We start from the raw sequence: 56,794 nt of genomic DNA, 5'->3' as shown, positions 1-56,794 counted from the left end.
TTCTTGACGCCATCGCTCGTCTCCTTTATGCGTGTATTATGCACATAATATGGATGATCAAAAAGGAAAATATGCGATGAAAGCTGCAATCGTACTGGACGCGGGACGAGTCCCTGTCTTTGGTGATTTCAAGGCGCCTGTCCCATCCGCAGATGAAAAGCTTGTCTCCGTCAGTGCCGCTGCGATCAGCCAGGTCGTGAAGAGCCGGGCGTCGGGAAAGCATTATAGTTCCGGCAATCAATTTCCCTTCATCGTGGGGATCGACGGTGTGGGACGGCTTGACGACGGTCGGCGGGTTTATTTCGTTCTGCCGAACGCACCTTATGGCAGCATGGCTGAGCTTGCCGCGGTGCGATCCGCCCAGTGCGTTGAACTGCCCGAGGAGCTTGATGATGTCACGGCGGCGGCTATCGCCAATCCGGGAATGTCGTCATGGGCGGCCTATCAAGAGCGGGCAAAGCTCAGATCCGGAGAGACCGTTTTGATCAACGGCGCAACCGGGACCTCGGGTCGGTTGGCTGTTCAGATCGCTAGATATCTCGGCGCGAGCAAAGTCATCGCGACAGGCCGGAATGCCGACAGTCTCAAGGATCTGGAAGGGCTTGGCGCTGATGTGACGATTCCGCTCGTCCAGGATAAATCGGTTCTGGAAGATGCATTCAAGGAGCAGTTCGCGTCCGGCGTGGATGTCGTCATCGACTATTTGTGGGGTGAAAGTGCGCAAAGCCTTCTCATCGCGGCAGCCAAGGCAGGCAGGGATGCGGTACCGATCCGCTATGTCCAGGTCGGCTCAATCAGCGGTGCGGAGATAAGCCTGCCAAGCGCCGTGCTGCGGTCGTCGGCCATCACGCTGATGGGCAGCGGCATAGGAAGCATCGCTCTCGACCGCATCATCAACGCGACCGCCGAGCTGCTGCGGGCAACAGTGCCGGGAAACTTCAAGATTGCCTTCAAAACCGTTCCACTTTCCGACATCGAAAATGCCTGGCCTCTTGATGACAGCAATCGGCGCACCGTCTTCGAAATCGACGGCGGCGCGTGATTGCCAGTGGGGTGCGGTGATCCGGCCTATGCCGCACTCCTTTTTCCAATGTTGCGCTGACGGCCCAGCCCATTTAACTGTCTCATTCGGGAGAGTTGAATGATCGACAAGCTGGAATTCTTCATCGCGCTTGCCAACCAGAAGCATTTTGGCCGCGCCGCCGAGGAATGCGGCGTGACGCAGCCGACCTTGTCCGCGGCGATCCGGCAGCTGGAGGATCAGCTCGGCGTCATGCTCGTCAGTCGCGGCTCGCGCTTTCAGGGGCTGACGCCGGAGGGGCAGCGCGTGCTGGAATGGGCAAGGCGCATCGTCGGCGACAGCCGAACCATGCGCGAGGAGATGCGGGCGGCGCGCAAGGGCCTTGCCGGCCATATCCGCATTGCCGCCATTCCGACGGCGCTTGCCATGGTGTCGAAGATCACCACGCCTTTCCAGGAGCGGCACCCCGATGTCACCTTCTCCATCACATCGCGCAACTCGCTGCAGGTTCTGAGCCTGCTCGAAAATCTCGAGATCGATGCCGGCATCACCTATCTGGAGAACGAGCCGCTTGGCCGCGTCACCAGCGTACCGCTCTACGCCGAGCGCTATCACCTGATCACCGCGGCGGGCAGCCCACTTGCCGAGCGTGAGAGCGTGACCTGGAAGGAAGTCGGCAACCTTCGGCTTTGTCTATTGACGGCCGACATGCAGAACCGCCGCATCATCAACCGGCATCTGGCGGAGGCCGGCACCGTGGCGAAGCCGACGCTCGAATCCAATTCGATGATCGTGCTTTTTTCTCATGTCCAGACCGGACGCTGGGCGAGCATCATGCCGAAGAATATCGCCGATTCCTTCGGCTTTCCGGCCGATATCCGCAAGATCCCGGTCACAGAGCCGGATGCCGAACATCTCGTCGGTCTGGTCGCCACGCATCGCGAGCCTTTCACACCGCTCGTCTCGGCCCTGTTGCATGAGGCGAGATTGCTCGCGGAAGGCGATAAGGATCGATAGAAATCTTCTATCGAACGACGGGACTGCCTTATTGATCCTTGGCCTCCTCCCTGCGACTTTTGTCCCAGCGTGCGTCGATCGCGCACCCACGGAGGAAATGCCGCATAAGCGTTTCCGAAAATCGCCAGCGGTTTTCGGGGTTATGCGCAGGAGGATGCTTATGAGTTTGAATTTGGGCGCGGGCGATATCGCGACCCGTGCCGGCGTTATCATCGACACCATGAAGTCGATGGAAGGGCCGCTTTTGCCGATCCTGCATGGGATTCAGGAAGAGTTCGGCTACGTGCCGCAAGACACGCTGCCGCTGATCGCTAGGGCACTCAACCTTTCGCGCGCCGAAGTCCATGGCGTCATGACCTTTTATCACGATTATCGCGACCATCCCGCCGGCCGCCATGTCCTGAAACTCTGTCGTGCCGAGGCCTGTCAGTCGATGGGCGGCGATGCTCTTGCCGAACGCATCAAGCAGCTGCTGGGCATCGATTTTCATCAGACCACGTTGGATGGCGATGTCACGCTCGAGCCGGTCTACTGTCTCGGGCTTTGCGCCTGCGCGCCGGCGGCAATGCTGGATGGCGAGCTTTACGGGCGGCTTGACGACGAGAGCGCCGAAGACCTCGTGAAGGAGGCGCGCCAGTGACCTTGACCATCTATGTTCCCCGCGACGCCGCTGCCCTCTCGCTCGGGGCTGAAAAGGTCGCCGAGGCCATTGCGCAGGAAGTCGCCAAACGCGGCCTCGATGCGCGGATTGTGCGTAACGGCTCGCGCGGCATGTTCTGGCTGGAGCCTTTGGTCGAAGTCGAGATCGGCGGCAAGCGCATCGGCTATGGGCCGATGAAGGCCAGGGATGTTCCCGCACTATTCGATGCCGGGCTCGCCGAAGGCGGCGAGCATCAGCTCTGTCTTGGGGAGGTCGAAAACCTCCCATTCCTGAAAGAGCAGACCCGTCTGACCTTTGCCCGCTGCGGCATTACAGATCCCCTTTCACTGGAAGATTATGAGGCCCATGGCGGCCTTAGGGGTCTGTGCCGCGCCATCGGCATGGCAGCGGCCGACATCGTCAAGGACGTCACGGACTCCGGCCTGCGCGGCCGTGGCGGGGCGGGTTTCCCGACCGGCATCAAATGGAAGACCGTGCTCGATGCGCCGGGCGACCGCAAATATATCGTCTGCAACGCCGACGAGGGCGACAGCGGCACATTCGCCGACCGGATGATCATGGAGGGCGATCCCTTCGTGCTGATCGAGGGCATGGCGATCGCTGGCCTGGCGACCGGCGCGACCAAGGGCTTCGTCTATACGCGTTCGGAATATCCGCATGCGATCGCCGCGATGACCGAAGCGGTCGAAATCGCCCGTAAAGCCGGCATTCTTGGTGCATCCGTGCTTGGTTCCGGCAAGGCGTTCGATATGGAAATCCGCACCGGCGCTGGTGCCTATGTCTGCGGCGAGGAGACGGCGCTGCTCAACAGCCTCGAGGGCAAGCGCGGCATCGTGCGCGCCAAGCCGCCGCTACCAGCCCATAAGGGCCTGTTCAACTGCCCCACGGTCATCAACAACGTCATTTCGCTCGCCTCCGTACCCGTCATCCTGGACAAGGGTGCGGCCTTCTACCGCGATTTCGGCATGGGCCGTTCTCGCGGCACGATCCCGCTGCAGATTGCCGGCAACGTCAAACATGGCGGCCTCTACGAGACGGCCTTCGGCCTCTCGCTCGGCGATATCGTCGACAGGATCGGTGACGGCACCGCGACCGGGCGACCTGTGAAGGCCGTGCAGGTGGGTGGACCGCTCGGCGCCTACTTCCCGCGCGCCTTGTTCGATACGCCCTTCGACTACGAATTCTTCGCCGCCAAGGACGGCCTCATCGGTCATGCCGGCATCGTCGTCTTCGATGATACCGCCGATATGCTGAAACAGGCGCGCTTTGCCATGGAGTTCTGCGCGGTCGAAAGCTGCGGCAAGTGCACGCCCTGCCGCATCGGCTCGACCCGCGGCGTCGAAACAGCCGACAAGATCGCCCGCGGTATCGAGCCCGAGAAGAACAGGGTTCTGCTCGCCGATCTCTGCAACACCATGAAGTTCGGCTCGCTTTGCGCGCTCGGCGGTTTCACGCCCTATCCCGTCATGAGCGCGATGACCCATTTCCCGGAGGATTTCTCTCCGATTCCCTTGATTGAAGCGGCGGAGTAAGACCCATGTCTCTCGTTCCAGAAATCGACTACGGCACACCCGCCTCCCGCTCCGAAACCATGGTGACGCTGACCGTCGACGGTCGCCCGATTACCGTGCCCGAGGGCACATCGATCATGCGCGCCTCGATGGAAGCCGGCATAAAGGTGCCGAAGCTCTGCGCCACCGACATGGTCGATGCCTTTGGTTCCTGCCGCCTCTGTCTCGTCGAGATCGAAGGCCGCAATGGTACGCCTTCGTCCTGCACGACGCCGGTTTCTCCGGGCATGGTGGTGCACACGCAAACCAATCGACTGAAGGATATCCGCCGTGGCGTGATGGAGCTTTATATCTCCGACCATCCGCTCGACTGTCTGACCTGCGCCGCCAATGGCGATTGCGAGCTGCAGGACATGGCCGGTGCGGTCGGCCTGCGCGATGTGCGCTATGGCTATGAGGGCGACAATCACGTCAAGGCGCGCAACAGCGGCGACATCAATCTGAAATGGATGCCGAAGGACGAGTCTAATCCCTATTTCACCTATGATCCTTCGAAGTGCATCGTCTGCTCGCGCTGTGTGCGTGCCTGCGAAGAGGTGCAGGGCACGTTTGCGCTGACCATCGAGGGCCGCGGCTTCGGCTCGCGCGTCTCGCCTGGCATGCATGAGCATTTCATCGACAGCGAGTGTGTCTCCTGCGGCGCTTGCGTGCAGGCTTGCCCGACGGCGACGCTGACCGAAAAATCGGTGATTGCTATCGGCCAGCCGGAGCATTCGGTCGTCACCACCTGCGCCTATTGCGGCGTCGGCTGTTCCTTCAAGGCAGAGATGCGCGGCGAGGAACTGGTGCGAATGGTGCCCTGGAAGGACGGCCAGGCCAATCGCGGCCACTCCTGCGTCAAGGGCCGCTTCGCCTATGGCTATTCGACCCACAAGGACCGCATCCTCAACCCGATGGTGCGCGAAAAGATCAGCGATCCCTGGCGTGAAGTCACCTGGGACGAAGCCTTTGCCCATATAGCCACCGAGTTCAAACGCCTTCAATATCAGTATGGCCGCGAATCCGTCGGCGGCATCACCTCGTCGCGCTGCACCAATGAGGAGACCTTCCTGGTGCAGAAGCTGGTGCGCGCCGGCTTCGGCAACAACAATGTGGATACCTGCGCCCGTGTCTGCCACTCTCCAACAGGCTATGGCCTGGGTCAGGCCTTCGGCACCTCTGCCGGCACGCAGAATTTCGACAGCGTCGAGCATTCCGATGTCGTCCTCGTCATCGGCGCCAACCCGACGGACGGCCATCCGGTCTTCGCTTCGCGCCTGAAGAAGCGCCTGCGCCAGGGTGCCAAGCTCATCGTTATCGATCCGCGCCGCATCGATCTGGTGCGCACGCCGCATGTCGAGGCGAGCTATCACCTGCCGCTGCAGCCCGGCACCAATGTCGCCGTGCTGACGGCGCTCGCCCATGTCATCGTTACCGAGGGCCTGTTCGACGAAAAATTCATCCGCGAACGCTGCGACTGGTCCGAATTCGAGGATTGGGCTGCTTTCGTCGCCGAGCCGCAGCACAGCCCTGAGGAAACGGAAAAATACACCGGCGTTCCCGCCGATCTCGTGCGTGGTGCCGCTCGCCTTTTTGCCAAGGGCGGCAACGGCGCGATCTATTACGGCCTCGGCGTCACCGAACACAGCCAGGGCTCGACGACAGTCATGGCGATCGCCAATCTCGCCATGGTGACGGGCAATATCGGCCGGCCCGGCGTCGGCGTGAACCCGCTGCGCGGCCAGAACAATGTGCAGGGCTCCTGCGACATGGGCTCCTTCCCGCACGAGCTGCCGGGCTATCGCCACGTCTCCGACGATGCGACGCGCGATATCTTCGAGAAGCTCTGGGGCGTGAAGCTCGACAAGGAGCCGGGCCTGCGCATCCCCAATATGCTCGACGCCGCCGTCGACGGCACGTTCAAGGGTCTCTACATCCAGGGCGAGGACATCCTGCAGTCCGATCCGGATACCAAGCATGTCGCCGCCGGCCTTGCCGCGATGGAATGCGTCGTCGTCCATGATCTCTTCCTGAACGAGACGGCCAACTACGCCCATGTCTTCCTGCCCGGCTCGACCTTCCTCGAAAAGGACGGCACCTTCACCAATGCCGAGCGCCGCATCAACCGCGTGCGCAAGGTCATGAGCCCGCGCAACGGCTATGCCGACTGGGAAGTGACGCAGAAGATGGCGCAGGCCATGGGTCTGCGCTGGAGCTACACGCATCCGTCCGAGATCATGGACGAGATCGCTGCGACCACGCCGAGCTTTGCCATGGTTTCCTACGACTATCTGGAAAAAATGGGCTCGGTGCAGTGGCCCTGCAACGAGAAGACGCCGCTTGGTTCGCCGATCATGCATGTCGATGGCTTCGTGCGCGGCAAGGGCAAGTTCATCCGCACGGAATATGTCGCGACCGACGAACGCACCGGCCCGCGCTTCCCGCTGCTGCTGACGACCGGACGCATTCTCAGCCAGTACAATGTCGGCGCGCAGACGCGGCGAACGGAGAATATCGTCTGGCACGCAGAGGACCTTCTGGAGATGCATCCGCACGATGCCGAGCAGCGCGGCATTCGCGACGGCGACTGGATCAAGCTGACGAGCCGCTCCGGCGACACGACGCTCCGGGCGCTGATCACCGACCGCGTCGCCCCGGGCGTCGTCTACACGACCTTCCATCATCCGGACACGCAGGCGAATGTCATCACGACGGACTATTCCGACTGGGCGACGAACTGCCCGGAATACAAGGTGACGGCGGTACAGGTCTCGCCGTCCAACGGCCCGTCGCAGTGGCAGGTCGAATACGATGAGCAGGCCCGGCAGTCTCGCCGTATTGCCGGGAAAATGGAGGCTGCGGAGTGACGATGGATATGCTTTCCCCTTCTCCCCGAGGGGGAGAAGGGGAGACCCGGTAATGACCAAATTCACCCCCACCACCACCGTCCCCGAAACCGCGCGCCGCAACGGCGTCATCAATTCGGGTTCGCGTATCGTCCCCGAAGAGGTACCGATCGCCTTTTCCTATGGCGGCTCTTCGCATGCCGTCATGATGGGAACGCCCGCCGATCTCGAGGATTTTGCTGTCGGCTTCAGCCTGACAGAGGGCATCATTACGAATATCGACCAGATCGCCGCCGTTGAGCCTATCGAGGACGAGCAAGGGATCGATGTGCAGATCACGCTGGTCGATGACGTGGCCGACGCGTTGCGTGTCCGGCGGCGGCATATGGCGGGTCCCGTCGGCTGTGGTCTCTGCGGCATCGAATCGATCGAGCAGGCGGTGCGCAAGGTGCCGGATGTTTCCGGGGTTGCGCTGTCACTGTCGCAAAAGGATATCGTCCGCGCCATCGCTCTCCTCAATGACGCCCAGCCGCTGCACCGCGAGACGCGGGCCGTGCATGGAGCGGGGTTCTATATCCCGGCAGAAGGACTGCTTGCCGTGCGCGAGGATGTCGGCAGGCACAATGCGCTGGACAAGCTCTGCGGTGCCGTCATCCGCTCCGGTCGCAAGGGAGCGGACGGCGTGGTGGCCGTCACCAGCCGGCTATCCGTCGAGATGGTGCAGAAGGCTGCCATATTGGGCAGCTCAGTGCTCGTCGCTATTTCCGCGCCGACGGCGCTTGCCATTCGCACGGCCGACGAGGCCGGCCTGACGCTTGTGGCGCTCGTGCGTGGCGACGACTTCGAGATTTTCACCCATCCGCATCGCATTATTACGGGGAGCATCGCCGATGTCGCCTGACGACAAGCCTCACGGCAAGACCGAAACGAAGCTCATCTATATGGCGAACCAGATCGCGACCTTCTTCAAGACGCAGCCTGCAAGCGAAGCGGTGAACGGTGTCGCCACGCATATCAACAAATTCTGGGAGCCGCGCATGCGGCGTCAGCTTTTCGAGCTCATCGACCATGGCGATAGCGGGTTGAGCCCTCTCGTGCTGGAGGCGGCCCCGCTGATCCACAGGCCGGCGCCGGCCGAAAAAGTAAAACCGGCTTAGCATACAGGTTGACGAGGATAATGGGATGGAGAGGTGAGAATCCGTCCGCGAATACGATTCCCGCTAAGGTGTAAGTGCCGGTCTTTGAAATGAGGAGGAGTTGCGTCAGCGATCTCGGCTGGATCTATACGCTGTTCTTCGTGCTGCTGGGCTCCTCCGCCGCCATCTGGGGCGGTCCGCAGAGACAAGGCTCCTGGTTTTAGGTGTCCCGTTCGTCAATGCGACTTGCGGGACACCCAAATCGTTGCATCAGGTTCCGTAAGACGAAATCGTCTCCGGGTCGATGCCATGGGTGTCGAACCACCATTCGATGGACTTGTCGGGATAGCTGTGACGGAGCCGCTCATACTTCCGAACGAGACGGTTTTGACGCTCCACCTCTTCCTGGAAGAACGGGTGGTCCAACGAGCCGCCGAGGGAGTGGACCCGGCGCAGGAGCTTGCGAAGCACATAGCCCTGCTCCTTGTTCCCCGGACGGTAGCCGCTCTCGATGATCTTTAGAACCGTGCTGCAGAGCGTCTCGAGAGCGTTCTCCGGCGAGGTCCCGTTCGAAAGCATGTCGAGGCGCTCAGCTCCAAAGCCGGCGTCGATACAGGTGCCAAGCGGATTGACGATATTGCCGATCTCGATCCCGTCCTTGTAGAACTCGGTACAGTATCCGCGCTGATGCTGCCGTCGCTCCACATGCATTCCGGATCCACGACGATGGGAATACGACCGCGATAGAGCGGCGTCCATTCGTCGATCCTGTCCGGATGGATCGTGACATGGTCCGGCCACACCCCGGTTCGCGCGAGGAATTCAAGCCAGAACTCGATGGCATCGGACAGCGTCATCTCCCGGAAGGAGAATAGCCCAAGCATTGTGAAGTGGAGGAAGTGTGTGCCGTCGCCAATCTCGTCGAGATCTCCCATCCGCAGGCAAGCCTGACTGTTCGAGAGGGTACCCTTGTGGGAAGGATTGGAGAAGAGCGGCTTGTACTGCTGCATGCCAGCGCTGCAGAAGAGCGTGGTATCGTCGTGCGGCCGTACGGATTGAAAGCATGCGTAGTCGATGCCTTTGGAAAGGCAGTAGTCACGGTAGTCGTGTATCAGGCGTCCCGCGATGTCATAGGCAACCTCCTTTTGGTTCATGTGCCCAAGCGAAAAATAGAGGAGCCTCGCCGGGATTGCAAGGAGAGCGATTTGGCAGGCGTATGTAGCGCATCCGCTTCGCCGGAATGTTTAGATTGTATTTTTACCCTCGCTCCAGAATCGATGGTGGAGCTATCTCAATGCCAAATAAAAAACCGCCACCGAGAAGGTGACGGTTCTCAAAAAGGGACGTTCCGCTAGAACTATGCGGCGAGTTCTTCCGCTTCGCTTTCCTTGAACATCTTGGCGAGGTTCAGGAAGCAGATCATGCCGTTCTCGGTGGCGATGATGCCTTCGCAATAGGCGCGGTCGAAGGATGCGGTGACTTCCGGAACCGGTTGCACCTGGCTCGAGGCGATCGTGAGGATGTCGGAGACGCGATCGACCAGCATGCCGATGACCATGTTGTGGACTTCGGCGACGACGATGGCGCTGCGCTCGTTGGCGACCGTGCTCTGCATGCCGAGCTTGTAGGCAAGATCGATGATCGGGATGACCGAGCCGCGCAGGTTCATGACGCCGATGACATCGGCCGGCGCGTGCGGAATTGGCGTGGACGGCGCCCAGCCGCGGATTTCGCGGATCGTGGTGGTCTTGACGCAGAACTCCTGCTCATGAAGGCGAAAGGCAATGATCTCCAGAGTATCGCCGCTGAAGCTGGTGGAATTGATCGTGGCCATGAACGTTCTTCCCATTTGAAACGTGACGCCAGATTCGGCGTATTAGCGTGACGATAGAGCAAGAACATTGCTTAAACCTAAACCTATACAAGCGGTTTCGACAGTAAGAGGATGAAACGCGCCTGTCCGCCGAAACGGGCATGATCCCGACTATGTTGGTTCGGGATCATGAAAATGCGCGGCTACGCCGCTCTTGTCGGACGATCGAAGATGCGCCGGCCGAAGAGGCTTGCCGCCATTTCCACGAGGACGCGGGCGCTCTTGCCACGGTCGTCGAGAAAGGGATTGAGTTCGACCAGATCGAGCGACGAAACCAGGCTGCTGTCGGAGAGCATTTCCATGATGAGATGGGCCTCGCGATAGGTCGCGCCACCCGGCACGGTCGTTCCGACGCCAGGCGCTATCTCAGGATCAATGAAATCGACGTCGAAGCTGACATGCAACAGGCCGTTGGCGGCGCTGACCGTATCGAGCACCTTGCGTATGATGGCAGCCACGCCCTGTTCGTCGAGCAACCGCATGTCGAAGACGTTGACACCATGCTCGCGGATTTCCTCGCGCTCGTGCGGATCGACGGAGCGGATGCCGACCTGGAAAACCTTCGTCGGATCGACCAGCGGCCTGCCTGCCGGCAGAACGCCTGCTATTTCGGCCTCGCCGCAGAAGAAGGCGACGGGCATGCCGTGAATATTGCCCGATGGCGATGTGGCGGGCGAATTGAAATCGGAATGTGCGTCCAGCCAGAGGACGAAGAGGGGACGACCGACCTCCGCCGCATGGCGCGCCATGCCGGAAACGCTGCCCATGGAGAGGCTGTGGTCGCCGCCGAGGATCAGCGGGAAGCTTCCGGACGATGCGACATCATAGACCTTGGCCTCTAGCGCGCGCGTGAAGGCGCCGACGATCTTCAGGTTATGGGCATGCGGATGCTCCGGCAGGTCGGCGGCGGGAGCGGGACGCAGGTCGCCGCTGTCGGTGACGCGGTGGCCGAGTTCGATCAGCGTCGTTTCGATGCCGGCGATACGGAGCGCCGTCGGGCCCATGCCGGCGCCGCGGCGGCCGGAGCCTTCCTCAAGGGGAACGCCGATCAATGTAATGGGTGTGGATTGCGTATTCATCGGCGTCGCTCCGAGGGGTTAGAGCAATTCCAGGAGAAGCGCGTAGCGGCCTCCGTCCGGAATTACGTGAAGACAATGAGATAAAGCGGTTCAGAGATTCGGTGAAGAGCTGAACCGCTCAGGAGGCTGTCGGGCCGCATTATCGATTGTCTGCGTGACAGCAAAAAGATGGAAAATTGTCGAAAATAGATTAGCTTTCGACAGATTGATCAATGCGATTTACCAGAATGATAAGCATATGGATGACCTTGACCGCGACCTCCTCAGTGCTCTGCGCAACAACGCGCGCATCTCCGTTTCGTCCCTGGCAGCGGCAACCGGCGCTTCGCGCGCCACTGTCGCCGCGCGGATAGAGCGGCTGGTGGAAAACGGCACCATCGCCGCCTTCACCATCCGAACCGGCCACGAAACCCGCGCCGCCGGCGTCAGGGCCATCGTGCTCATCGAGGTGCTCGGCAAGTTGGCGGACAAGGTCGCCGACCAACTTCGCGGCCTGCCGCAGGTGAGGGCGCTGCACAGCACCAACGGCAAATGGGATTTCATAGCCGAACTCGAGGATCGCGACCTCGCTTCCTTCGATGAGACGCTGCGCCGGATACGGCTGATCAATGGCATAAACACAACGGAATCCAATATCTTGCTGAAGACCAGCAAGCTCGGATTCTAGATCCTAATACTCATGCTCGTAGACGATGCCGGCTTCGCCGGCGCCGTCCGAGCCCGCGGCGCCGCGCAGCTTCACACCGCGCCCGACATCGAGATTGATGATCGCCTTGGTTTTGTTGGCGGCGCCCTGCTGCAGCTCGATATAGGTACGCTTGTTCAGATATTTGCCGGCTCCGACCTGCGCCTGGCCGTTCGCATCCGTCGAGATGTCCAGATCGTCGACGCCGAGATGGCTGCGCAGACCTTCGAATAGCGACGTGGAGCGACCGCCGGCCAGCTGGCTTGCGGCATCGGCGAGCTGGGCGATCTGCATGGCCGATAGTTTCGACATGGACTGGCCGAAGATCAGCTGCGCCAACACCTCGTCCTGCGGCAGGGCAGGCGAGGAGGAGAAGCCGATCTGCGGATCGGTGGCGAGACCCGTGACATCGACGGTGATGGTGGTGGAGCTCACCGACGACGTGGCCTCCATGTTGAGCGCCGGGATCAGGTCTCCTCCGAAGGTGATCTTGCTGGTGTCGGTGAAATCCAGCCGGCGGCTGAGGATGGTCAGGCGCCCGCGCCGCATGGTGAAGCCGCCGGATACGACCGGTTCTGACGCGGTGCCGCGGACTGAGATGTTGCCGCCGAGTTCGGCATCGATGCCGCGGCCGCGCACGAAAATCTGCGATGGCGCTTCCAGCTGCAGGTCGATGCCGAGGGTCGTCGATTTGCTCCTCGGCGCTTCCGGCTTCTGGTCCTTGAACTGGGCATTGACCGCAGCCGAAGCATTCTTGTGCTTGATGTTGATCTCGGACAGCGAGGCGGGCAGCTTTTCTGGAATGGTGATCGACGCCTTGTTGATCCTGAGGTTGCCCGTCAGCATCGGGGCTGTCAGCATCGGACCCTTGATGCCGAGCGTGCCGTTGACGGTTGCTGCCACCAGGGTTCCGTCGACATAGGTCGCGTTGTTGAACTTCACCTGAATGTCGGCCGGGAAGCCGCCGTCCGGGGTGATGCCGACCGTACCAGTGCCCGATATGCTGCCGCCGCTGGCGAGATTACCGCTCAGCCGCGAGATGACGGCCTGCTTGCCGTCGAGCGTCACGGTCACGGCGAGGCCGTTGAGGGTCAGGTTTCGGCGGACATCGACGAGCTTGGCCCCGTCGGTGGAAATCGTGCCGGTGACGGCGGGAGCTGCCGTCGTGCCTGCCACCTGCATGTCGATCCTTGCCGTACCGGTCATGACCATGCCTTGGGCGGCAAGCTGGCCGGCAAGGGCATCGAACGGCAGATTGCCGGAAAATTTCAGCGACATTGCCTTGCTACCGGCGATGGCGATGGTGCCGCCGCCATTGAGTGCCAGGCCATTCTGGCCGGTCAGGTTGGTGTTGATCGTGACGACATTGTCGGCGAATTTACCGTCAGCCTTGATGCCGAGCGGCGCAAGGCCGGCGGATTTCGTCTGGCTGGTTGCCGCGCCCGACCAATTGGTCTGGAAGGCGACGACAGGCGATGTGGCCTTGCCAGTAACCGTCACCGTGCCGGATATGACGCCTTCGGCTGAGAGCGTCGGCGCGAAGACATTAGCGAGGCTCGCCGGCAGGTTGGCGATCTTGGCGTTGATGTTCAGGGCCTGACCGGCTGTGCCGTCGACGGTGACCGAGCCGCCGCCTGTCTGGATCGTCAGCCCGTTCAGCGCGGCCGCACCGTCCTTGACGACGATCTTGGTCGGCGAGGCGAGCTTTACCGGTATCGTCCGCGGCGCACCGGCGAAAGTGTCCAGGCTTATTGTGGTCTGGCCACCGGCGGTTTCGACATTGCCTCTCGCGGTCAGAGGCGCGTTGTCATAGGTCGACTTCAGATCGAAATCCGTGCGGCTGCCTTGCTGGGTGAAGGTCAGCCCGAGATCGGCGATGCGGTTGGAGCCGGAGGCAATAGCGGCGGCACGAATGCTGCCATTGGCGGAGAATGCCTTGAGGTCGTCGACGCTGAGCGCCACGGCCGGTTTGCTGATGACGAGATCGTCGCGGCGGATGCCGTTGCCGTTGGCGTTCACCTTCAGTCCGATCTTGCCGTTGGCGCTCGCTATATCGAGCGAGCCCTTGAGGTCGCCCTCGGCCTTCTGCCCGGCGAGCGCCGCGAGCAGGCCGAGATCGGGCAGATCGAATGTCAGCGCGCCTGATGGTTCGAAACTCGGCGACAGATCCAGCTTGCCCTGCAGTTTGTTCGCGCCGATTTCAGCTGATAGCGAGGGAATGCTGGTGCGGCCGTCCTTGGAAACGGCGTCGGCGGTGATGCGGATCGGCTTCCCGTCGATCGCGCCGCTGGCCTGGATGTTTGCCTGCGGAGCCTTGGGGTCGGCGGTCCCGGTCACGTCGATATCGAGCGTATCGAGAAGCCGTCCGGCCAGCTTGACGTTGACGGCCTTTACCGTCGCATCGATGCCGAGCGCGGTGAGCGGCCCCTTGGCCTTGAGGCCGATGTCGGCCTGACCTTCGGCATTCGGGATGAGCTTGGAAAGATCAAGCAGCTTGCCGGAAAGATCCGACGTCAGCGACTGGTCGTTGAGCGCGACATTGCCGCTGATCTCGGCAACGTTGGATTTCACCGCCAGATTGGAGAGCGTCATCTTGGTCGGCACCGTGCCGCCAACCTGGCCCTCCATCGAAATCGTCCCTTCGAACTTGTTCGATACGCTGTCCGGCAGCACGCCGGGCAGGGCGAACAGCTTGAAATTGCCCGTAATCGCCTTCGAGGACAGTGTGTACTTGCCGTTGACGGTGCCGCCGATGCTGGCGCTTTCGAGCGTCGTGTTGTTGAAGCCGATCGTGTCAGGTGAAATCTGCAGCGGTGCGGTCAAGGAGACCGGCGCACGGATCAGCCGATTGAGATCCGGGCTGAGGAAGGCCGTCTGGCCGACGACGAGACGCAGTTGCAGCGGCCCGGACATGGTCGCCAGATTGAAGGCATCGCTTCTGGCGCTGAAGTTCACCTGGCCGATCTGGCCCTGCGGCGCACTGGCGCTGTCGAGCGCCGCCTTGGCATCGATCTTCACCGATTGCGCTGCCCCCGTCAGCGCGATATCGACCCGTGAAATCAAGGCGCGGACCTCGCCGTCCTCCATCGGCCAGCGGAAATCCACGGGGCCTGAGGTGCCGATCAAATTGGCATTGAGGCTGTTGTTGCCGGCGGGATCGAGCGTACCGGAGGCGGCGATGACGACACTGCCGGTGGCAAGATTGCCGGTCTGAATGTCGATCTTGCCCTTGCCGTCGAAGGTTGCCGAGAGGTCGATGGTCGTCTGGCCGGTAAAGAGAGGCCGCATGGTTGGCGGCAGCAGCGAATCCACGTCGCCGCCGCCCTTGACGTCGATATGGTGCAGGCCGTCGGCGGAAAGGCTGTGATGACCGTTGATGGCGACCGTCGGCTTGCCGTCGAGTGCCGCCTGCAGCTTGCCGGCCCAGTTGGAAAGCGGGCCTTCGCCTGAGAGGTCGATATTGATGGCCGGACTGCCGGGAAGGTGCAGGAGACCCGCCAGCATGCCGTCGCGCGGTTCGGAGATTTGCGTCTTCAGCTTCAACTGGTTTTCGGTTGGCGCAAAAGCGATGTCGGCGGAGAGCTTGGCATCGGGCACATCATGCCTGCTGGCATTGAGTGTCAGGCCGATGCTGCTGCTATTGGCCTTGACTTTGCCATCGGCAGCCAGAACGAAATCCTGTCCAGTAACCGCCTGTCCGATGCGGAGGTCGGGCAGAGCGATGGCGCCGATATCGATGGCGATCGGCAGGGAAAAGCCGCTGCTGCTATTGCTCGCAGCTTGAGGTTCCTGTGCGGGTGCGGTCGTCGAGACGGGCAAGCGCTGGAAGTCGACCACGTCTGCCGCAACGCGATCGGCATGGAATGTGCCTGTCAGCAGCGATACCGGCGACCAGTCGACGGCGAGATTCTGGACCTTGGCGAAAACGCCCTTCGTGTCTGCGACCGTGATCGAACCGACTTTCAGATTGCCGCTGAGCAGCCCCGAAGGCGCTGCTATGATTATGGTGCGGTCGGGTGTCGAGGCGAGCTTTGCCACCTGGTCGACGGCATAGCCGGTTGCGGAAGGTACCAGGCCGACAACGAGCACAGCCGCGATCACGAGCAAGAGGATCGCCACGACCGCGTAGGCGATCCAGCGTGCCAATTTCCCGAGAATTCGAATCAATATGCTCATGAAAGCGATAGTAACCTCAGTGTTGTAACCGTGTGCTGAAGCGTCCGCGACAACTGTACGTTCGGTCAGAAGGCCTGGCCGATACCGGCATAGATGCCATAGGCTGTGCCGTTGTTATATTTGTTCAACGGAACGGCGACATCGAGCCTGATCGGACCGAAAGGCGTAGCGTAGCGCAGGCCGACGCCCGCGCCAATGCGCAGATCGGAAAAGTCCGGAAAGGTGCTGTCGGTGACGCTGCCCATGTCGACGAAAGGCACGACGCCGATCGTGTCGGTGATCTTCACGCGGGCTTCAAACGAGGCTGTCGCATAGGAGCGTCCGCCGAGCGCATCGCCGTTGGAGTTGTAGGGCGAGATTTCCTGATAGCCGTAGCCGCGCACCGAGCCGCCGCCGCCTGCATAGAAGCGCCGGGTGGCAGGAATATCCTCGATACTGTTCGCACCCAGCAGCGAGCCGACGGCAAGCTTGCCGGCAAACACGACATTGTTGTTGGCGCCGACACCCTGATAGCCGGTGATGGATCCCTCGAAGGAGCTGAACACCGTGCCGCCCATTGTTTCATAGCTCGGCTTTGCCAGGACCGAGGCACGGTAGCCTTCCGTCGGGTCGAGCTTATTGTCGCGCGTGTCGCGAACGTATTCGAGCGGGATCGCCACCGTCAGATAGTTGTGCTTTCCGAAGGCGTCGGTCGTGTCCGACTCGTAGCTTACCTCGCCGCCGGCGGAGACGGTGTCCCGATCGTTCAATTCGTAGGCAAGACCGGCGCTCGCCGTGACGGTGTTCGCATCATAGGCATCCGGATGCAGGCTCTGCATCTTCAGCCCGGTGGTGAAGGTTGCCGAGGGATAGAAGGTCGCGGGCCTGACGTAGGTGATGCCGGCGGTATAGTCGAGCTGGCCGATATCGGTCGTTTCGCCGAGGCGGGAGACGGATCCTTCGATACGCAGCGAATCCGCGCGTCCCGTCAGATTGCGATGTCCCCAATAGCCCTGCAGGCCGAAGCCATCGATGGTGGAATATTGCGCGCCGACACCGAAATAGCGCTGCTTGCCTTCGGATACCTCGATGGTCGTGGGAATGCTGCCGTCCGGCGCCAGCTTGTCGGCCTCGCGGATGGTGACGCTGGAAAAGACGCCGAGTTTTCTCAGGCGGTCCGAGGCCTTCTTCAGCTCGTCCGGCGAATACGGTTTGCCTTCATTGATGCGGGCGTAGCGCTTGATGAAATCCGGATCGACGGACTTCTGGCCGGTGACGGCAACATTGCCGAAAGGGGCGACGGGGCCGCTATCGATCCTCATCGACACATCGACCGTATTGGTCGCATGATCGGCGACGACGTCGCGCTTGTTCAACCTGGCAAGCGGATGACCTTCATTCTTGAAGTCGGCGACGATCTTGTCTGCGGCTTTCAGGATGGTCAGCGAGCTTGCGTCTCCACCGCGCACCAGCCCATAACGCGATGCGTCCAGACCGGCGGCATCGCCGAGCAAGCTGATGTTGCCGAGCTTGAAGAGCGGACCGGGATCGACGCTGATGGTGACGGCAACGGGCTTTGAGCGATCGAAGGTCGGCGTCGGCGGCAATGCGTCGAGGCTGGTGCCGTTGATGGTAATGGTGACCACGGCGCCATAGCGGGCTTTTTCATAGAGCGTGGCGACGAGCCGGTCCCGGTCGTCGCGTGCCTTGACGACAACGCCGAGGTCGCCGGAGACGGGCTTGTCCTTGTCGGAAATCAGCATCGAGCTACCGCTCAAGGCTTCCTTCAGATCCTTGTCGAGATTGTCCGCCTTCAGATCGACCGTGTAGCGGACGGGGTCGGAAACCTGATCCGCGGTGTCGTCCTTGCCCCATAGCCTTATGCCGAAAATCTTGAAAGCAAAGGCGTTTTCAACGTAAACGGGCCCGAGCGCAAGCGCTGCCGCAACCGCTGCAACGGTTCCTGCTTGCCGATACGCAATACTCTTCCTCGGTCCAGTTCTTTTATGCATACGCCGCTTTACGGTTACATGAGAACTTACTCAGGTTTACGTTTCCCCCAGGTTAACGCGCGGTCACCATAGAGGCAAAAGCCCCTCAGGTGTACCGTTTTGGAGTCAAAAACCTGGAAAAGATGACCGTCGAGGGGCGAACGCCCGGATTTTCGGTGGGGTTCCTGCATGTTTGGGCGAGCTTCGCGGCGACGCGCAAGAGTTGCCGCCGCCATGTCGAAGCCAAGACATTTCGCCTGGCTGGAATCAGAAAGTCCCGGACTTGTGGTCCGGGACTTCGGTATCTCGATCGAGGATCGATCAGTAGCCGCCGTAGCCACCACGATAGCCGCCGCGCGGGCAATCGTCGATGTAGCGACGACCGTACCTGTCGCGATAGTAGCACTGGCCGGGCTGCTCCTGGACGCTGCCGATGACGGCACCGGAAACACCGCCGATGGCCGCGCCGACGGCAGCGCCGCGGACATTGCCGGTAACCGCGCCGCCGATGATGGCGCCGGATGCGGCACCGATGCCAGCGCCCTGTTCAGTCGGGGTGCAGCTTGCGATGGACAAGCCGATCAATGCGAGCATAAGAACTTTTTTCATTTACTCTCTCCAACGTTAGTTAAGCCGAACACGGCAACGTCGTCCCAATTCTTCAGCTCCACCACGATGGGCTGTCTTTGTCAGTCCTGCAACTATGGAAAATATCGTGCAAAATATGATTGTCCATTGGGCGCGAACAGTTTTTTTGTTGCTGAACGAAGGAGGCTTCTTATTCGGACAATAAAACACTCGGTGCGGCGTAGAAAATCTGCCGCGTTTCTAAAGTAGAGGTTGATTGGACTGCAAAAAAGTCAAATGATGCTCTTTGCCTCTGGAGGAGAGGCTAGGAGGAAAATATGGCAAAAGTGACTTTGACGGTGAACGGCCGTGCGGTCAGCGGCGAGTGCGAGGATCGTACGCTGCTTGTCCATTTCATCAGGGAAAAGCTTGGCCTGACGGGAACCCATGTCGGTTGCGACACGACCCAGTGCGGTGCCTGCGTCATTCATATGGACGGCAAGTCGATCAAGAGCTGTTCGATCCTGGCCGTGCAGGCTTCGGGTTCCAAGATCACAACCATCGAGGGTCTGGCCGCCAATGGCGAGCTGCATCCGGTTCAGGCCGCCTTCAAGGAGCATCATGGCCTGCAATGCGGCTTCTGTACCCCGGGCATGGTGATGACGGCCGTCGACATGATCAACCGTCATGGCGGAGCGCTGGACGAGAAGACGGTGCGCAGCGAGCTTGAAGGCAATATCTGTCGATGCACCGGCTACCACAATATCGTCCAGGCGGTGCTGTCAGCCAATGCCGAAATGCACGCCGCCAATCGGGCGGCCGAATAGAATTTCACCGAGATTGTCTGGCGAAGCGCCTGGACTGCTATCTTGGCGTTTGCCGGCCCCGGAACCCCAATGGAGGATGTGATGGGCGTTGAAGGCATTGGTGCGCGGGTTGCGCGCAAGGAAGACAAGCGATTTCTAATGGGCAAGGGGCGCTACACCGACGATATGGTGACGCCGGGCATGAAATATGCCTATTTCGTCCGCAGCCCATATGCGCATGCGAAGATCAAGGGCATCGACACGGCCGCGGCCCTGGCGATGCCGGGCGTGATCGGGGTGCTCGAAGGTAAGCAGTTGCTGGCCGATGGGATCGGCAACCTCATCTGCGGCTGGATGATACACTCCAAGGACGGTTCGCCGATGAAGATGGGCGCGTGGCGGCCGCTGGCGGTCGATACGGTTCGCTATGTCGGCGATGCCGTTGCAATCGTTGTTGCCGACAGTCTTGGCGAAGCACGCGACGCCGCCGAGGCCGTGGTGGTTGACTATGAGGAACTGCCGGTAGTCGTCCAAGCCGTGGACGCGCTGAAAGCCGGTGCGCCGCAGATACACCCGGAAGCCGCAGGCAATCTGATCTTCGATTGGGAGCTTGGCGACGCCGCGGCGACCGACAAGGCGATTGCCGAGGCCGCGCATGTCACCGATATCGAGATCTACAACAACCGGCTTTCGCCGAATGCCATGGAACCGCGCGCCACGCTCGGCATCTACGATTCGTCCGAAGATCACTATACCTGCTATACGACGAGCCAGAACCCGCATGTAGCGCGGCTTGTCATGAGCGCCTTCTACAATGTCGCGCCGGAAAACAAGCTGCGCGTCATAGCGCCCGATGTCGGCGGCGGCTTCGGCTCGAAGATCTACATCTATCCCGAGGAGATCGTCTGCCTCTGGGCGTCGAAGAAGACCGGCGTGCCGGTCAAATGGACGGCCGATCGCACCGAAGCGTTCCTCACCGATGCGCACGGCCGCGACCATGTCTCCAAGGTGAAGATGGCCTTCGATGCGCAGCACCGCATCACGGCGTTGAAGGTCGACACGATCGCCAATCTCGGCGCTTACATGTCGCTCTTCTCCTCATGCGTACCGACCTATCTGTATGCGACGCTGCTGTCGGGCCAATATGCCATCCCCGCGATCCATGCCAACGTCCGTGCCGTCTATACCAACACCGTGCCGGTCGATGCCTATCGCGGCGCCGGGCGTCCGGAAGCGACCTATGTGCTGGAGCGCACGGTCGAAACGGCTGCCCGCGAACTTGGGATTTCGCCGGCGGAACTGCGGCGGATCAACTTCATCCGCTCGTTCCCCCATCAGACGCCTGTTATCATGAATTATGATGCCGGCGATTACGAAGCTTCGCTCAATGCCGCGATGCAACAGGCAGACTGGGACGATTTCCCCGTCCGGAAGGCGGCTGCTGCCCGGCGCGGCATGAAGCGCGGCATCGGCATGAGCTGCTACATCGAGGCATGCGGTCTTGCGCCATCGCAGGCGGTGGGATCGCTCGGCGCCGGTGTCGGCCTGTGGGAATCGGCCGAGGTCCGGGTGAATGCAGTCGGCACCGTGGAAGTGCTTACCGGTTCGCACAGCCACGGCCAGGGGCATGAGACCACCTTTGCGCAGCTCGTCGCCGACCGGTTCGGCGTGCCGATCGACAGTGTCTCCATCGTCCATGGCGATACCGACAAGGTGCAGATGGGCATGGGCACCTATGGCTCCCGCTCCGGCGCGGTCGGCATGTCCGCCGTGGTCAAGGCCCTCGACAAGGTGGAGGCGAAGGCGAAGAAGATCGCCGCGCATCTGATGGAGGCCGACGAAAGCGATATCGTCATCGAGAATGGCGAAGTGAAGGTCGCCGGCACCGACAAGGCGCTTCCCTGGTTTCAGGTGGCGCTCGCCTCCTATACCGCGCACAATCTGCCGGCCGGAATGGAGCCGGGCCTGAAGGAAACCGCCTTCTACGATCCGGCGAATTTCACCTTCCCGGCCGGCTGCTACATCTGCGAGGTCGAGGTCGATCCGGAAACCGGCAAGACCGAGATCATCCAGTTCGTCGCGGCCGACGATTTCGGCAACATCATCAATCCGATGATCGTTGAAGGGCAGGTGCATGGCGGCATCGCGCAGGGTGTCGGCCAGGCGCTGCTGGAGGCCGTGCATTACGACGAGAGCGGCCAGCTCCTGACGGCAAGTTTCATGGATTATACCATGCCGCGTGCAGACGACCTGCCGTCCTTCAAGATCTCGCACCAGAACACGCCATGCCCGAACAATCCACTGGGCATCAAAGGGTGCGGCGAGGCGGGCGCCATCGGTTCGCCGCCGGCGCTGATGAACGCCATCACCGATGCCATAGGTAACAACAAGCTTACCATGCCGGCCACGCCGCTCAGGGTGTGGGAAGCGGCGCAGGCCGTGGCTTGAAGAGAGGAGGAGAAGATCATGTACGCAACGAACTATCACCGCGCCTCCTCGGTCGACGAGGCCGTCAAGCTTCTGTCTGACGCCGACGAGGGCAAATACGTCTCTGGTGGGATGACGCTGATCGCCACCATGAAGCAGCGTCTGGCCTCGCCGAGCGATCTCGTCGATCTCAGGCATATCCCCTCGCTGAAGGGCATTCGTGTCGACGGTCGCAGGGTCACCATCGGGGCGGCGACCACCCATGCCGAGGTTGCTTCTTCGGCTGCGATCCGCTCTGTCTGTCCGGCACTTTGCGAGCTCGCCGGCATGATCGGCGATCCGCATGTCCGCCATATGGGCACGATCGGCGGATCCGTCGCCAACAACGATCCGGCGGCGGATTATCCATCCGCCATGCTGGCGCTCAACGCCACCATCGTCACCGACCGACGGCAGATCGCGGCTGAAGACTTCTTCGAAGGATTGTTCGAGACGGCGTTGAAAGGTGGCGAATTGATCACCGCCGTCACCTTCGAGGCGCCGGAAAAGGCGGGTTACGCCAAATTCCCCAATCCGGCCTCGCGCTACGCCATGACCGGTGTCTTCGTCGCCAGGAGCGAGGCAGGCGTGCGCGTCGCGGTCACGGGTGCCGGCGCGGACGGTGTATTCCGTCAAGCCGACATGGAACGGGAACTTGCGGCGAACTGGTTGCCGGATGCCATCACGAGCGTGACCGTCGATCCCGCGGCTCTGCTGTCCGACCTGCATGCGACGGCGGAATACCGCGCCAATCTGGTCAAGGTCATGGCCAAGCGCGCCGTGGCTGCCGCATAGGTCCGCTATGAAACGTGCCGGAGCGGCGGCTTGAACCGCCGCTCCGGCTCCTTCGTTTCGGTCATGGTTTGGATTGTCAATTTGACGCGATCATTTATTCTTGTCTGGAATTGTTCAAAATTATGGGCCAATTGCCGCAGTGGCGCGCGAAAGCGATACGGAGGGGTTGACGTGCAGACCGGCATTTATGAAAAACGGTTGCATGGTTCTGGAGCAGATTATGGATTTCGAAGCATTTTTTAAGGGTGAGCTGGACGGCCTGCACGATGAAGGCCGCTATCGTGTGTTCGCCGATCTGGAACGCCGCCGGGGCAATTTTCCGCGCGCGACACGCTATACGCCCAATGGCCCGCAGGAAGTGACCGTCTGGTGTTCCAACGACTATCTCGGCATGGGCCAGCATCCGAAAGTGATCGAGGCGATGAAAGAGGCGATTGATCACTGTGGCGCGGGTGCGGGAGGCACCCGGAATATTTCTGGCACCAACCACTACCATGTTCTGCTTGAGCAGGAACTCGCCGATCTGCACGGCAAGGAATCCGCGCTGATCTTCACGTCGGGCTATATTTCCAACTGGGCGACGCTCGGCACGCTCGGCGCGCGCATTCCCGGCCTCATCATCTTCTCCGATGCGCTCAACCATGCGTCGATGATCGAAGGCATTCGCTATGCGAAGTGCGACAAGGTCATCTGGAAGCATAACGACCTGCACGATCTCGAGGCGAAGCTGAAGGCTGCCGATCCGAAGGCGCCGAAGCTGATCGCTTTCGAATCCGTCTATTCCATGGATGGCGATATCGCCCCGATCAAGGAGATCTGTGATCTCGCCGACAAGTATGGCGCCATGACCTATCTCGACGAAGTGCATGCCGTCGGCATGTACGGCCCGCGCGGCGGCGGCATTGCCGAGCGCGAAGGCCTGATGGATCGTCTGACCGTCATCGAGGGTACGCTCGGCAAGGCATTCGGCGTCATGGGCGGCTATATCGCTGCATCAACGGCGCTGTGCGATTTCATCCGCTCGTTTGCCTCGGGCTTCATCTTCACCACCTCGCTGCCGCCGGGGCTTGCCGCTGGCGCCGTCGCCTCCATCCAGCACCTGAAGGTCAGCCAGTTCGAACGCATGCGCCATCAAGATCGTGTGCGCAGGCTGCGCGCCCAGCTCGATGCAGCGGGCATTCCGCACATGCCGAACCCGAGCCATGTCGTGCCGGTCCTGGTCGGCGATGCGTCCAAGTGCAAGTGGATTTCCGACCTGCTGCTCGACAGCGGCGTCTATGTCCAGCCGATCAACTATCCCACAGTGCCGAAGAAGACCGAGCGCCTGCGCATCACGCCGACGCCGCTGCATTCGGATGGCGATATCGAGCATCTGGTCGGCGCGCTGCATGCGCTGTGGTCGCGCTGTGCGTTGGCCCGCGCAGTTGCCTGAAGCGGCTGCTTACGTTTGACCTCAGGAAGGCCGCGGCTTACGCGGCCTTTTCTTTTTGCGCGACAAGCACCGCAGCCCGGCCGCGCGCTTCCTCATCGGCGGCAAAGACGGCATCCATGGTTTCGGCGCTGCCTGTCGCGATCATCTGATCCATGACGGCTTCGGCAATGTCAGCCATCTCCAGGAAGCCGATGCGGCCGTCCACGAAGGCATGGAAGGCAATTTCCTCGGCCGCGTTCATGATCGCCCCCTGCAGGCCGCCGCGCTCGAGAGCGGCGCGGGCAAGACGCAATGCCGGGAAGCGAACCTCGTCCGGTGCCTCAAAATCCAGCCGCGCCAACTTGGCGAAATCCAGCCGATCGACGCTGAGCTTGGTGCGGGCGGGGTAGGTGAGCGCATAGCCGATCGCCGTGCGCATGTCGGGACAGCCGAGCTGCGCCAGCACCGAACCGTCGCTGTAGCCGACCATGGAATGGATGACGGATTGCGGATGAACGACGACTTCGATCTGGTCGGGGCGCACGTTGAACAGGTGCTTGGCCTCGATCATCTCCAGCGCCTTGTTGAACATCGAGGCGCTGCCGATGGAGATCTTGAAGCCCATCGACCAATTGGGATGGGCGCGGGCGATCGTCGGCGTAACATTGGCCATCTGTTCGCGCGACCAGGTGCGGAAGGGGCCGCCGGACGCGGTGATGATGATGCGCTCCACCGCGTGCTGCTGATCGTCCTCCAGCGCCTGGAAAATGGCGCTGTGCTCGCTGTCGACCGGGATCAGCCGGCCGCCGCCTTCGGCCACGGCGCGCACGAAAAGTTCGCCGGCCGAGACAAGACATTCCTTATTGGCAAGAGCGATATCGGCGCCGCGCCGGGCGGCAGCCAGCGTCGGCGCAAGGCCGGCGGTGCCGACGATTGCCGCCATCACCCAGTCCGATGGCATGGAGGCGGCTTCGATCAGCGCATTTCTGCCGGCACCAACAGCGATGCCGGTGCCAAAAAGCGCGTCCTTCAGTGCCTGATAGCGATCCTCATTCGCGGTGACGGCGAAAGCAGCGCCACAGGCTTTGGCCTGCTCGGCCAGAAGGTCGATATTGTCATGCCCGGTGATCGCGGCGATGTCGAAAGCTTCGCGTCCGCCCAACTGCGCAATGACATCAAGCGTATTCTGGCCGATGGAGCCGGTCGAACCCAATATCGTCAGGCGGCGCCGCGCCTTGCTGCCGGTGGTCATTCAGGTATCCGCATATTGCCGAAATTCCCTAAGGCTCTACAGGGGATCGCGGGAAGCGGCAAGTGTGATGCCATGCAACCCCATCCAGCCGCCAATGCGCGTTTAAGGCGAAACCACTGATTTGATGATATTTTCAGCCAATTATTGAACCAAATGCGAAGTGCTGCGTTTTCCGTCCACTCGAATGCGGAGGGTAATGGATGGTTTTCAAAGCGGCGACATTTCACGGCATGGAGCTCGATCTGGAAAATGAGCAGTCCAGACGCTCGGCACTGGAGTCCACAGTTGCCAATGCACTCGCCGTCGCCGGCGGGATCGATGCGTCCGATGTCACGGTGACCGCCGCCGGGCAGGAGATCCGCCTGGACGGCACCGTCGCCACCCAGCAGGAGGTGAAGCGGGCGACTACGGTGGCGGAGTCTATCCCCGGCGTCAGGCTGGTGAGGAACAGGATCGCTGTGGGGTGATATCCTGCTTGTGCCGTTGTCCCCCCGACGCGGGTTCGCGACGCATCTGATGCTTTTAATTATGCGTAGTCGGTAGGTCAAAGAACAGCTTGGTTATGTCCGGGGAATCCGATGGATCGGTGCCTGTGCGCTGGAGCATGCCTCCCGCTTTCTCGATGACCCGCCTTGAGGCGAGATTATTCTCGTTGCAGATGACGGTTATTCTCGCGAGGCCGGTTTTCGCCGCGATTGGCAACAGGAGCAGCAGCGCTTGAGTGGCATATCCTCTGCCCTGCTTCCAGGGAACAATAGAGTAACCCACATGACCCGGCACATGCAGCGGAAATCGAGTTGTTCCGGGCAGATGACGAAGTGTGATGTAACCGCAGAAATCCCCGTCCCAGATCCAGAATGGCTGAATGGCGAGATATTGAGGCGCTCGGTTCGATACCGATGTGGCGATGACTTCACTGGATATAAGGCGGCTCAGGAAACCTGCCCTGTCATGCCTGAGCATCTCGAGTTCGGCTTCAGCGGAGACTTTGTCTTGCTGGCGTCTGGGATCAGGTGACCATCCCCGCGCAAGTGCCTCTTCAAAGCCTTGCAGGTTGAGCAAGCTCGGCTCAATCAGGACCACGGTGTTGGTCGGAGCAGTTGGGGCCTGGTGTTCTGCCATTCCTACTCCCCTTCCGACACTTCGATGCCAGCCATATCCAGACGACAGATAACAATCAGAATTCAGGGGCGAAGTTGCAAGAGCGACATGTGGAGACAGCTATCTGGTTGCCTACCTTGGATTGGCGGCAAACTCGGCAAGCTCTTTTGGTGAGCGAATATGGATGATCCGCGCCCGTCCGCGGTGAATTTCGATCGCAGCAAGCAGTTTTGGGCGCATTTCCCGATGCAGCCACCACATCATTTTGAAGAGACGAATGGTAACCGGAAACATGGGGCATCCGTCAGGTCCGTCCGCGCGGCCAAGGAAGAGCGACTTCACCTGGCGCTTGGCGGCCCACCAGTAGTGAACCCATATCGGGTGATCGACGAAGACAATCGTATCGGCCATATTCATGCGACGTTGAACGGACTCCCACGATCCGTAGCCGTCGATCAGCCATCGGTCTTGCGAAAGCCAGGCGTCATGGGACGCTGCAAATTCGGACTGCGATGCCTCGACCCAGTTCGGCTTCCACTGAATCTTGTCGATTGCGAAATGAGGCAAAGCATGTGCTGAGCTCAACGCCTCGCACATCGTCGACTTTCCGCCGCCTGCATTGCCGATCACCATCACTCGCGTCATGGATGAAAGATAACCTGACTGCGGTATTGACGCAAAGGCTGCTGAGGTCGCGTCAGAGAGAAGATAAGTGAAATGGTGATCTCGACGCGATTCGAACGCGTGACCCCCAGATTAGGAATCTGGTGCTCTATCCTGCTGAGCTACGAGACCACTTGAGATGATCCATACAAAAGCAAAGGCTCGAAGCCAAGCCCTTTTACGTCCTCGGGACAATTCGCTTTTGCTGTGCCGCGCGCCCGGGTAGGCGCACGGGAAATGGTTGATGTGTCTCAGGCGTTGAGGCGCTGTTCGGCGAGCCGTACCCAGTAGGAAATGCCGTGGGCGATGGCTTCGTCGTTGAAGTCGTAGGCCGGGTTGTGGAGGCCGGCCGAATCGCCGTTGCCGACGAAGATGAAGGCGCCGGGGCGGGCGAGCAGCATGTAGGAGAAATCCTCGCCGGCCATCATCGGGTCGATGTCGGGGACGACATTGCCCGCGCCGGCGATTTCCTCGGCGATGGCGATGGCGTGGTCGGTCTCGTCGGCATGGTTGAAGGTGACGGGGTAATTGCGGTGGAACTCGATCGCCACCTCCGCGCCGTGGCTGGCGGCGATGCCGGAGACGACCTGTTTGAAGCGCTGTTCGGCGAGATCGCGCATCTCGTGATCGAGCGTGCGCACCGTGCCGCCAAAGCTCGCCTCGCTCGGGATGACGTTGTGCGCGTTGCCGGCGTTGAAGGTGGTGACGGAGACGACGACCGACTTCAGCGGATTGGCGCTGCGCGAGGCGATGAGCTGCAGGTTGGAGACGATCTGCGCGCCGATGGCGATCGGATCGATCGTCTTGTGCGGCATGGCGGCATGGCCGCCGACGCCCTTGATGGAAACGGTGAATTCGTCGGTTGCCGCCATGATCGGGCCCTTGCGGATGGCGAAGTGGCCGACGGGCAGGCCCGGCAGGTTGTGCATGCCGTAGACTTCGGCGATCTGGAAGCGCTCCATCATGCCATCCTTGACCATGGCGTCGCCGCCGGCGCCGCCTTCTTCGGCCGGCTGAAAGATGACGGCGATATTGCCGTTGAAGTTGCGGGTCTCGGCGAGATATTTCGCGGCACCCAAAAGCATGGCGGTGTGGCCGTCATGGCCGCAGGCATGCATCTTGCCCGGTGTTTCGGAAGCCCAGGGCTTGCCGGTGATCTCGGTGAGAGGCAGGGCGTCCATATCGGCGCGCAGGCCAACCGTGCGTCCTTCGCCCTTGCCGCGGATCAGGCCGACGACGCCGGTGCGGCCGATGCCGGTCACCACTTCGTCGACGCCGAAGGAGCGTAGTTTTTCAGCCACGAAAGCGGCGGTATTTTCAACCGCATAGAGAAGCTCCGGCCGCGTGTGGATATAGCGGCGCCATTCGGTCACTTCGCCCTGGAGTTCTGCGGCTCTGTTCAAGATCGGCATGCTGATGTTCCTGCTGCTCAATATCTGTTCTGGTTCAACTCATCGGTTCGTCGCATAGCCTTGGCCGGCGCAGCGCATCTTCCAATATCACGCACGATCAAAAGGTCGTGATGCCAAAGCGTCTCGCCTACGGGGAAATAAAGTCGTCAATCGCCTTTGCCTTCTCCTAGCCATATAGGTTAAATAGACGAAGCTTTCGAGAAAATTCCGGACCTCTGAAGGATAGATCGTGCCGACGAAGCAGAATCGTTTGTATGCCGCCCTGCGGCTCGTTCCCGTGGCCGCAGCCGCATCCATGCTTTTCCTGTCGACCGCGCAAACGGCCGGAGCAAACCCGCATATTCTCGTCGATGTCAGCACCGGGCGCGTGCTTGACCAGCAGGAGGCGTTTCGCCGCTGGTATCCGGCTTCGCTCACCAAGCTGATGACCAGTTATGTCACCTTCCGCGCCATCCAGTCCGGCCAGATCAATCTCGATACGCCCGTCGTCATGTCGAAGCTCGCCGCCGCGCAGCCGCCGGCGAAGATGTATTTCAAGCCCGGGCAGAAGATGACGCTCGACAATGCCTTGAAGATGATGCTGGTCAAATCGGCAAACGATCTTGCCATGGCGGTCAGCGAGACCGTGGGCGGTTCGCAGCCGGCCTTCGTGGCGCGGATGAACGCGGAGGCAGCTCGCCTCGGCATGCGTGACACGCATTTCATCAATCCGAACGGCCTTCCGGGCAAGGGGCAATATACGACGGCGCGTGACCTTGCCGTTCTCAGCGTCGCGCTGCGCCGCGAGTTTCCGCAATATGCCGGTTATTTCGCGCTGGAAGGCTTTACCAACGGCGTGAAGCAGGTGCCGAACATCAACATGCTCATCGGCCGCTTCGATGGCGCCGACGGCATGAAGACCGGCTTCATCTGTGCTGCCGGTTTCAACCAGATCGCATCGGCGACCCGCAACGGTCGCACGCTGATCTCAGTCGTGCTCGGCACCGACAGCCTAGCGGCGCGCGCCGACGATTCCGCCAATTTTCTGGAGAAGGGTTTCCAGAATCAGCTTTCCGGCAAGGAGACGCTGGCAAGCCTGCGGCCCGACACGCCTCAGTCGGCCGAGGTCGCCGATGTTACCGCCGATATCTGCAGCGCCAAGGGCGCGCAGGCGCGCAGCGAAACGCGCGATCCGTTCGGCCGCACCAAGGTACAGTCGCCCTATATCCATGAAATGGATCACGAGCCGAATTTCATCTATGCCGGCCTGATCGGCGGCCAGGACGTGATGACCGCCAGCAAGGGCGACAAGGACGATGCCACCGCCAAGGGCGACAAAGCCATCAAGGGCGACAAGATTGCCATCTCCGGCCGGGCGGCGGACAATGTGCCGATCCCTATGCCGCGTCCCACTTTCTGATATCGGATTGGAACCATGAGCGTTTCGCAGCAAAGAGTGCCGGTCGCGATCCTGACCGGCTTTCTCGGGGCGGGTAAATCGACCCTGCTCAACCGCATCCTCAAGGATGAGGACATGCGCGATGCGGCGGTCATCATCAACGAGTTCGGCGATGTCGGCATCGACCATCTGCTCGTCGAGAGCTCCGGCGATTCCATCATCGAGCTGTCCGACGGCTGCCTGTGCTGCACGGTGCGCGGTGAGCTGGTGGATACGCTCGCGAACCTCATGGACGCCATGCAGACCGGCCGTATCCGGCCGCTGAAGCGTGTCGTCATCGAAACAACAGGTCTTGCCGATCCCGCTCCTGTCATGCAGTCGATCATGGGCAATCCGATCATCGCGGCCAATTTCGATCTCGATGGTGTCATTACCGTCGTCGATGCCGTCAACGGGCTGCAGACGCTCGACAACCATGAAGAGGCGCGCAAGCAGGTGGCGGTCGCCGACCGCCTGATCGTCTCGAAGACCGGGATTGCCGGCGCAACACCCGAAAACCTGCTGGAAGGCCGGCTGAGGGCGCTCAATCCGCGCGCGCAGATCCTGAACGCCGACAGCGACGAGGCCGGACGCGCCGCCATTCTCATCAACGGTCTCTACGACCCGGCGTCGAAGATCGCCGATGTCGGCCGCTGGCTGCATGACGAGCTGGAGGCCGACGATAACCACCATCACCACGACGACCACGATCATCACCACCATCATCACGGTGAGCACGGCCATCACCATCATGGCCATCGGCATCAGCACGCCCATGACGTGAACCGCCATGACGGATCGATCCGGTCGTTCTCGATCGTTGAGACCCAGCCTATCGATCCGATGGCGCTGGACATGTTCATCGATCTTTTGCGTTCGGCGCATGGCGAAAAGTTGCTGCGCATGAAGGCGATCGTTGCCGTGTCCGACCGGCCGGAGCGTCCGGTCGTGCTGCACGGCGTGCAGAATATCTTCCATCCGCCGGTGCGCCTGCCTGCCTGGCCCGATCCTCAGGACCGGCGGACGCGCATGGTGATCATCACCAAGGATCTGCCGCAGGATTTCGTGAAAGGCCTGTTCGATGCGTTTCTCAGCAAGCCGCAGGTCGATATGCCTGATCGGGCCGCACTTCAGGACAATCCGCTGGCGGTGCCGGGGATGAGGTTCTAGAGCAATTCCAGGAAAAGCGTGCAGCGGTTTTCCATCCGGAATTGCGTAAAAACAATAACATAGAGCGGTTAAGCGATTCCGTGAAACGCGTAGCCGCTCTAGGTGCCAAGCAACCCGCCTCGCCCTTCGAGGGCCCTGCGGGCCACCTCAGGGCGAGGCTGATCCACTCGCGTTGCTGCGAAATTCGTCGTCACCAAAACACGGCCGAACGACCCTCATCCTCATGGTGAGGCGAGAGCGAAGCCATCCTCGCACCGCGAGGATGGCCCAGCGGCGACAATGGATCACCCCTTGCGGATGACGAAGCGATGGCCGCTTTCCGTCTTCTCGCTCGCCAGCAGGGCATGGCCCTTTTCGTTGCAGAGATGCGGAATGTCGATGACGGCGAGGGGATCGGTCGTTTCGACCGTCAATGTGGTGCCGCTCGGCATGCCGCGCAGGCGCTTTTCCGTCTTGATCGCCGGATAGGGGCACTTCAGTCCGCGCAGATCGTAGATCTCGGCGTCGAAACTATTCACTCTTCGCCCAGAACTTCCAGAACGGCGGCTTCTTTGCCGGCTCGGTCTGTGCGGTTTCGACAGCCGGATTTTGCGCATAGGCCAACGGATAGACGACCGGGCTCATCGGATTGGCCATCGGGATCGGGACATTCGCCGGAATGTTGGCCGCAACCAGCGGACCGCCGGTCTGTTGTGCCGCCGCATCGGGAGCTGATGTCGCCAGGCGGATGCTTGCGGTCGTCGTCGGGCTGGCCACGGTGCCGCCGCGTGCGATCTGCTGCGCCGATTGATTGGACATCATCGACTCGAGATCGGCGACCTTCATCATCTTGCCGGCGGCAAGCGCGGTGCCTGTGGGAGCATAGGCAAGATCGTGGCCCTTGCGCTGCTTGGCGACGACGGCCTTGCGCTCGGCTTCGGTCGGATCGTACCAGGCCATGTCGCTATATTTCTTCGTGGCCGCAGCATAATCGGCCTGATATTGCTTGTCGTAGGTGGCAAGCGCCATCTGCAAGGCAGGCGGCGTCGTCATCACGGGGCATTTGCCGCCGGCGTTGAACGGGCCGCTGGCCTGCTGGTTGAAGACGTATTTCTTCTCGCAGACTTCCACTTCCGGCGGCCGCTTGGTGACTTCGAAGTTGTCATAGCCGACCTTCAGCATCTTCCAGAATTCGATATTGGGGCTGAGCCGGTGCTTCCACATGTTTTCCGCCGTCATGCGGAAGGGGAAAGCCTCGAGCTGAATGGCCTTCTGGCCGCCCTTGAAGGCGTCGCGCGCGAAGGCATAGATTTCCAGCACCTGCTGATCGGTCATCGAATAGCAGCCCGACGACGAGCAGGCGCCGTGGATCATCAGATTGGCGCCGGTGCGGCCATTGGCTGCGTCATAACGGTTCGGAAAGCCGGTATTGATGGCGAGATAGTATTTTGAATTCGGATTGAGATTGGCCGGCGTCAGCATGTAGAAGCCTTCCGGCGCTTGCCGGTCGCCTTCCTTGACCTTCGGGCCCAGGCGGCCGGACCAGGCGCAGATATTGTAAGCGGCGATCACTTCGAAACGATTGTTCTGGTTCGCCTTCAGGATCTCCATCGCGCCTTCTTCCTTGAAGATGCGGATCATGATCGGCGAATTGCGGTCCATGCCCTTTTTCGCCATGTCGGCAAGGATATGGCTGGGTAGCGGCTGCTCGACCTTGTTCGTCACCTTCGACAGGTCGATCGACGCGGTATCCAACGCGTCGTTGCAGCCGGCGAGTGCCAGCGTCATCAGGAAGATGTAAGCAAGGTGACGAATGCGCATTCTGACTTGGCCCATAAATGCGAAGAGCGGCAGCTCGACCTGTTTCGCCGCTCCCCTTCGAAGCATGAAACGGAATCATAGATGGCTTATACTTGAAAATTCCTTACCAGCCTATGACGCGCCCGCGAAGCGCCGCAAGCTTTTCTTTGCCATAAAAGCTTCGATAACAGGAATGTGGCCAAGATTTGGCCTCATTCCCGTTTTTCGCGATCACGTTTTCAGAATGCGCTTTAGAGATTGCGACCGATGTTGAGGAATTTCTGGCGGCGGTCGCTGCGCAGCTGCTCGCCCGAACGGCTGGAAAGTTCGCCAAGCGCGTTGGAAATCACGTCTCCCGCAGCGGCGATCACCGTCTGCGGATCACGATGCGCGCCGCCGAGCGGCTCGGGAATGATGCCGTCGATCACGCCGAGGCTTTTCAGGTCTTCGGCGGTGATTTTCATGTTGGTGGCGGCTTCCTTGGCGCGGGTGGAATCGCGCCACAGGATCGAGGCCGCCCCTTCGGGCGAAATCACGCTGTAGATCGAATGCTCGAGCATATAGACGCGGTTGCCGGTGGCGATCGCGATGGCGCCGCCTGAGCCGCCTTCGCCGATGACGACGGAGATGATCGGCACTTTGACGCCAAGACACATTTCAGTGGAGCGGGCGATCGCCTCGGCCTGGCCGCGCTCTTCCGCTCCGACGCCGGGATAGGCGCCTGCGGTATCGACCAGGGTGATGACCGGCAGCTGGAAACGGTCGGCCATTTCAAGGATGCGGATCGCCTTGCGGTAGCCTTCGGGGCGGGCACTGCCGAAATTGTGCTTCAGGCGGCTCTTGGTGTCGTTGCCCTTTTCCTGGCCGATGATGGCGATCGGCTGGCCGCGAAAGCGGGCGAAGCCCGCCTGGATGGCGGCATCCTCGGAGAATTTGCGGTCGCCGGCCAGCGGCGTGAATTCCGTGAAGAGTGCCTCGGCATAGTCGACGAAATGCGGACGCTGCGGATGACGGGCGACCTGCGTCTTCTGCCAGGCATTGAGCTTGGAATAAATGTCGGCCATCGCCTCGCGGACACGGATTTCAAGCCGGCCCACTTCGTCTGACGTGTCGATGCTCTCGTCTTCGCTGGCCAGTTTCTTGAGCTCGTGAATCTTGCCTTCGAGATCCGAGATGGGCTTTTCGAAGTCCAGATAATTGTGCATGAGGTGCGTTTCCGATCCTTTTGCGCGTGACGAGCGACGGCAGGTTTAACCCTTGTGCCGGTCCTATTCCTGTTTTTTGGCCTGTTTGGCAAGGGGGTGATGCGTTTGCACGAGCTGATGAAGGCGTTCTTCCAACACATGCGTATAGATTTGCGTGGTCGAAATGTCCGAATGGCCGAGAAGTTCCTGCACCACGCGCAGGTCCGCGCCGTTGGCGAGGAGGTGGCTTGCAAAGGCATGGCGCATGACGTGCGGCGAGATCATCGAGGGCGTCAGCCCGGCGCGAATGGCGAGATCCTTCAGATCGCGCGCAAAGACCTGGCGCGGCAAGTAGCCCTGCCTGGACGCCGCGGGAAAGAGCCACGGGCTTTCAGGCGCAGGCTGCTTGGCGTTCGCCGCCAGGTCGGCCTGCAGCCGTCCATAGGCCTTCAGCGCTGATATGGCCGACTGCGACAGCGGCACCAGCCGTTCCTTGTTTCCCTTGCCGCGAATGATGAGGAAGCGCCCTTCGTGGTCCAGCACCTTGGCCGGCAATGTAACGAGCTCGCTCACGCGCATGCCAGTGGCGTAAAGCAGTTCCAGCAGCACAAGCATGCGCAGGCGCTGCAGCTGGTCGGGGCCTTCGGCTGCCGCTTCCACTTCTGCCTGGGTCAGAAGACGCGTCACCTGGTCGACGCCCATGGTCTTCGGAAGGGGACGGCCCTTTTTCGGCGCGTCGAGGATGCCTGTGGGGTCGTCCGTGCGCAGGCCTTCCGCATAGAGGAATTTGTAGAATTGGCGCATGGCGGAAAGCCGCCGCGCCTGTGACGAAGGCTTGAAGCCCTGGATCGAGAGGCCGGAGAGATAGGCGCCGAGATCGTTCGGCCCCGCCTCGGTCAGGCGGACGCTGCGCTCGGACAGGAAGCCGTGGAGGTCCTCGAGATCGCGCTCATAGGATTGCAGCGTGTTGACTGCGGCGCCGCGTTCGGCGCTCATCATCTCCAGGAAGGCTTCCAGATGCGCTCGGCTCAGATCTCTCACCCCAGCCCTCGCATTCATGGCTTCAACGAACCGGTGACCGGCGGATTGATGCGCTCCGGCGGAATACGGATCGTCACCTCGCGCGGCTGCGGATCGACGAAGAGCACGAGCGCCCACATTGCCCCATATATCGATCCGCCGATGACCGCGCAGATGACAAGGAAGCGAAACAGGGTTGGCATTCGGAAACTCTCCTCGTCCCAGTCATAAGTCCGGCGACGTAACAATTATACCCACCAAGCGTTAGCTGAAGGATATTGCAGACATGTTTACGCCGCGGCGTCTTGACGCTACAGGCGCATTTGACGATACCGTTTCCAAAGAAATTGTGAATGGGCCGATGAGTGAACAAGTCCTGACCCTTGCAGAGAGCCTCAAAGACAGGGCGCGCGCCGCGCTAGGTCAGCGCAATCTTGTCCTCGTGGGATTGATGGGGGCGGGGAAGTCCTCGATCGGCCGGCTGGTCGCGCAGCAACTCGGCATCCCCTTCGTCGATACCGATGCAGAGATCGAGCGCGTATCGCGCATGACGATCACGGAGCTCTTTGCGGCCTATGGCGAACAGGAGTTCCGGGCGCTGGAAACGCGCGTGATCAAGCGTCTTCTTAAGGGCGGGCCGCGTGTCGTCTCGACCGGCGGCGGCGCCTTCATCAACGAGAGCACGCGGTTTCATGTCAAACGCGGCAGTCTTTCCGTCTGGCTGAAGGCCGATCTCGACGTGCTCTGGGAACGGATCAACAAGCGGGACACGCGTCCCCTGCTCAAAACCGAGAATCCAAAACAGACCCTCGAGGACCTGATGAATGCGCGCTATCCGATCTATGCGGAAGCCGATCTCACGGTTCTGTCCCTTGATGTGGGCAAGGAGACCATGGTCAAGGAAGTCCTTGCCGCCATTGCCGAGGGAAAGAAAGCAGAAAGCAAAACACCATGAATGCGATCACGGCGGCTTCCGCAGAACGCCTCGTGCGCGTGCCTCTCGGCGAGCGCGCCTATGACATCCTGATCGGCCCCGGCCTGATCGCCCGAGCAGGGCGCGAGATCGCCGCACGGCTGAAGGGCCGCAAGGCTGCGATCATCACGGACGAAAACGTCGCGCCGCTCTATCTCGACGCCTTGGTCGCGGGCCTGCAGGCTGAGGGCATCCAGGCATCCAGCCTCGTGTTGCCGGCCGGCGAGAAGACCAAGAGCTTCGAACATCTCATGACGGTCTGCGACGCGGTGCTGACCGCGCGTGTCGAGCGCAACGATGCCGTGATTGCGCTTGGCGGTGGAGTCATCGGCGATCTCGCCGGTTTTGCAGCCGGCATCGTGCGTCGCGGCGTTCGCTTCGTTCAGGTTCCGACCTCGCTTTTGTCGCAGGTGGATTCTTCCGTCGGCGGCAAGACCGGCATCAATACCCATCACGGCAAGAACCTCATCGGCGTCTTCCATCAGCCGGATCTCGTGCTTGCCGATATCGACGTGCTGAATACGCTGAGCGAGCGTGAATTCCGCGCCGGCTATGCCGAAGTCGCAAAATATGGACTGATCGACAAGCCCGACTTCTTCGCCTGGCTCGAGGCCAGCTGGAAGGATGTCTTTGCCGGCGGCGCGGCGCGCATCGAGGCGATCGCCAGGAGTTGCCAGGCGAAATCCGATGTCGTCGTTGCCGACGAGCGCGAAAACGGGCCGCGCGCCCTACTCAATCTCGGTCATACGTTCGGTCACGCGCTGGAAGCCGCTACCGCTTACGACAGCCGTCGGCTGGTGCATGGCGAAGGCGTTGCCATCGGCATGGTGCTGGCGCACGAATTTTCCACGCGTCTCAACCTGGCGAGCGCCGACGACGCGAAACGCGTCGAAGCGCATCTGAAGGCCGTGGGCCTGCCGACCCGGATGGGCGATATCCCGGGCGGGCTGCCGCCGGCGGAAACGCTGATGGATGCGATCGCACAGGACAAGAAGGTCAAGAGCGGCAAGCTGACGTTCATTTTGACCCATGGCATCGGCCAGTCCTTTGTCGCCGACGACGTGCCGTCCTCCGAAGTCCTGAGTTTCCTGAAGGAAAAGCATCCCTGATGACGGTCGAGGGCACGCTGGCTGTACTGTTCGAATATTGGCCCGAGATCATCTCGATCCTCGTGCTTGTGCTGCTGTCGGCCTTCTTCTCCGGTTCGGAAACGGCGCTTACCGCCGTCTCGCGCAGCCGCATTCATACGCTGGAGGCAAACGGCGACGAGGACGCCGGGATCGTGCGTCGGCTGATCGAGCGCCGGGACCGGCTCATCGGCGCGCTGCTCATCGGCAACAATCTTGCCAACATCCTGTCGTCGTCGCTGGCGACCAGCGTCTTCCTAGGCCTGTTCGGCAACTCGGGCGTGGCGCTCGCGACGGTCGCCATGACCGTCATCCTCGTCATATTCGCCGAAGTGCTGCCGAAAAGCTGGGCCATTTCGACGCCGGATCGCTTTGCGCTCAATGTCGCCGGCACGGTGCGGCTCTTCGTCGCCGTCGTCGGTCCGGTATCGAGCTTCGTCAATGCCATCGTCCGATGGATCCTTGGCATTTTCGGCATCAACCTTTCGAAGGAGGTGTCGATGCTGTCGGCGCATGACGAGCTGCGCGGCGCGGTGGATCTGCTGCACCGGGAAGGGTCGGTGGTCAAGGCCGACCGCGACCGCCTGGGCGGGGTGCTCGACCTCGGCGAACTCGAACTCTCCGATATCATGGTGCACCGCACGGCGATGCGCGCCATCAATGCCGACGACCCGTCCGAAGTCGTGGTGCGCGCCATCCTCGACAGCCCGTACACGCGCATGCCGCTCTGGCGCGGCACGATCGACAACATCATCGGCGTCATTCACGCCAAGGATCTGCTGAGGGCGCTGGCCGAGCGGAATGTCGAGCCGGAGAACCTCGATGTCGTCAAGATCGCGCAGAAACCCTGGTTCGTGCCCGACAGCACCAATCTGGAGGATCAGCTCAACGCCTTCCTGCGCCGCAAGCAGCATTTCGCTGTCGTCGTCGACGAATATGGCGAGGTGCAGGGCATCGTGACGCTGGAGGATATTCTGGAGGAGATCGTCGGCGATATCGCCGACGAGCACGATATCGACATCCAGGGTGTGCGGCAGGAGGCCGACGGCTCGATTGTGGTCGATGGCGTCGTGCCTATCCGCGACCTCAACCGCGCGCTTGACTGGAATCTGCCTGACGAGGAAGCAACGACGATTGCCGGCCTCGTCATCCATGAATCGATGACCATTCCCGAAGAGCGGCAAGCCTTCACCTTCTACGGAAAACGCTTCATCGTCATGAAGCGGGAAAAAAACCGCATCACCAAGCTGCGCATTCGCCCCGCGGAGATGGAAGAGAACAAGCCCGAATAAGAGCCATCTCCTGCGGGATTACCAGCGCACCGCCTCTCCGGGTGCAGCCGGCTCCACGGCAAGCGCATGCAATCCGGCATCCAGTTCCGGCTTCAGAAGATCGTTGATCGCCCTGTGGCGTGCGAGGCGCGGCATGCCCGCGAACTTGGCGGAGACGATGCGAACTCTTATATGGGTCTCGCCGGTTCCGGTCATGTCGGGCTGGTGGCCCGCGTGCAGGTGGCTTTCGTTGATGACGACGAGGCGCTCTGGCGCGAAGGCTTCGTTGAGTTTCTTCTCAATGCGGGATTGCAGTGTCGTTTCCATGTTCCCGCTTCGTCCTTCTTCGCGAAAAAGGTTCCCACAAAGCCTGCAACATTCCCATTTGTCAATTCTTGTTGTGGGCTAATCCAGGCCCCATAATTAGGGCACTATGGGACTTGATTCAAAATACTTCGATCGCATTCGAACCCGCCGCAAACGCCCGCAGGAACCCGAGCAGGGCCCGCCGACGTGCCAATGGGACGGCTGTGACAAGCACGGCACGCATCGCGCACCCGTCGGGCGCAATGCGGAAGGGCAGTTCTTTTTGTTCTGCTTCGAGCACGTCAAGGAATACAACAAGGGCTACAATTATTTCTCCGGCCTCTCGGACGGGGAGATCGCGCGCTATCAGAAGGAAGCCGTTACCGGCCATCGTCCGACCTGGACCGTCGGCGTCAACAAGGCGGCGAAGCACAGCCCCCTGCAGTCGGAAGTCCGCTCTGGCGCCTATACCCGGGTTCGTGATCCCTTTGGTTTCGTCAAAGATGGCGATGGCCGCGGCAGCGGTCCGCGTTTCCCGGAGCAGCGCAAGCTGAAAACGCTGGAGGCGAAAGCATTCGATACGATGGGGCTCGGCGCCAATGCGTCTGCGCCCGACATCAAGCGCCGGTACAAGGAGCTGGTGAAAATGCACCACCCGGATGCCAATGGCGGCGACCGTGGCTCCGAGGAGCGTTTCCGCGCGGTCATACAGGCCTATCAATTATTGAAACAGAACGGTTTTTGTTAATTCCTGTCCTTGCTCTCCGCCTTCAATCAGGTATGGTCCAAATCGGCTGAAGCCGTGGGCAACCGCGGCAGGGTGCGCATTTGGCTGGCTGCACCTCGGCCAACTTTCCGGACGCGGCGTTTCTTGTCCGGGACTCTGTTCAAGGATGCTCGCAAACGATCATTTCATCGTGCCGAGATTTTGCTTTAGTCCCGGAGAAGTATCGCCGCTGTTCCGACCGAACGGATGCGAGCAATAAAGCTGCGGCGTTTCGGATAAAGCGGCTGAGATTGATATGGCTGGGTGAGAGCCACCCGCCCTGGAGACATGATGAGCAAGATTGACCTTGATATTTCCGAGATTCCCGACACCACCGTTTCGGTCCGTGACGTTTTCGGCATTGATTCCGACATTCGCGTTCCCGCCTACAGCAAGGGCGGCGCCTATGTGCCCGATCTGGATACGGATTACCTCTTCGACCGTGAGACCACGCTCGCCATCCTCGCCGGTTTCGCCCATAACCGCCGCGTGATGATCTCGGGCTACCACGGCACCGGCAAATCCTCGCACATCGAGCAGGTTGCCGCGCGTCTCAACTGGCCTTGCGTGCGTATCAACCTCGACAGCCATGTCAGCCGTATCGACCTCGTCGGCAAAGACGCGATCGTCGTCAAGGACGGGCTGCAGATCACCGAATTCAAGGACGGCATCCTGCCCTGGGCCTATCAGCACAACGTCGCCCTCGTCTTCGACGAATATGATGCCGGCCGCCCGGACGTGATGTTCGTCATCCAGCGCGTGCTGGAATCGTCGGGCCGCCTGACGCTGCTCGACCAGAGCCGCGTCATTCGTCCTCATCCGGCCTTCCGCCTGTTCGCGACCGCCAACACCATCGGTCTCGGCGATACGACCGGCCTCTATCACGGCACGCAGCAGATCAACCAGGCGCAGATGGACCGCTGGTCGATCGTAACGACGCTGAACTATCTGCCGCACAACAACGAAGTCGCCATCGTGCTCGCGAAGGTGAAGTCCTTCCGCACCGACAAGGGCCGCGACACGGTCTCCAAGATGGTGCGCGTCGCCGACCTCACGCGTGCGGCCTTCATGAACGGCGATCTGTCGACCGTCATGAGCCCGCGTACCGTTATCACCTGGGCTGAGAATGCGGAGATCTTCGGCGATGTCGCCTTTGCCTTCCGTGTCACCTTCCTCAACAAGTGCGATGAGCTGGAGCGGCCGTTGGTCGCCGAGCATTATCAGCGCGCCTTCGGCATCGAGCTGAAGGAAAGTGCTGCCAACATCGTGCTCGAAGCCTAGGGAAGAACCCACACATCATGTCAGGTCGCGGAGACAATTCCAAAGCGAAGCCGGGTGCCCCGGTGGACATGGAGCCGTTGCGCCGTGCGATCACCGGCTGCGTACGCTCGATCGCCGGCGATGCCGAAGTCGAGGTGGCATTCGCCAACGAACGCCCGGGGATGACCGGCGAGCGCATCCGCCTGCCGGAGCTCTCGAAGCGGCCGACGATGCATGAGCTGGCGGTGACGCGTGGCCTCGGCGATTCGATGGCGCTGCGGCTGGCCTGTCACGACGCGCGCGTCCACGCCGTCATGGCGCCGCAGGGTGCCGATGCGCGCGCTATCTTCGATGCCGTGGAGCAGGCGCGCGTCGAATCGATCGGTTCGCTGCGAATGAGCGGTGTCGCGGCCAACATCGGCTCGATGAATTCGGAGAAATACGCCAAGGCGAATTTCTCGGGTATCGAGCGGCGCGAGGATGCGCCGATCGGCGAAGCCATGGCGATGATCGTGCGCGAGAAGCTGACCGGCCAGAAGCCGCCGGAGAGCGCCGGCAAGGTGCTCGACCTCTGGCGCTCCTTCATCGAGGACAAGACCGGCGGCGAGCTCGACAATCTGCTTTCGACCATCAACGACCAGCAAAGCTTTGCCCGCGTCGTCCGCAATATTCTGACGGCCATGGAAATGGCCGAGGAATATGGCGACGAACAGTCGGAGCCGGACAGCGACGAGCAGCAGAGCGAAGAGGACAAGCCGAACGGCGAAGACCAGGATAACGACGACGTCAAGGAAGACGAAGGCTCGGACGCGGCTCCGGCCGAGGACAGCGAAGCCTCCGACGAGCAGATGGACGACGGCGCCACCGAGGACGGCGGTGAGATCTCCGACGACGACATGAGCGAGGAAGGCGAGGAGGATTCGGAAACGCCGGGCGAGACCCGTCGTCCGAACACGCCCTTCGCCGACTTCAACGAGAAAGTCGACTATCACGTCTACACGGAAGAGTTCGATGAGACCACGACGGCGCAGGAGCTCTGCGACGTGGCCGAGCTCGAGCGCCTGCGCGCCTTCCTCGACAAGCAGCTTGCTCATCTGCAGGGCGCGGTCGGGCGGCTTGCCAACCGTTTGCAGCGCCGTCTGATGGCGCAGCAGAACCGCTCCTGGGACTTCGACCTGGAAGAAGGGTATCTGGATCCGGCACGCCTGACGCGCCTGATCATCGACCCGATGCAGGCGCTGTCCTTCAAGATGGAGCGCGACACGCAATTCCGCGATACTGTCGTGACGCTGCTGATCGACAATTCCGGCTCCATGCGCGGGCGGCCGATCACGGTTGCCGCCTCCTGCGCCGACATTCTGGCGCGCACGCTGGAGCGCTGCGGCGTCAAGGTCGAGATCCTCGGCTTCACCACCAAGGCCTGGAAGGGCGGACAGGCGCGTGAGAAATGGCTGGCCGGCGGCAAGCCGCAGACGCCGGGCCGACTGAACGACCTGCGCCACATCATCTATAAGTCGGCGGACGAACCCTATCGGCGCTCACGCGCCAATCTCGGCCTGATGATGCGCGAAGGCCTGCTCAAGGAGAATATCGACGGCGAGGCGCTGATCTGGGCGCATAACCGCCTTCTCGGCCGCCGCGAGCAGCGTCGTATCCTGATGATGATCTCGGACGGCGCGCCGGTCGACGATTCGACACTGTCGGTCAATCCGGGCAATTATCTGGAGCGGCATCTGCGCGCGGTCATCGACCAGATCGAGACGCGCTCGCCCGTGGAGTTGCTGGCGATCGGTATCGGTCACGACGTGACGCGCTACTATCGCCGCGCCGTCACCATCGTCGATGCCGACGAACTGGCTGGTGCCATGACCGAGCAGCTCGCATCGCTGTTCGAGGATAAGACAAGCATGCCGCGGTCGCGCATGCGCCGCGCAAGCTGAGCCCGCTCAGGCTTTCTGTCGCATCGGCCTCGCGGCCGATGCCCTTTCCTTTCAACAATACCGATTCCAAGGGCCGGCCGGTCGCAATGAGATGCGTCGGCCTGATAGCCATGCTGGCGCTGCTCGTCGGCTGCAGCTCCGGCGACGAGGGCGCTCCGGCCGATATTCGCGCCACTGTCATCTCCACCTTGAGGCCGGGTTCGCAGGAAACGCAGTTCGGGGCGCTGGAATTCGTCGGCGGTCTTGAACTCAGTTCGGACAATGCGCTCCTCGGTGCCATCTCAGCCATCCGCTTTCGTCCCGATCAACGTCATTTCATCTCGGTACTGGATACCGGCCACTGGCTGACCGGCGCCATCGAGCGCGACGACAAGGGCCGACTGAAGGGTATCACCGAGGCGCGCATCATGCCGATGATCGACCGCTATGGGGACACCGACGCCGGCAAGGGGGCGATGGATGCCGAGGGGCTGGCCTTGCGCGGCGACCATGTCCTCGTGAGCTACGAGCAGCATCATCGCGTCGATACCTATCCCGACCCGGGTTTCGAGACCTCGCCGCCGGACGACACCATCCCCATCCTCATTCCGAGGCGCCAGCTGCGCGCCAATCGCAGCCTCGAAGCCCTGATGATCGCGCCACAGTCGAGCCCGCTTGCCGGAGCAGCCGTCATCGTTGCGGAGGATAGCCTGGATGATCAGGGCAACATGCTTGCGGCCATCCTTGACGGACCGCTGCAGGGCCGCTTCACCGTGCGGCATTACGATAGCTTCGATGTCAGCGACGGCGTGTTTCTGCCCGACGGGGATTTGCTGCTGCTGGAGCGGCGCTTCGGACTGGCCCATGGTCTCGGCATGCGCATCCGCCGTATTGCCGGCGCGGATATCAGGCCGGATGCGGTCGTGGACGGCAAGGTGATTTTCGAGGCCAATTCCAGAGAACAGATCGACAATATGGAAGGGATCGACGTGTTCCGCGCGGCCGATGGCACCCTGCACCTTATTCTGGTTTCGGACGACAATCACTCGATCCTGCAGCGCAGCCTGATGCTGGAATTCCGCCTGAGCGACGAAAGCGTCGTCAGCCAGAACTAGAAGCGGTTCGGACGTGAATTATCGCCCGTTCACGCGGTCGGGGCTTGCGGCATCGGCTTCAGCATGTTCATCAGCGCTCCATAGGGCAGCAGCATGACGAGGCCAACAGTTACCTTGACCGAGAAATCGCCGATCGCCCAGGAAATCCAGCGCGGCGCCGAGGTGGAGAACGCGCCGAGGATCGGCGCCCATTCGATCGCGAAGGGATCGTTCGGTCCGAAGAAGACGAAGAAGGGCGCGAAGGCAAAGGAGAAGAATATCAGCGTGTCCAGCATCGAGCCGATCAGCGAGCCGAACAGGGGCGCGCGCCACCAGGCCATGCGGCGCAGGCGATTGAAGACCGAGATGTCGAGAAGCTGGCCGGCGAGATAGGCTGAGCCTGAGGCGATCGCGATGCGGGGCTGTGCGGTGAAGAACGACAGGGCGACGCCGACGACGAAACCGGCGAACACTACCTTGCGTGCGGCCTTCGGGCCGAACTGGCGGTTGGTCAGATCGGTGATGAGAAAGGCGACGGGATAGGTGAAGGCGCCCCAGGTGAGGATATCCGCAAGGTTGATGCCGGCAAGCTGAGCCTGCAGCGGATACTGCACAAGGATATTGGAGGCGACGACGACCAGCGTCATCAGCAGAACGTAGATAAGGGTATGACGTGCCGTCAGCATTTTTTTATCCTGGGAGATGCCACCAGTTGAAGAAAACCGGACATGGAAAAAGGCTTGTCCGGATGTGATCCGTGCAAGCCTTTTAGCCCGTATGAAATCTCGAAGCGCTAGAGCTTAGGCAGCGACTGCGGCTTCAGCGGTCTTCTTGATGATCTGGCGACGCAGCAGGCGGGCGCGCATGCTGAGTTCATTTTCGTTTGCCTTCAGAAGGAAAGCATCAAGGCCGCCACGGTGCTCGACCGAGCGAAGCCCTGCAGCGGAAACGCGCAGACGGTAACGCTGGCCAAGAACGTCAGAAATCAGTGTGACCTGGCAAAGGTTCGGCAGGAACCGACGCTTGGTCTTGTTGTTGGCGTGGCTGACATTGTTGCCCACGAGGACGGCCTTGCCGGTCAATTCGCACATGCGGGACATGAAACACCTACTTTTGTTTTTCTTGGCCATCGGATAGTCGTTCCGGGCAAAACCCGACGCGCAATCCAACAGGCCATAATTGGAAAGTTGCGTTTCTATAGTCAGAGCGACCGGCCGCGTCAAGCCAAACCTTGTGTTTTCCCGCAATTCCGTCAAAAAGCTGCTGTTCTCTTGCGGTCGCACCAAGCAGGTAAAGTATCTATATATCCTGCTTGATCCTCGTTGAAGGCCCTGATCATGGTTCAAATTCTGAAGTGCCTTATTATTTCGGCCGTCGTCGCGTCGATGCCATCCCTGGCGTCGGCCGATATGCTACGGCATGAAACACAGTATCGCGTTTCACTCGCCGGCCTGCCGATTGCCAGGGCGGATTTCAAGACCGAAGTTACAGGCAACCAATTCACGATCCGCGGCGATATCACATCCGCGGGCCTCGCGGATCTCGTTACCTCGATCGATGCGAAGACTGATGTAGCCGGCGTCGTCAGCGATAATAAATTGCAGGCCACGCATTACTCGCTCTTCTACAAAAACGGCAAAAAAGAACGCACCTATGATGTCGCCTACACCAACGGCAATGTGACATCGAATACGATCGTGCCGGAGCCGAAGCGGTCGGACAGCTGGATCCCGCTGAGTGTGAGCGATCTGAAGTCGGTGCTCGATCCCATTTCCGGCATGATCTTTCCGATCACGCCCAGCCTCAATCTCTGCAACCAGACCCTGGCCGTCTTCGATGGTGAGATGCGCATGGATCTGAAATTGTCGCCGAAGGGATCGCACCCGTTCTCGACCGACGGATTCAAGGGCAAGACCATCGCCTGCGGTGTCCGCTTCACGCCGAAGAGCGGCTACAAGAGCACCCGCAAAGACTATCTCTATCTTGCCAAGAGCGACAATATGGAGATCTGGTTTGCCAAGGCCGATACCATGAATGTATATGCTCCGGTCTACGTCCGCATCCCGACGCAATACGGGACGGTGACGATAACCGCCGTGAAATACGGTAGCTGAGGTCGTCAAACGCTTCACAGAATCGCTTGACCGCCTCAGCCGTTATTTCTACGCAATTCCGGACGGAAAACCGCTGCGCACTTTTCCTGGTATTGCTCTAGCGGGCCTGGGGACGTCGGTGGCACCAGGCTGGGGGCAGAGTTGAAATTTCGTGCGACATTGACAGGTTTCTCGGCCATCGTGATGTGGTCGTTTCTGGCGCTGCTGACGGTGGCATCTGGCAAGATGCAGCCGTTTCAGCTGCTTGCCATCTGCTTCGCCATCGGCAGCACTCCCGGCATCGTCGTCTTGGCGCTGAGGCCCGAGCGCCTGCAGCTGCTGCGTCAGCCGGCCAAAGTCTGGATAACAGGCATCGTAGGGCTGTTCGGCTATCACTTCCTCTATTTCACTGCGCTGCGTCATGCGCCAGCGGTGGAAGCGGGCCTCATTGCCTATCTCTGGCCGCTGCTGATCGTCGTCGGTTCGGCGCTGCTGCCAGGTGAGCGGCTGCGCTGGTATCACATCCTCGGCGCGCTGATGGGGTTGGCGGGTACGGTTCTGATCGTCGGCCGCAACGGCTTTCATTTCGAAGGCGCCTATGCAATCGGTTACGGCGCGGCTTTGCTCTGTGCCTTCACATGGTCCGGCTATTCCCTGATCACCCGCCGTTTCGAGGCGGTGTCGACCGATGTCGTCACCATATTCTGCCTCGTGACATCAATTCTCTCGTTCCTCTGCCACCTCGGCCTGGAAGAGACGCTCTGGCCCGAGAGCCCGACGCAATGGATCGCCGTGCTCGGCCTCGGCCTCTTTCCGGTCGGTGCGGCATTCTATGCCTGGGATTTCGGCATCAAGAACGGTGACATCCAGATTCTCGGCGCGGCAAGCTATGCCGCGCCATTGCTGTCGACGCTGATCCTCACCCTTTTCGGCTTCGCGGAACCGAGCTGGGGCATCGCATTTGCCTGCCTGCTCGTGACCGGCGGGGCTGTGCTCGCGGCGCACCGCATGATCCTGCGCCGAGACAATGCCGGTTCGGCGCAGGCGGAAGCAGCGGAGTAATTTTCGCCGCAACCGGTGTCGGCTATTTCTTGAAGACCTTCTCCAGGAACGCGGCGAGCGACGGACGCCAGACGTCCATCTCATGCTGGAGATCCGGATACTCATGGTATTCGTGGGCGATCTTCTTTTCCTCGAGCGTCGCCTTGAGGCCGGCGACATCCTTGCCGACGACCTGATCCTTGCTTCCAACCGTTACTGTGAAATTGCGCAGCGCCTTGTTGATCTTGGCCGGTTCGTTCAGCGCGGCATCGACGGCCTTGTTCGGCACGGTCGTCGTGCTGACGCCGCTGAAGGTCGCGACCCAGCCGAAAGTGCCGAGATGCGACAGGCCGGAGACGAGCGCCTGGTATCCGCCCTGCGACAGACCCACCACGGCGCGGCCGTCCGCATCGCTGCGCACCCGGTAGTGATTTTTCATGTAGGGAATGAGATCTTCGACAAGCTCCCGATCGGCCGCTTCAGCGTTGGCGGGATAGAAATCCTTACGACGGTCGGCTCCGGGGAAATTCTCGGCAATCGCTTCGGGCACGTCGGTTTCCGTGTCAGGAATGACCACGATCATCGGCTCGATTTTCTTTTCGGCAAGAAGGTTATCGAGGATCTGCGGAGCGCGGCCTTGCGCCACCCAGGATCCCACCGTGTCGCCGAAGCCGTGATAGAGATAGAGCACCGGCAGCGGTTTCGATGAATCGGTGTAGCCGGGCGGCGTATAGACATACATCTGCCGCTCCGACTTGAGTGCCTTGGAATGCAGGGTCACCAGCCGCAGGTCGCCATGCGGCACATTGCGGGTATCGAGAATGCTGCCGGGCACCAGAATGAGGCTGGTATTGACCTGCCGCTGCGGCTTGGGTGCATTGGTGCCCGTGTCGATGCTGCGGAAGCCGTCGATATTGAAATAATACTCATAGAGATCGGGTTTCAGTACCTCGGTCTTCACGCTCCAAGTGCCATCGTCGCCCCGTTGCATGGCCATCGGATCGTACGATCCAAGGACGACGGAGACCGCTTTTGCCGCCGGCGCATAGAGGCGGAAGGTGATTGATCCATCCTTTTCGACCGAGGTGACGAAGTTTTTCAGCGGGCGATCGGCCGGCGGTGAGGCGGGCGCGTCAAGGGCAAGGGCGGGAACGCTCATGACGCAACCCGCCACGATGAATAAAGGGAACAACAAACGCACGAAAAAGCCTCCTCCAGATGAAACAATATTCTCTCTCCCCGTGTAAAGCTGACGCAGCGTGACGCTTTTTCAAGACGGTCGGCATCGCACCGGCGCTTTGGGCCTGCGCGATGCCAACGAATGGTAAAGGGTTTTCAGGCGGAGGCGGGCTTCCAGTCGGGCGCAGCCATCTCGAAGCTCGAAAATTCGAAACCAGGAGCAACCGTGCAACCTACGAGCGTGAATTCGCCCAGGCTTTCGGCAGATTGCCACCAGTTGGCGGGAATGATCGCCTGCGGACGCTCGCCTCTTGCCAGATCGGTGCCGAGCACCAGCGTTTCGCTCGCCTCGCCATCGGCGGATCGATGCAAAGCGAGCGGCGCACCGGCATAATAGTGCCAGACCTCGGCGGCATCGCGGACCCGGTGCCAATGCGAGCGGTCGCCCGCCTCCAGCAGATAGTAGATTGCGGTGGAGTGGCCGCGCACGCCGCCTTGTTCGTCACGGAAGGTCTGCACGTACCAACCGCCCTCCGGATGCCGCTGCATGGAAAGCGTTTCGATGATCGCTGTCACCTGCATCAAAAATTGTCCTTGCGCTTGCGGATCTCCGCGAAAACCTCTTCGTTGCTGCGGCTTTCCATCAGCAGGTGACGGCGGATCGAGGGATCGGCGGCGCGCAGGAAGGGGTTGGTTTCCTTCTCCAGAGCTAAAGTTGTCGGAATGGTGAACTTGCCCGCAGCTCTCAGCGCTTCAATATCGGCAGCCCGCGCCTTCAGCCGCTCGTTGTCGGGATCGATGGTGAGCGCGAAGCGGGCGTTGGAAAGCGTATATTCGTGGCCGAAATAGATTGCGGTCTCATCCGGCAATACGGCAAGCTTTTGCAGCGAGGCCCACATGTCGGCCGCTATGCGCTCGAACAGCCGACCGCAGCCGAGCGCAAACAGCGTGTCGGCGGCAAAAAGCAGCTTGTCGTCCACGAAGTGATAGCAGACATGGCCGGCCGTGTGGCCCGGTGTCTCGATGACGTTGACCGTGTGACCGGCGAATTCGAACGTATCGCCATCGCCCACGGCCCGGTCGAGGCCGGGAATGGCGACGGCCTCGTTGATCGGGCCGATGATCTCGCAGCCGAATTGCTCCTTCAGCGCCAGATTGCCCTCGACGTGATCGGTATGATGATGGGTTGTCAGGATGTGGCTGATCGTCCAGCCGCGACGATCTGCCGCCTTCAGAATGGGATCCGCCTCCGGGGCGTCGATCGATGCCGTCAATCCGGTTTCAGGGTCATGGACCAACACGCCAAAATTGTCGGACCGGCAGATAAATACCTCTAATTCCAATGGTTTCATGATCGAAATCGTCCTCGTCTTTTCCGTTGAGACAGAATGTAAGCTGTTCGGCCTTGAAGTCCAACGCTCGGCTGATAACATTTGTTTCGATGCACGCCGATATTGTCGATCTCCGTCAGTTCTATCATTCCGAGCTCGGACGCTTGGCGGAGCAGTCGATTGCCATGGCGCTTTCCTCCATCTGGGCGCGCATGCCGGAGGAGCGCCTCGTCGGCCTGGGCTATGCCGTTCCCTATCTTGATCGCTTCCGCACCGATACCGAGCGCACCTTCGCCTTCATGCCGGCGGGGCAGGGCGCGGTGAACTGGCCGATGGGCTCCGCATCGTCGACGGCATTGATCTTCGATGAAGAGCTGCCGCTGCCTGACAGTTCGATCGATCGCGTGCTGATGGTGCATTCGCTTGAATTCGCCGAGAGCCCGCGCGAGACGCTGAAGGAACTGTGGCGGGTATTGGCGCCCGGTGGACGGCTTGTGATCGCCGTGCCGAACCGCCGGGGCGTCTGGGCGCGCATGGAGCACACGCCGTTTGGTTCCGGCCGGCCCTATTCGCGCGGCCAGCTCACCTCGCTGCTGCGGGAAACCAACTTTACGCCGGGAGCGACGGCCGAAGCGCTGCTCTTCCCGCCCTCCAAGCTGCGCACGGTGCTGCGGCTGCGCCGCGCGTTCGAAAGGGTAGGGCGCACGCTGTGGCCCGCTTTCTCCGGCGTCATCATCGTCGAGGCGCAGAAGCGGCTTTATCAGGGCCTGCCTGTCGCCGTCCGCGCCTCGCGCCGCGTCTTCGTGCCCGTTCTTGCGCCGCGCGGCATACCGACGACGCGCGACGGCGCCTGACAGGACCGCCGGCGGCGCAAACACTCGACAAATTTGTCAATCCGCATTAATGCGACGGGGTGTCTAAAGCCGGACGTTTCCGGCCCTTCCCAAGGTCGAACCCATGAGCATGGAAATGAGCAAGCCTGTCCCGCGTTCCGGCATTCTCGATATCGCCGCCTATGTGCCGGGCAAGGAGCATGCACCGGGCGTTGCGCGCGTGTTCAAGCTTTCCTCGAACGAGACGCCGCTCGGCGCCAGCCCGAAGGCCATCGAGGCCTTCCGCGGCGCGGCCGAGCATCTGGAGCGCTATCCGGACGGGCAGGCCAAGGAATTGCGTCAGGCAATCGCCGATGTGCATGGGCTGAACGTCGCCAATATTCTCTGCGGCAACGGTTCCGACGAGCTGCTCAGCCTGCTCTGCCATACCTATCTCGGTACCGGCGACGAAGGCATCATCACCGAGCATGGTTTCCTAGTCTACAAGATCCAGATCATGGCTGCCGGCGCGACGCCGGTTACGGTCAGGGAAAAGGATTGCACCGTCGATGTCGACGCCATTCTCGCCGCCGTCACCGAGAAGACAAAGATGGTCTTCATCGCCAATCCCGGCAATCCCACCGGTACCTATGTTGCGGTCAGCGAAATTCGCCGCCTGCATGCGCGTCTGCCGAAGCATGTGATCCTCGTGCTGGATGCTGCCTACGCCGAATATGTTCGCCGCAACGATTACGAGGCCGGTCTCGAGCTCGTCTCGGCCAACCAGAATGTCGTGATGACTCGAACGTTCTCGAAGATCTATGGTCTGGCGGCGCTTCGCATCGGCTGGATGTACGCGCCGGTCGATATCGTCGATGCGGTCAACCGTGTGCGCAGCCCGTTCAACATGAACAGCGGTGCCATCGCCGCAGGCGCTGCGGCCATTCGCGATCAGGCCTTCACCGAGAAGGCAGTCGCGTACAACACGCTCTGGATCGAGAAGATGACGGCTGCGCTCGAGGCCATCGGCCTCAAGGTGACGCCGTCGGTCGCGAATTTCATTCTCGTTCATTTCCCCGACAGCGAGGGCAAGCGCGCCGCCGAGGCCGATGATTTCCTCACCAGCCGCGGCTATATCGTCCGGGCCGTGCGCGCCTATGGCTTCCCGAATTCGCTGCGCATGAGCATCGGCACCGAAGAGGCCAATCTCGGCCTCATCGACACGCTGACCGAATTCATGGGGCGCAAGGCATGAGCGGCGTTCAGTTCGACCGTATCGCCCTGATCGGCATCGGCCTAATCGGCTCTTCCATCGCCCATGACATCAAGCGGCTGGGCCTTGCCAAGGAAATTGTGATCTCGACGCGCAGCGCCGAGACGCTGAAGCGCGCCGAGGAGCTGAAACTCGGCGGTCGCTACACGCCGTCCTCGGCCGAGGCGGTCAAGGACGCCGATCTCGTCATCGTCTCCGTGCCTGTGGGAGCCTCGGAAAGCGTCGCCAAGGAAATCTCGGCGCATCTGAAGCCGGGCGCCATCGTCACCGACGTCGGTTCGACCAAGGCTTCCGTCATCGCGCAGATGCAGCCGCACATGCCCGCCAACGTGCATTTCATTCCCGGCCATCCGTTGGCGGGGACAGAGAAGTCCGGGCCGGATGCGGGCTTTGCCGGGCTATTCGAAGGGCGCTGGTGCATCTTCACGCCGATCCCGGGCACCGACGAGGCAGCCATCTGGAAACTCCGGCATTTCTGGGAGACGCTCGGTTCGCGCGTCGACGAAATGGATCCTGAGCATCACGACAAGGTGCTGGCGATCGTCTCGCACCTGCCGCATCTCATCGCCTACAACATCGTCGGCACCGCCGACGATCTGGAGACGGTGACCGAATCGGAAGTCATCAAATATTCCGCTTCCGGCTTCCGCGACTTTACCCGCCTTGCCGCGTCTGATCCTACCATGTGGCGCGATGTCTGCCTGCACAATCGCGATGCGATCCTGGAGATGCTGTCGCGCTTCTCGGAAGATCTCGCCTCCCTGCAGCGGGCGATCCGCTGGGGCGAGGGAGACAAGATCTTCGAACTTTTCACCCGCACCCGCGCCATCCGCCGCTCGATCGTCGAGGCGGGCCAGGACGTCGACGCACCGGATTTCGGGCGTCATGCTCTGGATGCGAAGAAGTAGCGGCTTTTCCTTCTCCCCTTGGGGAGAAGGTGTTGATCCTCAGATCGGCGGGATCTTCCCGAGCGGGATGAAGCCGCTGAGCGCGAGGCGGCCGCGATCGGCCGTCAGGTCGACGGAAACCTTGTCGGCGCCGTTTGCAAGCGCCTTCAGCAGCTTAGTGGCGGTCTTGATGACATTCTTGGCTGCCGGCAGCGTTGCCGTCAGACTATCGCCCCATGGCCCGATCTGATTGATCTCCAGCTTGAACTGGCCGGATAGAAGTCCCTGATCGTCGAAATTGAAAGGGCCTGACAGCGTCATGACGCGGCCGTCGCCAATATCGATGACGGCCTGATGCAGCACGCCTGCGGCACCACGAAGGCCTTCCCGGTCGGTGCCATCGAGCAGGCCGGCCTTGCCGGTCAGCGTCACATTGGCGCTTGTCGAGGCGGTCGGCAGCGTCTGCGGGAAATCCTTGATGACGGCATTGGCATTCTCGATGCCGATCGCGAAATCCAGGTCGCTGCCGTTCTGGCTGGCGTGCATCTCGGTGCGGGCGGCGGTCACATCGGCGCTCTGGCCGGTGGCGGAGGAGACGATGGCTGCCTTCAGACCTTCGATAACTGTCTGGCTCTGCGCGACGCCACGCCCCTTGGCAACGAGGTTCGATTGCAGGTCCGTCCATTCGGCCGATACCGCCAGCCCTTCGGCGGTGCGCAACTCGGCCGGTGATTTCAGGTTCCAGCTGACATGGTTCGGCTGATAGACCGGCGCCGAGGCATTGAGGGTTTGGAAATTGGCCGAGACACCTCGGGTCTGATTGTCGACGGTCACCGTGTCGCAGGTCAATCCCATGGAGAAGGGGAAGCCGCTGAAGGCCATGTTTGTGCATTTGCCGGCAATGCCGGCGCTGTTCTGCTGGCCGAGCGCCTTCAGCACATTGGTTTTGACAATATTGGTCGCGTAATACCACCCGCCGGTATAGAGCCCGGCCAGGACCACCAACAGTCCTATCAGGATGAGCGATAGACGTTTACCTCGACCGGTCGCTACGCTCTGGCTTGACGCTGCCATGTTGTTCTCCAATGGTTGGACTGAAGTTTCACACTGATTTGGCGTTGGATATGGACGAATTTTGGGTGTTTGGCTACGGATCGCTCATGTGGAATCCGGGCTTCGACTATGAGGAAAAGGCGGAGGCCATTATTTTCGGCTACCGCCGCTCGCTTTGCGTTCATTCCTGGGTCCATCGCGGCACAGAGGCCAGTCCCGGCCTGGTCCTCGGTCTCGATCGTGGCGGCTCCTGCCGCGGCATGGCGTTTCGCGTCTCGACGGCTGCGTGGGACGAGGTATTGGCCTATCTGCGCGAGCGTGAACTGGTCACCAATGTCTATCTGGAAAGGATAGCGCCGATCCGGCTCGCCGATGGCCGGCGCGTGATCTCTGTCGCCTATGTCGTCGACCGCGATCACAGGCAATATGCCGGCGCGCTGGACGCCATAGAGGCCGCTCATATCGTCGAATCCGCCAGCGGCCAGTCCGGCCCGAACGATGCCTATGTCTTCAACACGCTGACGCATTTGCGCGAGATGGGGATTCGCGATCAGTGGCTCGAGCATGTCGCCGGTGAAATCGAGCGTATGCGGGAAGCGTCCTGACAGGCCGTTCTTCAACGTGATGCGGCCGCCTTCGGTTCAAACCGCCGCAGTGGTCACTTTTGCCTTGCCGATTTCCGCCAGACGCTGTGCTGCGGTCGGCTGGACGGGGAGATGCGGATTGTTGGCGATCGTTTCGACCAGCAGTTCGTCGCTCGCCTTTTCCGTCTCCTCCATCAGCCGCGCAAAGAAGGCGTCGGGATCCATGCCGGGCTGGATCGGCGGCAGGATGCGCACCTTGAGGTGGCCTGGATATTTGCGGAAGGTGCGGCGCGGCCAGAACAGGCCGGGATGCATGGCGACGGCGACGACTGGGATTCCGAGATCGCGATACATGCGGGCGATGCCGTATTTATAGACCGGTTCGGCGCCCGGCGGGCGGCGGGTGCCCTCGGGGTAGATGATAAGCTGGCGGCCGGTGGCGAGTTCTTCACGCGTGCGCTTCAATACGTCGAACATCACCTTGCCGCGGGCGCCTCGGTCCACCGGGATCATGCGCTGCTTCCCCGCATACCAGCCGAACAACGGAATCCACATCAGCTCGCGCTTCAGGATATAGACCGGATCGTCGAGATAGGGCAGCAGCGCGAACGTGTCCCAGAAGGACTGATGCTTGGGCGCGAAGATGTAGCTGCCCTTGGGGATATTCTCGAGGCCCTCGATCTCGAAGGTGGTGCCAACGATCTTTTCCATCAGCCAGGTGCTGGATTTCGCCCATGCCTTGGGGATTGCATATGCGGCCTTGCGCGGCATCAGAAAATAGATCGGTGACAGCACGATCATGCGAATGATCAGATTGGCATAGAAGACTGTGTTAAACAGGATCGAACGCAAGATAATCATCAAGGCTTTCCCAATGCACCGGCTTGCGCCGGCATCCTAAGGCTTGCCTACACGATTACGGCGTCAATAAAAAGTCGGTGTGTGTGCGGCCGGAGATCTCAGTCCGGATCGTCGCTCTGTTCCTGCGAGCGCAGACCGACCGGACGCCCCAGGCCAGTCAGATTGCGGGCGCCGGTGAGGAGAACCTTGGCATATTCGGAGATCATCGTGCGCAGCGCATTCGGGTCGGTGAACCAGTTCTTGGTCTTCAAATCGGAATTGACAACCGGATAGGGAATGAAATCCGTCGCGGGATCGACATATTTCAGTTCCGCGAGGCTGCGGGGCATGTGGTAGTTGTTCGTCACCACCAGGACGCTCTTATAGCCCTTGGCGTGGATCCACTTTGCCGCTTCGCGTGCATTGCCGATCGTATCGATGGCGTCATAGCCGATGTCGACGCAGCAATTGAAGAGACCGACCGAGCTCTGCGTCAGCCTGCGGATCTGCGACGGCGTCGTGGTCGGATGTGCGCCAGATATCAGCAGCCGGTGGCCTGCGCCGGAGCGCAGCAATTCGACGGCCTGGTCGATCCGCTGATAGCCGCCCGTCAACACGACGATGGCGTCTGCCTTGGGCTCGAGCGGTGGCTTCAGCGTGGTGATCGAATCGGCAAAATGCAGGAAGCCGCCGAAAATGATGGCGGCGAGGAAGATGAAGGCGAAGCCGCCCCAACGCAGGAGACGCCGGAACAAGCTGCGACGCACAGGTCTATCGCTGCGGGATTGCTCCCGCATCGACTGCGAACTCACGGTCTTGCGAGTCGACAGATCCATGCTCATGATTCGGTACTATACGACAATTGCGGCAAGGAACGGGCTGACGGACAGCAAAAAATACTCACCGCGGCGTCAATTCTGCACACCGTCGGCCCTGCCGGGATCGGAACGGATCAGATCGATCTCGTAGATCGTGCGCATGACGGTGAAGCGCGCCGTGAGAGTCGTGAGCAGGGCGATGACGATCATGGTTGCGAGAATGCCGACATAGCCGAGCGCGCCTACGGAAAAAGTACCGAAAAGGGCGGTTGCCTGGTCGGTCTGCGGCGTGGCGATCGTGCGGCTCTGCAGGATGCCGGCGCTTGCGAAGAACAGGGCGGCAAGGCCGCTGCCGGCTGCCGACCCCTTCAGGCTGATCTTCAGGAAGTGCTTTTGAAATTCGGTTGCGACGAAGGTGCTCTCGGCACCGACGAAGTGCAATACCTCGACGATGTGGCGATTGCCCGAGAGCGCGCCGCGGGTGGCGAAGACCACGGTCAGCACCATGGCCGTGAAGACCAGCAGCAGCACGCCGGTGCCGATGAGGACTGTTGTGTGCGCCATCGACACCAGCCGATCGACCCAGGTGCGGTGGTCGTCCAGCGTCGCTTGCGAGATCTGCGCCTTGAGCAGGGCGCGCATCGCCTCGAAATCCGGCGGGTGCGTCTCGTCGATGGTGATGATGACGAGGCGGGGGACGGGCAATTCCTTAATGTCCAGGCCGGCGCCGAGCCATGGCTCGAGAAGACGCGCAGTTGCCGCCTCGTCGACGATCTGGCCGGACTTGGTGCCGACGAAGCTCAGCGCGATGTCGCGGGCGCTGACCAGTGCCTTCTCCATGTCGAGATTGTCGTCCGGCTTGATCTGGATGGTGATCTCGCGGGAAATCTGGCTCTCCCAGCTTGCCGCCGTCGCGCGCACCATGCTGACGGCGCCGAGCGTGAGGCAGGCGAGGAAGGCCATGATGGCGATGACGACGATCAGCGCGTTGCCCTGAATATTGGAGGACGGCACGATCGGCCCGGTGGGGCGCACGCGCATTTCCGGCCGCTTCCGCTCCGGCGGAGGAGCGGGGGGTGTTTGCTGCGACTGCGCAGCTTTGGCATTCGA

The 56,794-nt window shown here is 61.1% G+C and carries 53 protein-coding genes, 1 tRNA gene and 1 pseudogene (2 of these 55 running past the window's edge); 28 read left to right on the top strand and 27 right to left on the bottom strand.

The features are described from left to right. Positions 1-13, bottom strand: the beginning of a protein-coding gene (locus tag FHT28_RS24400; RefSeq protein ID WP_037196762.1) for a MarR family winged helix-turn-helix transcriptional regulator. It extends 473 nt beyond the left edge of the window; only the first 13 of its 486 coding nucleotides appear in the window; the start codon lies at positions 11-13; the stop codon falls past the left edge of the window. Positions 14-76: 63 nt separating this feature from the next. On the opposite strand from FHT28_RS24400, the gene FHT28_RS24395 reads away from it, so the two are divergent. From FHT28_RS24395 to FHT28_RS24365, 7 genes are all read left to right on the top strand, one after another. Beyond that, on the top strand, positions 77-1,042 hold the full coding sequence (locus FHT28_RS24395; protein WP_168597570.1) for a zinc-binding alcohol dehydrogenase family protein: 966 nt from the start codon (positions 77-79) through the stop codon (positions 1,040-1,042). Between the two features lie 99 nt (positions 1,043-1,141). Next, complete coding sequence (locus tag FHT28_RS24390) at positions 1,142-2,038, top strand: LysR family transcriptional regulator (protein WP_168597569.1); 897 nt, start codon at positions 1,142-1,144, stop codon at positions 2,036-2,038. Positions 2,039-2,198: 160 nt separating this feature from the next. Continuing rightward, on the top strand, positions 2,199-2,678 hold the full coding sequence (locus FHT28_RS24385) for a formate dehydrogenase subunit gamma (protein ID WP_092573213.1): 480 nt from the start codon (positions 2,199-2,201) through the stop codon (positions 2,676-2,678). Beyond that, positions 2,675-4,231 (top strand): NADH-quinone oxidoreductase subunit NuoF, encoded by a 1,557-nt coding sequence (locus FHT28_RS24380; protein WP_168597568.1) that lies wholly within the window; start codon positions 2,675-2,677, stop codon positions 4,229-4,231. Before FHT28_RS24385 ends, FHT28_RS24380 begins: the two co-directional genes overlap by 4 nt. A 5-nt stretch (positions 4,232-4,236) precedes the next feature. Then, positions 4,237-7,116 carry a formate dehydrogenase subunit alpha gene (gene fdhF / locus FHT28_RS24375; protein WP_168597567.1) on the top strand — a complete coding sequence of 960 codons (2,880 nt, stop codon included), beginning with the start codon at positions 4,237-4,239 and terminating at the stop codon, positions 7,114-7,116. Positions 7,117-7,168: 52 nt separating this feature from the next. Then, positions 7,169-7,996 (top strand): formate dehydrogenase accessory sulfurtransferase FdhD, encoded by an 828-nt coding sequence (gene fdhD / locus FHT28_RS24370; RefSeq protein WP_092573216.1) that lies wholly within the window; start codon positions 7,169-7,171, stop codon positions 7,994-7,996. Beyond that, positions 7,986-8,252, top strand: a complete 267-nt coding sequence (locus FHT28_RS24365) for a formate dehydrogenase subunit delta (protein ID WP_037196755.1) — start codon at positions 7,986-7,988, stop codon at positions 8,250-8,252. Before fdhD ends, FHT28_RS24365 begins: the two co-directional genes overlap by 11 nt. A gap of 249 nt (positions 8,253-8,501) precedes the next feature. On the opposite strand, the pseudogene FHT28_RS24360 reads toward FHT28_RS24365, so the two are convergent. The 3 genes and pseudogenes from FHT28_RS24360 to rocF form a co-directional block, all read right to left on the bottom strand. After that, positions 8,502-9,385 (bottom strand): annotated as a pseudogene (locus FHT28_RS24360) (alanine--tRNA ligase-related protein). 203 nt (positions 9,386-9,588) lie between these two features. Continuing rightward, a complete protein-coding gene (locus tag FHT28_RS24355) occupies positions 9,589-10,065 on the bottom strand; it encodes a chemotaxis protein CheW (RefSeq protein WP_034481767.1) in 477 nt (158 codons plus the stop codon). Positions 10,066-10,247: 182 nt separating this feature from the next. After that, positions 10,248-11,183 (bottom strand): arginase, encoded by a 936-nt coding sequence (rocF, locus tag FHT28_RS24350; protein ID WP_168597566.1) that lies wholly within the window; start codon positions 11,181-11,183, stop codon positions 10,248-10,250. Between the two features lie 238 nt (positions 11,184-11,421). On the opposite strand from rocF, the gene FHT28_RS24345 reads away from it, so the two are divergent. Further along, the gene (locus FHT28_RS24345) at positions 11,422-11,850 is read left to right on the top strand and encodes an Lrp/AsnC family transcriptional regulator (RefSeq protein WP_037196925.1); all 429 of its coding nucleotides are present in this window, start codon (positions 11,422-11,424) and stop codon (positions 11,848-11,850) included. Positions 11,851-11,853: 3 nt separating this feature from the next. Here FHT28_RS24345 and FHT28_RS24340 read toward each other — a convergent pair whose 3' ends face one another. The 3 genes from FHT28_RS24340 to FHT28_RS24330 form a co-directional block, all read right to left on the bottom strand. Then, entirely contained in the window at positions 11,854-16,044 is a 4,191-nt protein-coding gene (locus tag FHT28_RS24340) for a translocation/assembly module TamB domain-containing protein (RefSeq protein WP_168597565.1), read from the bottom strand. Positions 16,045-16,109: 65 nt separating this feature from the next. Then, the gene (locus tag FHT28_RS24335) at positions 16,110-18,035 is read right to left on the bottom strand and encodes an autotransporter assembly complex family protein (protein WP_037196747.1); all 1,926 of its coding nucleotides are present in this window, start codon (positions 18,033-18,035) and stop codon (positions 16,110-16,112) included. Between the two features lie 300 nt (positions 18,036-18,335). Beyond that, complete coding sequence (locus FHT28_RS24330) at positions 18,336-18,623, bottom strand: glycine zipper domain-containing protein (RefSeq protein ID WP_037196746.1); 288 nt, start codon at positions 18,621-18,623, stop codon at positions 18,336-18,338. A 296-nt stretch (positions 18,624-18,919) separates the two neighbouring features. Between FHT28_RS24330 and FHT28_RS24325 the strand changes: the two genes are divergently transcribed. The 4 genes from FHT28_RS24325 (at position 18,920) to hemA (ending at position 24,080) form a co-directional block, all read left to right on the top strand. Further along, positions 18,920-19,408, top strand: a complete 489-nt coding sequence (locus FHT28_RS24325; RefSeq protein ID WP_037196745.1) for a (2Fe-2S)-binding protein — start codon at positions 18,920-18,922, stop codon at positions 19,406-19,408. Between the two features lie 81 nt (positions 19,409-19,489). After that, positions 19,490-21,835 carry a xanthine dehydrogenase family protein molybdopterin-binding subunit gene (locus FHT28_RS24320; RefSeq protein WP_047554351.1) on the top strand — a complete coding sequence of 782 codons (2,346 nt, stop codon included), beginning with the start codon at positions 19,490-19,492 and terminating at the stop codon, positions 21,833-21,835. A gap of 18 nt (positions 21,836-21,853) precedes the next feature. Further along, on the top strand, positions 21,854-22,648 hold the full coding sequence (locus FHT28_RS24315) for a xanthine dehydrogenase family protein subunit M (protein ID WP_047553525.1): 795 nt from the start codon (positions 21,854-21,856) through the stop codon (positions 22,646-22,648). 220 nt (positions 22,649-22,868) lie between these two features. Beyond that, positions 22,869-24,080 (top strand): 5-aminolevulinate synthase, encoded by a 1,212-nt coding sequence (gene hemA / locus FHT28_RS24310; protein WP_047554349.1) that lies wholly within the window; start codon positions 22,869-22,871, stop codon positions 24,078-24,080. Between the two features lie 37 nt (positions 24,081-24,117). On the opposite strand, the gene dxr is transcribed toward hemA, so the two are convergent. Then, positions 24,118-25,311, bottom strand: a complete 1,194-nt coding sequence (dxr, locus tag FHT28_RS24305; protein ID WP_168597564.1) for a 1-deoxy-D-xylulose-5-phosphate reductoisomerase — start codon at positions 25,309-25,311, stop codon at positions 24,118-24,120. A gap of 200 nt (positions 25,312-25,511) precedes the next feature. On the opposite strand from dxr, the gene FHT28_RS24300 reads away from it, so the two are divergent. Next, on the top strand, positions 25,512-25,778 hold the full coding sequence (locus tag FHT28_RS24300; RefSeq protein WP_037196737.1) for a BON domain-containing protein: 267 nt from the start codon (positions 25,512-25,514) through the stop codon (positions 25,776-25,778). Positions 25,779-25,833: 55 nt separating this feature from the next. Here the strand turns inward: FHT28_RS24300 and FHT28_RS24295 are convergent, their stop codons facing one another. The 4 genes from FHT28_RS24295 to FHT28_RS24280 all read right to left on the bottom strand — a co-directional run bounded on the left by FHT28_RS24295 (position 25,834) and on the right by FHT28_RS24280 (position 28,487). Next, entirely contained in the window at positions 25,834-26,433 is a 600-nt protein-coding gene (locus FHT28_RS24295) for a GNAT family N-acetyltransferase (RefSeq protein WP_168597563.1), read from the bottom strand. 111 nt (positions 26,434-26,544) lie between these two features. Next, positions 26,545-27,057, bottom strand: a complete 513-nt coding sequence (locus FHT28_RS24290) for a flagellar protein FlaR (RefSeq protein WP_168597562.1) — start codon at positions 27,055-27,057, stop codon at positions 26,545-26,547. A gap of 73 nt (positions 27,058-27,130) precedes the next feature. After that, positions 27,131-27,207 (bottom strand) — tRNA-Arg (locus tag FHT28_RS24285). Positions 27,208-27,326: 119 nt separating this feature from the next. Next, on the bottom strand, positions 27,327-28,487 hold the full coding sequence (locus tag FHT28_RS24280; RefSeq protein ID WP_047553519.1) for a M20 aminoacylase family protein: 1,161 nt from the start codon (positions 28,485-28,487) through the stop codon (positions 27,327-27,329). A gap of 229 nt (positions 28,488-28,716) precedes the next feature. Here FHT28_RS24280 and FHT28_RS24275 point away from each other — a divergent pair, with 229 nt between their 5' ends. Next, positions 28,717-29,886 carry a D-alanyl-D-alanine carboxypeptidase family protein gene (locus FHT28_RS24275; RefSeq protein WP_168597561.1) on the top strand — a complete coding sequence of 390 codons (1,170 nt, stop codon included), beginning with the start codon at positions 28,717-28,719 and terminating at the stop codon, positions 29,884-29,886. Between the two features lie 15 nt (positions 29,887-29,901). Then, the gene (locus tag FHT28_RS24270; protein ID WP_037196729.1) at positions 29,902-31,074 is read left to right on the top strand and encodes a GTP-binding protein; all 1,173 of its coding nucleotides are present in this window, start codon (positions 29,902-29,904) and stop codon (positions 31,072-31,074) included. A gap of 284 nt (positions 31,075-31,358) precedes the next feature. On the opposite strand, the gene FHT28_RS24265 is transcribed toward FHT28_RS24270, so the two are convergent. The 5 genes from FHT28_RS24265 to FHT28_RS24245 form a co-directional block, all read right to left on the bottom strand. After that, positions 31,359-31,592, bottom strand: a complete 234-nt coding sequence (locus tag FHT28_RS24265; protein ID WP_047553517.1) for a sulfurtransferase TusA family protein — start codon at positions 31,590-31,592, stop codon at positions 31,359-31,361. Next, positions 31,585-32,874 (bottom strand): murein L,D-transpeptidase family protein, encoded by a 1,290-nt coding sequence (locus tag FHT28_RS24260; RefSeq protein ID WP_037196923.1) that lies wholly within the window; start codon positions 32,872-32,874, stop codon positions 31,585-31,587. Before FHT28_RS24260 ends, FHT28_RS24265 begins: the two co-directional genes overlap by 8 nt. 230 nt (positions 32,875-33,104) lie before the next feature. Further along, entirely contained in the window at positions 33,105-34,058 is a 954-nt protein-coding gene (locus tag FHT28_RS24255) for an acetyl-CoA carboxylase carboxyltransferase subunit alpha (RefSeq protein ID WP_037196727.1), read from the bottom strand. A 63-nt stretch (positions 34,059-34,121) separates the two neighbouring features. Continuing rightward, entirely contained in the window at positions 34,122-35,078 is a 957-nt protein-coding gene (locus tag FHT28_RS24250; RefSeq protein ID WP_047554347.1) for a site-specific tyrosine recombinase XerD, read from the bottom strand. A 14-nt stretch (positions 35,079-35,092) separates the two neighbouring features. Beyond that, complete coding sequence (locus FHT28_RS24245; protein WP_034511589.1) at positions 35,093-35,260, bottom strand: hypothetical protein; 168 nt, start codon at positions 35,258-35,260, stop codon at positions 35,093-35,095. Between the two features lie 158 nt (positions 35,261-35,418). On the opposite strand from FHT28_RS24245, the gene FHT28_RS24240 reads away from it, so the two are divergent. From FHT28_RS24240 to FHT28_RS24230, 3 genes are read left to right on the top strand one after another with little or no spacing between them, the layout of a single operon-like run. Then, positions 35,419-36,012 carry a shikimate kinase gene (locus FHT28_RS24240; protein ID WP_037196920.1) on the top strand — a complete coding sequence of 198 codons (594 nt, stop codon included), beginning with the start codon at positions 35,419-35,421 and terminating at the stop codon, positions 36,010-36,012. Beyond that, positions 36,009-37,139, top strand: a complete 1,131-nt coding sequence (aroB, locus tag FHT28_RS24235; protein ID WP_047553515.1) for a 3-dehydroquinate synthase — start codon at positions 36,009-36,011, stop codon at positions 37,137-37,139. Before FHT28_RS24240 ends, aroB begins: the two co-directional genes overlap by 4 nt. Continuing rightward, positions 37,139-38,449, top strand: coding sequence for an HlyC/CorC family transporter (locus FHT28_RS24230; protein WP_047553509.1), 1,311 nt, complete (start codon positions 37,139-37,141; stop codon positions 38,447-38,449). Before aroB ends, FHT28_RS24230 begins: the two co-directional genes overlap by 1 nt. An 18-nt stretch (positions 38,450-38,467) precedes the next feature. On the opposite strand, the gene FHT28_RS24225 is transcribed toward FHT28_RS24230, so the two are convergent. After that, positions 38,468-38,755, bottom strand: coding sequence for a BolA family protein (locus FHT28_RS24225; protein WP_037196724.1), 288 nt, complete (start codon positions 38,753-38,755; stop codon positions 38,468-38,470). Positions 38,756-38,861: 106 nt separating this feature from the next. Between FHT28_RS24225 and FHT28_RS24220 the strand changes: the two genes are divergently transcribed. The 4 genes from FHT28_RS24220 to FHT28_RS24205 all read left to right on the top strand — a co-directional run bounded on the left by FHT28_RS24220 (position 38,862) and on the right by FHT28_RS24205 (position 43,794). Beyond that, positions 38,862-39,482 carry a J domain-containing protein gene (locus FHT28_RS24220; protein ID WP_037196723.1) on the top strand — a complete coding sequence of 207 codons (621 nt, stop codon included), beginning with the start codon at positions 38,862-38,864 and terminating at the stop codon, positions 39,480-39,482. Between the two features lie 309 nt (positions 39,483-39,791). Then, the gene (gene cobS / locus FHT28_RS24215; RefSeq protein WP_034511583.1) at positions 39,792-40,781 is read left to right on the top strand and encodes a cobaltochelatase subunit CobS; all 990 of its coding nucleotides are present in this window, start codon (positions 39,792-39,794) and stop codon (positions 40,779-40,781) included. Positions 40,782-40,798: 17 nt separating this feature from the next. Continuing rightward, positions 40,799-42,700 carry a cobaltochelatase subunit CobT gene (gene cobT, locus FHT28_RS24210; protein ID WP_037196721.1) on the top strand — a complete coding sequence of 634 codons (1,902 nt, stop codon included), beginning with the start codon at positions 40,799-40,801 and terminating at the stop codon, positions 42,698-42,700. 38 nt (positions 42,701-42,738) lie between these two features. Continuing rightward, positions 42,739-43,794, top strand: coding sequence for an esterase-like activity of phytase family protein (locus FHT28_RS24205; protein WP_210255849.1), 1,056 nt, complete (start codon positions 42,739-42,741; stop codon positions 43,792-43,794). Between the two features lie 29 nt (positions 43,795-43,823). Here FHT28_RS24205 and FHT28_RS24200 read toward each other — a convergent pair whose 3' ends face one another. Further along, a complete protein-coding gene (locus FHT28_RS24200) occupies positions 43,824-44,459 on the bottom strand; it encodes a queuosine precursor transporter (RefSeq protein ID WP_037196717.1) in 636 nt (211 codons plus the stop codon). A 114-nt stretch (positions 44,460-44,573) separates the two neighbouring features. After that, entirely contained in the window at positions 44,574-44,873 is a 300-nt protein-coding gene (gene rpmB, locus FHT28_RS24195; RefSeq protein WP_037196918.1) for a 50S ribosomal protein L28, read from the bottom strand. 237 nt (positions 44,874-45,110) lie between these two features. Between rpmB and FHT28_RS24190 the strand changes: the two genes are divergently transcribed. After that, a complete protein-coding gene (locus tag FHT28_RS24190) occupies positions 45,111-45,887 on the top strand; it encodes a DUF3108 domain-containing protein (RefSeq protein WP_047554345.1) in 777 nt (258 codons plus the stop codon). A 141-nt stretch (positions 45,888-46,028) separates the two neighbouring features. Next, positions 46,029-46,928, top strand: coding sequence for an EamA family transporter (locus FHT28_RS24185; protein WP_047553504.1), 900 nt, complete (start codon positions 46,029-46,031; stop codon positions 46,926-46,928). A gap of 22 nt (positions 46,929-46,950) precedes the next feature. On the opposite strand, the gene FHT28_RS24180 is transcribed toward FHT28_RS24185, so the two are convergent. From FHT28_RS24180 to gloB, 3 genes are all read right to left on the bottom strand, one after another. Beyond that, the gene (locus FHT28_RS24180; RefSeq protein ID WP_210255466.1) at positions 46,951-48,066 is read right to left on the bottom strand and encodes an esterase; all 1,116 of its coding nucleotides are present in this window, start codon (positions 48,064-48,066) and stop codon (positions 46,951-46,953) included. A 176-nt stretch (positions 48,067-48,242) separates the two neighbouring features. After that, a complete protein-coding gene (locus FHT28_RS24175) occupies positions 48,243-48,668 on the bottom strand; it encodes a cupin domain-containing protein (RefSeq protein WP_168597559.1) in 426 nt (141 codons plus the stop codon). Then, the gene (gene gloB / locus FHT28_RS24170; RefSeq protein WP_037196709.1) at positions 48,668-49,438 is read right to left on the bottom strand and encodes a hydroxyacylglutathione hydrolase; all 771 of its coding nucleotides are present in this window, start codon (positions 49,436-49,438) and stop codon (positions 48,668-48,670) included. The genes FHT28_RS24175 and gloB overlap by 1 nt, the downstream gene beginning before the upstream one ends. Before the next feature lie 53 nt (positions 49,439-49,491). Between gloB and FHT28_RS24165 the strand changes: the two genes are divergently transcribed. The 3 genes from FHT28_RS24165 (at position 49,492) to FHT28_RS24155 (ending at position 52,410) form a co-directional block, all read left to right on the top strand. Then, on the top strand, positions 49,492-50,271 hold the full coding sequence (locus FHT28_RS24165; RefSeq protein ID WP_168597558.1) for a class I SAM-dependent methyltransferase: 780 nt from the start codon (positions 49,492-49,494) through the stop codon (positions 50,269-50,271). Positions 50,272-50,374: 103 nt separating this feature from the next. Then, positions 50,375-51,484: a histidinol-phosphate transaminase gene (hisC, locus tag FHT28_RS24160; protein WP_092573225.1), complete on the top strand. Its 1,110-nt coding sequence runs from the start codon at positions 50,375-50,377 to the stop codon at positions 51,482-51,484. After that, positions 51,481-52,410, top strand: coding sequence for a prephenate/arogenate dehydrogenase family protein (locus FHT28_RS24155; protein ID WP_168597557.1), 930 nt, complete (start codon positions 51,481-51,483; stop codon positions 52,408-52,410). The genes hisC and FHT28_RS24155 overlap by 4 nt, the downstream gene beginning before the upstream one ends. 39 nt (positions 52,411-52,449) lie before the next feature. Here the strand turns inward: FHT28_RS24155 and FHT28_RS24150 are convergent, their stop codons facing one another. Continuing rightward, positions 52,450-53,463, bottom strand: a complete 1,014-nt coding sequence (locus tag FHT28_RS24150; protein WP_047637967.1) for a DUF2125 domain-containing protein — start codon at positions 53,461-53,463, stop codon at positions 52,450-52,452. 50 nt (positions 53,464-53,513) lie between these two features. Between FHT28_RS24150 and FHT28_RS24145 the strand changes: the two genes are divergently transcribed. After that, positions 53,514-54,047: a gamma-glutamylcyclotransferase gene (locus FHT28_RS24145; protein WP_168597556.1), complete on the top strand. Its 534-nt coding sequence runs from the start codon at positions 53,514-53,516 to the stop codon at positions 54,045-54,047. A 36-nt stretch (positions 54,048-54,083) separates the two neighbouring features. Here FHT28_RS24145 and FHT28_RS24140 read toward each other — a convergent pair whose 3' ends face one another. From FHT28_RS24140 to FHT28_RS24130, 3 genes are all read right to left on the bottom strand, one after another. Then, positions 54,084-54,887, bottom strand: a complete 804-nt coding sequence (locus FHT28_RS24140; protein ID WP_168597555.1) for a 1-acyl-sn-glycerol-3-phosphate acyltransferase — start codon at positions 54,885-54,887, stop codon at positions 54,084-54,086. 98 nt (positions 54,888-54,985) lie between these two features. Beyond that, positions 54,986-55,663, bottom strand: a complete 678-nt coding sequence (locus FHT28_RS24135; protein ID WP_047554341.1) for a YdcF family protein — start codon at positions 55,661-55,663, stop codon at positions 54,986-54,988. 114 nt (positions 55,664-55,777) lie between these two features. Beyond that, positions 55,778-56,794, bottom strand: the 3' portion of a protein-coding gene (locus tag FHT28_RS24130) for an ABC transporter permease (RefSeq protein ID WP_186453452.1). The gene runs 30 nt beyond the window's last position; 1,017 of the gene's 1,047 nt are visible here — the last part of the coding sequence; its start codon lies off the right edge, out of view; the stop codon is at positions 55,778-55,780.

Source organism: Rhizobium sp. SG570 (assembly GCF_012275345.1).
GTDB classification, from domain to species: Bacteria; Pseudomonadota; Alphaproteobacteria; order Rhizobiales; family Rhizobiaceae; genus Rhizobium; species Rhizobium lusitanum.
This window is presented reverse-complemented; position numbering and strand designations above follow the sequence as displayed.

Coding starts and splice junctions, on each gene's coding strand:
- FHT28_RS24395 (WP_168597570.1), top strand. CDS start 77: ATGAAAGCTGCAATCGTACTGGACGCGGGACGAGTCCCTGTCTTTGGT.
- FHT28_RS24390 (WP_168597569.1), top strand. CDS start 1,142: ATGATCGACAAGCTGGAATTCTTCATCGCGCTTGCCAACCAGAAGCAT.
- FHT28_RS24385 (WP_092573213.1), top strand. CDS start 2,199: ATGAGTTTGAATTTGGGCGCGGGCGATATCGCGACCCGTGCCGGCGTT.
- fdhF (WP_168597567.1), top strand. CDS start 4,237: ATGTCTCTCGTTCCAGAAATCGACTACGGCACACCCGCCTCCCGCTCC.
- fdhD (WP_092573216.1), top strand. CDS start 7,169: ATGACCAAATTCACCCCCACCACCACCGTCCCCGAAACCGCGCGCCGC.
- FHT28_RS24365 (WP_037196755.1), top strand. CDS start 7,986: ATGTCGCCTGACGACAAGCCTCACGGCAAGACCGAAACGAAGCTCATC.
- FHT28_RS24355 (WP_034481767.1), bottom strand. CDS start 10,065: ATGGCCACGATCAATTCCACCAGCTTCAGCGGCGATACTCTGGAGATC.
- rocF (WP_168597566.1), bottom strand. CDS start 11,183: ATGAATACGCAATCCACACCCATTACATTGATCGGCGTTCCCCTTGAG.
- FHT28_RS24345 (WP_037196925.1), top strand. CDS start 11,422: ATGGATGACCTTGACCGCGACCTCCTCAGTGCTCTGCGCAACAACGCG.
- FHT28_RS24340 (WP_168597565.1), bottom strand. CDS start 16,044: ATGAGCATATTGATTCGAATTCTCGGGAAATTGGCACGCTGGATCGCC.
- FHT28_RS24335 (WP_037196747.1), bottom strand. CDS start 18,035: ATGCATAAAAGAACTGGACCGAGGAAGAGTATTGCGTATCGGCAAGCA.
- FHT28_RS24330 (WP_037196746.1), bottom strand. CDS start 18,623: ATGAAAAAAGTTCTTATGCTCGCATTGATCGGCTTGTCCATCGCAAGC.
- FHT28_RS24325 (WP_037196745.1), top strand. CDS start 18,920: ATGGCAAAAGTGACTTTGACGGTGAACGGCCGTGCGGTCAGCGGCGAG.
- FHT28_RS24320 (WP_047554351.1), top strand. CDS start 19,490: ATGGGCGTTGAAGGCATTGGTGCGCGGGTTGCGCGCAAGGAAGACAAG.
- FHT28_RS24315 (WP_047553525.1), top strand. CDS start 21,854: ATGTACGCAACGAACTATCACCGCGCCTCCTCGGTCGACGAGGCCGTC.
- hemA (WP_047554349.1), top strand. CDS start 22,869: ATGGATTTCGAAGCATTTTTTAAGGGTGAGCTGGACGGCCTGCACGAT.
- dxr (WP_168597564.1), bottom strand. CDS start 25,311: ATGACCACCGGCAGCAAGGCGCGGCGCCGCCTGACGATATTGGGTTCG.
- FHT28_RS24300 (WP_037196737.1), top strand. CDS start 25,512: ATGGTTTTCAAAGCGGCGACATTTCACGGCATGGAGCTCGATCTGGAA.
- FHT28_RS24295 (WP_168597563.1), bottom strand. CDS start 26,433: ATGGCAGAACACCAGGCCCCAACTGCTCCGACCAACACCGTGGTCCTG.
- FHT28_RS24290 (WP_168597562.1), bottom strand. CDS start 27,057: ATGACGCGAGTGATGGTGATCGGCAATGCAGGCGGCGGAAAGTCGACG.
- FHT28_RS24280 (WP_047553519.1), bottom strand. CDS start 28,487: ATGCCGATCTTGAACAGAGCCGCAGAACTCCAGGGCGAAGTGACCGAA.
- FHT28_RS24270 (WP_037196729.1), top strand. CDS start 29,902: ATGAGCGTTTCGCAGCAAAGAGTGCCGGTCGCGATCCTGACCGGCTTT.
- FHT28_RS24260 (WP_037196923.1), bottom strand. CDS start 32,874: ATGCGCATTCGTCACCTTGCTTACATCTTCCTGATGACGCTGGCACTC.
- FHT28_RS24255 (WP_037196727.1), bottom strand. CDS start 34,058: ATGCACAATTATCTGGACTTCGAAAAGCCCATCTCGGATCTCGAAGGC.
- FHT28_RS24245 (WP_034511589.1), bottom strand. CDS start 35,260: ATGCCAACCCTGTTTCGCTTCCTTGTCATCTGCGCGGTCATCGGCGGA.
- FHT28_RS24240 (WP_037196920.1), top strand. CDS start 35,419: ATGAGTGAACAAGTCCTGACCCTTGCAGAGAGCCTCAAAGACAGGGCG.
- aroB (WP_047553515.1), top strand. CDS start 36,009: ATGAATGCGATCACGGCGGCTTCCGCAGAACGCCTCGTGCGCGTGCCT.
- FHT28_RS24230 (WP_047553509.1), top strand. CDS start 37,139: ATGACGGTCGAGGGCACGCTGGCTGTACTGTTCGAATATTGGCCCGAG.
- FHT28_RS24225 (WP_037196724.1), bottom strand. CDS start 38,755: ATGGAAACGACACTGCAATCCCGCATTGAGAAGAAACTCAACGAAGCC.
- FHT28_RS24220 (WP_037196723.1), top strand. CDS start 38,862: ATGGGACTTGATTCAAAATACTTCGATCGCATTCGAACCCGCCGCAAA.
- cobS (WP_034511583.1), top strand. CDS start 39,792: ATGAGCAAGATTGACCTTGATATTTCCGAGATTCCCGACACCACCGTT.
- cobT (WP_037196721.1), top strand. CDS start 40,799: ATGTCAGGTCGCGGAGACAATTCCAAAGCGAAGCCGGGTGCCCCGGTG.
- FHT28_RS24205 (WP_210255849.1), top strand. CDS start 42,739: ATGCCCTTTCCTTTCAACAATACCGATTCCAAGGGCCGGCCGGTCGCA.
- FHT28_RS24200 (WP_037196717.1), bottom strand. CDS start 44,459: ATGCTGACGGCACGTCATACCCTTATCTACGTTCTGCTGATGACGCTG.
- rpmB (WP_037196918.1), bottom strand. CDS start 44,873: ATGTCCCGCATGTGCGAATTGACCGGCAAGGCCGTCCTCGTGGGCAAC.
- FHT28_RS24190 (WP_047554345.1), top strand. CDS start 45,111: ATGGTTCAAATTCTGAAGTGCCTTATTATTTCGGCCGTCGTCGCGTCG.
- FHT28_RS24180 (WP_210255466.1), bottom strand. CDS start 48,066: ATGAGCGTTCCCGCCCTTGCCCTTGACGCGCCCGCCTCACCGCCGGCC.
- FHT28_RS24175 (WP_168597559.1), bottom strand. CDS start 48,668: ATGCAGGTGACAGCGATCATCGAAACGCTTTCCATGCAGCGGCATCCG.
- gloB (WP_037196709.1), bottom strand. CDS start 49,438: ATGAAACCATTGGAATTAGAGGTATTTATCTGCCGGTCCGACAATTTT.
- hisC (WP_092573225.1), top strand. CDS start 50,375: ATGAGCATGGAAATGAGCAAGCCTGTCCCGCGTTCCGGCATTCTCGAT.
- FHT28_RS24155 (WP_168597557.1), top strand. CDS start 51,481: ATGAGCGGCGTTCAGTTCGACCGTATCGCCCTGATCGGCATCGGCCTA.
- FHT28_RS24150 (WP_047637967.1), bottom strand. CDS start 53,463: ATGGCAGCGTCAAGCCAGAGCGTAGCGACCGGTCGAGGTAAACGTCTA.
- FHT28_RS24145 (WP_168597556.1), top strand. CDS start 53,514: ATGGACGAATTTTGGGTGTTTGGCTACGGATCGCTCATGTGGAATCCG.
- FHT28_RS24140 (WP_168597555.1), bottom strand. CDS start 54,887: ATGATTATCTTGCGTTCGATCCTGTTTAACACAGTCTTCTATGCCAAT.
- FHT28_RS24135 (WP_047554341.1), bottom strand. CDS start 55,663: ATGCGGGAGCAATCCCGCAGCGATAGACCTGTGCGTCGCAGCTTGTTC.